Genomic DNA, 57,671 nt, shown 5'->3' with positions numbered 1-57,671 from the left:
TGTAGCTACTTCAACAACGGTATCATCTATATCAATAGTTTCTCCAACTTCTTTTACCCAAGAAGTTATTGTTGCTTCTGCAACGCTTTCGCCCATTTTAGGCAACTTCAATTCGTATCTAGCCATAGTGTATAATTTTAAACGCTTGCGAAGTTACTAAAAAGCAACGATTTTTTCATGATTTTATCCGTTAAATATTTTTGTTTTCCTCTTTACTGATTAAATTATCCTCAATTCAACTATAAAAAACAACAAATAGATTATTGTTATCTTTATAAAAAACAAATATCATTACGAATAATTTAATATCTAATTAAACTTTTGTTTGTTCGCTCAAAATTCTATTTTTGAACTCCTTAACCTAATTAAAAATTGTTGAACGAAGCTATTACCAAACTTAACTTCTTATTTGACTGGAGACCTTATCAAGCAAAAGTGCTTCAAAATTTTTCAGCTCATATACAGGACGATCATTTTCATATAGTTGCGCCCCCTGGTTCTGGAAAAACAATTTTAGGAATAGAAATTGTTAAAAGAATAGGTAAAAAAACATTGATTCTAGCTCCCACTTTAACCATTAGAAACCAGTGGGAAGATCGTTTACAAAACTTTTTTACTACCGATTGTAATTTTTCCCAGATTTCATTTGATATTAAACAACCTTCTGATATTACTTTTTCTACATATCAGGCTTTACACAGTTTCTATAAGTCTTTTGATACTAAGGAAGCATATTATAATTTCTTTAAAAAACATCAAATAGAAGTTTTACTATTAGATGAAGCTCATCACTTAAAAAACGCTTGGTGGAAATGTTTGTATGATTTGAAAGAGCAACACATGCAAACCGTAGTGGCTTTAACCGCCACTCCACCTTACGATAGTGATAATGCTGAAATTCAAAAGTATTTTAAGCTGTGTGGAGAGATTGATGATGAAATTGTAGTTCCTGATTTAGTGAAAGAGCAAAATCTTTGTCCGCATCAAGATTTAGTTTTTCTTTCCAAACCTGAAGACAAAGAAATTAATTTTATTACTGATTTTAGACTGAAAATTTCTCAATTTGTTACTGACATTTTAAAAGATAAAGAGTTTACTTCTTTTCTAAAACAGCATAGGTTTTATGCTAAAACAGAGGAAAACTTAGAAGAACTCTACAAGTATTCTGATTTCTTTTCTTCTATATTAATCTTCTTACACGAAGCAGAAGAAAGGATTCCTTTTGAAAAACTGCGTGTATTAGGTTTTGATAAAGATGAAGAGATTGATTTTCCTTCAATTACAAATGAATGGATTCAAATTTTGTTTCAACACTTATTGGTAACTGATCGTGAAAATCTTATTGAAAATGAAGTTTATTTAGATTTTTTAGAAAAAAAACTTCGAAAATTGGCAGTTTTTAGTAAAAACAAAGTCAATTTAGTAGGAAATGAACTTTTGTATAAATCACTCAGTAATAGTCCTAGTAAATTAAAAAGTATTACAACTATTGTTCAACAAGAACAACAAAATTTACAAGACGATTTACGTTGTGTTATTTTATCAGATTATATTAGAAAAGAATACATAAACTGTTCTTTACCTGAAATAAAAGAAATTAAAAAACTAGGAGTTATTCCTATTTTTCATCATATTAGAACAACTACTAAAAACAAAAATAGTTTAGCTGTTCTTACAGGTAGTTTAGTAATTATTCATAGTAGTAATATTGCTAAACTTGGTTTGGTTGATGCTATTGATAACTACAATTACACTCCTTTAAAATCGGATACCGAGTTTGTAATTCTTACAACTAAAAATTCATCTAAACATAGTATTGTTGAAGCCATTACTCAGCTTTTTGAATTCGGACATGTCAAAATTTTAGTGGGTACAAAATCGTTATTAGGTGAAGGTTGGGACGCCCCATCCATCAATAGCTTAATTTTGGCTTCTGTTGTAGGCTCATTTGTTACTTCAAATCAAATGCGTGGTCGTGCAATTCGAGTAGATAGTAAAAACCCAGATAAAGTTGGTTTAATTTGGCATTTGGCTTGTATTGATACTTCGGATGAGTTTGGAGGACGAGACTTTGAAATTCTTACTCGTCGTTTTAATGCTTTCTTAGGTATTTCCAATGGTAAAAAAGCTGTTATAACTAGCGGAATTGAACGTCTGCAGCTTCCTGCTAATTTTATTGATGAAGATATTCAACAACAAAATGAAAAGACTTTAGAGCTTTCTAAAAACAGAAATTTAATTTCTCAACGATGGACAAATGCCATTAGCAATGGAAAAGGAATTATTAAAGAACTTACCTTTTTTAATGAAAAGAATAAACAATATCCTAAACAGAAAAAGTTGTATTATCAAGATATTGTAAAATACACGATTGGTGAAATTATTATTGGTTTATCCTTTTTTCTTCCTGAATTTATCATCAAAAACTTTAATATTTTATTACAAAAGGGAATTATTTACTTCCTATTTGCTTTGTCTTCTGCCTTAGGACTAACTTTTGGTTATAAAATTTATAAGTCTGTTCAATTGTATGTATACTTCGGATTGATTCATAAAAAAACAGATAAAATCGCATTGGCTATTTTGGAATCTCTTTATGAGCTAAACCTTTTAACAACACCATTAAACGATATACAAGTTCAAACTCAATTATTAGCTAAAGGAAATGTTTCTTGTACTATTCACGGAGCAAACAGGTATGAAAGTACACTATTCATAAAGGCTTTGGATGAGTTGTTACAACCTATCGATAACCCCAAATATTTACTGATAAAAACGAGTTGGTTCCGCAGAAAATTAAAATTAAATAATTTCTTTCCTGTTCCTGAAATTTTTGGTGTTCGCAAAAAAGAATGTCAAGTTTTTCAATCTCACTGGAACAAACATCTTGGTAAATCTAAGTTAGTATACACACGAACTTTGGATGGAAGAAAACTGTTACTAAAGGCACGTCTTTTCCATATTCATAATGTGAATAGTGAACTTACTAAGAAAAATGTTGTTTGGAAATAGGTTTTAAATTATACCCAGTTTTTAGGTTTAGCCAATACCTTTAATAATTTTGCTTCTTCAGAACCTTTTGCTGGATGGTGATTGTATTTCCACTGTACCGTTGGTGGTAAACTCATTAAAATACTTTCTATACGTCCGTTCGTTTTTAAACCAAATAAGGTTCCTCTATCGTGTACTAAATTAAATTCTACATAACGACCACGACGTACTTCTTGCCAATCTTTGTGCTCTTGAGTGTACGCTATATCTCTTCTTCTCTCAACAATTGGTACATATGAGTTTAAAAAGCTATTTCCTACTTCGGTAACAAAATCATATCGATCTTGCATAGAGAACTCTTCTGTTTCTTTTAAATAGTCAAAGAACAAACCTCCTAAACCACGTGCTTCATTTCTGTGTGCATTCCAGAAATAGTTATCACAGGTTTCTTTAAATTTTGGATAAAAGTCTGGGTTGTGCTTATCACAAGCTTCTTTACAAACAGTGTGAAAATGTTTTGCATCTTCTTCAAATAAGTAATACGGAGTTAAATCTTGTCCACCACCAAACCATTGTGTAACAATGTTTCCATCACTATCATACATTTCAAAATAACGCCAGTTAGCGTGTACTGTAGGTACAAATGGATTCTTTGGATGGATTACTAAACTTAATCCACAAGCGAAAAAGTCGCCACTTTCCACTCCAAATTGCTTTCTTAATGCTTCAGGTAACTCGCCAAAAACTTTAGATATATTTACACCTCCTTTTTCAAAAATATTTCCATTTTCAATCACACGAGTTCTACCTCCTCCACCTTCAGCACGCTTCCATAAATCTTCTTGAAACTTAGCTTTACCATCTATAGCTTCTAATTTAGATGTTATGATATCTTGTAATTCTTGAATGTAGGCGTAAAATTGTTCTTTCATGTGTTTCTTTCTGTTGAAGTGCAAAAGTACTTATTCTGGTAATTTTTTAAGCTGTATTTTTTTAATAGTTTCTGTAGTAGCTGCGGTTACTGATAATGGTAATACCAGAATTACTCCAATAACTGGAATTAATAAAAATAACATAAATACAACTCCATTTCCTATAGCTAACCCCTTGTTTTCTTTTACAAAGTTGATACTTTCTCTGTATTTAAAATGACGTTCAAGCGTATAGTCCATATTACCAAAACCTGCATAATATGCTTGCATTAAAAATAGTAACACAGTTGAAACAATACCAATCACAGGAATCAACCCTAATAATAAGATAGGAATTGTCAATAAGAGTTCTCTAGTTAAATTCCTAAGGTTTATTCGTATACCTCTAATTAATTGTTCTTGAAAAGAAGTTATTCTATGCGTATGATCTTCTCCTCTAAGATAATCTTCAATTTTTTCTGAAACGGGACTCATAAAAGGTGCAGATAAAGCCATTACAATATGTTTGTATAATACCAAACCTATTACCACAATAAGTAATCCACTTAAAAAAGTACTAATTACTTCAAAGGTTTCTTTACCAAATTCCCATTTCCAAAAATTTGCTACATAATGACCTATGTTATCTGAAAATGTATATGCCATAAAGCCAACAAATGTTGCTGTTAATAGGCTTATAAACATTGGAATGATAAAATACTTCCATAGTTTTAGTTTTGAAATCATTCCAAAAGCTCCAAAATAAGCTTGAATTCCTTTTACTATATTTTGTATCATATTTTTTTATGTGAAAATAAAAAACCTCTTTCAATAAAGAAAGAGGTCTGTAAAATATTGTTGAATCTATTTACTTTAAAATTGGTGCTAAAAAGTCTTCAAAATTCTTTGTATTAATTTCGTTTACTTTATCCCAACCTACTTCTTTTGTTGGTGTTGCTGCTCCTCTTTTAACGTTTACAAATTGTTTGTCTTTGTTAATTAAATAAGCTGTAGGGTAATCTAGCTTGTGAACAAATCCACTAATATCTAAATAACCTTTTTTAACTTTATCTATTTCTCTTGCAGGTACTAGTTTGATTCTTTTATCTAGTTTTTCAGCCATTCTTTTAACTTTAGCTTCTTTGTCCCAAAAAATCATAACAAACTCTAATTGGTCATTATATTTTTCAACCATTTTGTTTAAAGCTGGTACATCTCCCCAACATGGAGCTGACCAAGTTGCATTGGCTATAAGCACAATTGGCTTGTTAATTTTGTCAGTACTTACCGTTTTACTATCCATCGTAGTAAAATTATAATTTAACAAATAAGAGCCTTTAATGCACTTATCAATCAAACCTTCAGCACTTTCTTCTACACAATTGTTTACTGCAAAATTGTAATACGTTTTATTTTGTGCGAAAATAACGGTTGTTAAAAAACACATCAAAACAAAATATAAATTCTTCATTTTTAATTATTTAAAGGGGGTTATCTGTCGGCTTTATACTCTTTAACCGCGTCAATAAATGCCTTTGCATTATCTAGCGGGATGTTCGGTAAAATTCCGTGCCCCAAGTTAACAATATATTTGTCTTTACCAAACTCATTTATCATTTGGTGTACCATCTTTTTTATTTCAGCTGGTGGAGACAACAATCTTGAAGGATCAAAGTTACCTTGTAAGGTAATATTTCCTCCTGTTAAATAACGAGCATTTCTTGCTGAACATGTCCAATCTACTCCTAAAGCTGAGGCGTTTGATTGTGCCATTTCATGTAAGGCAAACCAACACCCTTTACCAAAAGCAATAACTGGAGCATCATCTTTCAATGCTTCTATTATTTGATTGATGTACTGCCATGAAAATTCTTGATAATCTGTTGGAGATAACATTCCTCCCCAAGAATCAAAAACTTGTACAGCGTTTACACCTGCTTTTACCTTTTCTTTTAAATATGCAATTGTGGTATCTGTAATCTTCTGAAGCAATTCGTGTGCCAAAATTGGTTGAGTGAAACAAAATTCTTTTGCTTTGTCGAAATTTTTAGACCCTTGTCCTTGTACAACATAACATAAAATTGTCCATGGAGACCCCGCAAAACCTATTAATGGTATTTCATCGTTTAGCTTTTCTTTGGTTGCTTTAATAGCATCCATCACATATCCTAATTCTTCATGAATATCAGGTATAATTACGTTGTCTAACCCTTTTTTATCTCTTACAGGATTTGGCAAATAAGGTCCAAAGTTAGGTTTCATTTCCACTTCAATATTCATTGCTTGTGGAATTACTAAAATATCTGAGAATAATATCGCAGCATCCATTCCGTATCTACGAATTGGTTGTACTGTAATTTCTGAAGCTAATTCTGGAGTTCTACAACGTGTAAAGAAATCGTACTTTTCTCGAATTTCCATAAACTCTGGCAAATACCTTCCTGCTTGACGCATCATCCATACTGGTGGACGGTCAACTGTTTCTCCTTTTAAAGCTCTTAAAAATAAATCGTTTTTTATCATGTCTATCTGTATGTCATTCTTCCTCGTAATGACAATTATTTATTCTACATTTTTGATACTGCTTCCATCGACTTATCAATGGCGTTCGCTATCTCTTGAATATCTTTTTCTGTTAAAGCTGATGATAAGAACCAAGCTTCAAACTGACTTGGAGGTAAAAACACACCATTTCTAGTCATCTCCCAAAAGAAAGTAGCATATTTCTTTGTATCTGAAGTTTGTGCTTCTTCAAAGTTGGTTACTTTTTTATTGGTAAAGAATGGATTTATCATCGAACCAAATCGGTTAACTGTAATTTCAACTCCATGCTTTTTTGCTGATTCTAATAAGAATACTTCAATGATCTGAGCAATCTCGTTAAACTTTTCGTACGGATTTTGTTTCTTTAATTCTGTTAAAGTTGAAATTCCCGCTGCCATCGCAATTGGATTTCCTGATAAAGTTCCTGCTTGGTACATTCCTCCTAATGGAGCTACTGTTTCCATGATTTCATTACGTGCTCCATACGCTCCTACTGGAAAACCTCCTCCAATTACTTTTCCTAAACAAGTAATGTCAGCTTCAACACCTAATACTTCTTGTGCTCCTCCGAACTTAGAACGGAAACCTGTCATTACCTCATCAATAATCAACAAGGCTCCTTTTGAGTTTACATACTCTTTTAATTCTTTTAAGAAATCATTTTGTGGAGTTACTACTCCCATATTTCCTGCAATAGGTTCTAAAATAACTCCTGCAATATCATCATGAGCTTCAAAATGTGCTTTTACACTTTCTAAATCATTGTAGTTTGCAATCAACGTATTTTTCACAGCTCCTTCTGGCACTCCTTTACTTCCTGGTAAACTCAACGTAGCTAAACCTGAACCTGCTGCCACTAATAAGGCATCTTGGTGTCCGTGGTAGCAACCAGCAAACTTTATAATTTTGTCTTTTCCAGTAAACGCTCTCGCTAAACGAATTCCGCTTAATACCGCCTCAGTACCAGAATTTACAAAACGAACTTTGTCCATTCCTGGGAAAGCATCACAAACAATTTTTGCTAATTTAATTTCACCTTTTGTTGATGCTCCAAAAGAATATCCTTTTTTCAAAGCTTTTCTAATGGCTTTTTCTACTTTTTTATGACGGTGTCCTAAAATCATTGGACCATAAGACAATACTAAATCGATGTATGAATTATTATCTACATCAGTAATCTTGCTTCCTTTCGCTTTTTTTATGAATAAAGGGTTTCCTCCTACAGAAGCAAACGCACGTACTGGTGAATTTACTGCTCCTACTAAGTTTTCTAATCCTTTGTTATATAATTCTTGTGATTTCTTAAAGCTCATTCTTCGCTAATTATTAGTTGTTAATTATGAGTTTTTAGTTGATAAACCCATTTTTAAATTATCTCGTTAAAACTCTAGCAGCTTCTTTGGCAAAATAAGTTATGATAATATCTGCTCCCGCTCTTTTCATAGAAAGTAAGCTCTCCATCATTACTTTTTCACCATCAATCCATCCTTTTTCAGCGGCTGCTTTTACCATTGAATATTCTCCACTTACATTATAGCAAGCGATTGGTCTATCAAAATTATTTTTTAAATCTCTAATGATGTCCAAATATGATAGGGCTGGTTTTACCATTAAAATATCTGCTCCTTCTTCATCATCAAAAGTTGCTTCACGTAATCCTTCATCTCTATTAGAAGGATCCATTTGATAAGTTCTTCTATCTCCAAATGATGGTGCTGAATCTACCGCTTCTCTAAAAGGACCGTAAAATCCTGATGCGTATTTTACAGAATATCCCATGATTGGTAAGTTCGCAAAACCAGTATTATCTAATGATTCACGCAACATAGCGATTGCTCCGTCCATCATTCCTGATGGTGCTACCATATCTGCCCCTGCTTTTGCATGCGAAACTGTTTGTTTTGCTAAGTTTACTAAGGTAGCATCATTGTCTACATCGTTATCGTGTATAACTCCACAGTGACCATGTGAGGTGTATTCACAGAAACATACATCTGTAATTACATACAAACTTGGATAGTTCTTTTTAATGAATCGGATTGCTTGTTGCATAATTCCGTTGTCATTCCAAGTTTCGGTGCCTTCATCATCTTTTTTAGATGGGATTCCAAATAATAAAACTGCTGGAATTTTTAAGGCTACAACTTCATCTAATTCTTTAGAAATGGTATCTAACGAATAACGATTGATTCCTGGCATAGAAGGAATTTCTGTTTCAATACCTGTTCCTTCTTCAATAAATAATGGGTATATAAAATCATCTACCGATAGTTTGTTTTCTCGAACTAAACGACGGATATTTTCTGTTTTTCTTAGTCTGCGTGTTCTAAACATAGTTTATTCTTTTACAAAGTGAAGGTTTACCAACTCTAGTACACTTTCTACGGTTGGCATCTTTGCTATTTGTACTTCTTTAAAATGTTTTTTTGCTTCATTAGCAGTACTATCTCCAATACAAAAAGCTATTTTATCAGCAGTGTTTTTTTCCATGTAGCTTTCAACTGTTGATGGACTGTAAAATAATACTCCGTTTACTTTTTCATCAACTTTTGCTGGACTGTACATTGTTTTATAAGCTTCGACTTCGTTTACAACAATATCGTTCGCCTTAAGAATAAGTGGTAACGTATCTAATCGTAAATTACTACAGAAGTAAGTTACCTCTTGTCCTTTTAATTCTTTTGATAAATACTCAGATAGTTTTTTAGCATTTCTTTCTGAGTGTGTTACTTTACCAATGCGTTGTTCAATTAACTTTTTAGTTCTTCTTCCAACACAATAAATATTTTTAAATTGCAATTCATCTGAAGTAAAAGAGTTTAAAAGTGCTTCTACCCCATTTTTACTTGTAATAATTACATTTTCTATTTCTTCTTTTACTACTTTAGGAGCAATTCTGTTAAAACGAATTTTGATAAAATCACTATCCTGAACACTCATGTGTGTTGGTAATAATTTCTTTTGCGCTTCAGATAGTTTTTTTGTCGAATAGATTGAAAACTCTTTTTCAATTCCTTCGTCTTCCATCATAATTAACTTCCCTCCTTTATCAATCACATAATTAGCGCAATCTTTTGCTACATATTTATGCTTTCCTACTTTTACTTTTTTACTAACTTCAATTTTCTTTTTACCATCTCTACTTAGTAAAACTCCTTTAAAGTTAATTTCTTCTTCTTTTTCATTTATAAAAGCTAATGCCCCAATAGGTGCTGTACACCCACCTTCTAAACGATTTAAGAACTCACGTTCTATGCCTGTACAAATCTCAGTGTCTTTGTCATTTAATTCTGTACAAATCTCTTTAATTTCTTCATTCTCATCTAAAGCAGTAATCATAATAGCTCCTTGAGCTGGTGCTGGTATCATCCATGTTAAATTAACTGCTCCTTTAGGTCGTAAACCAACTCTTTCTAGTCCTGCCGCTGCAAAAATGGCTCCGTTCCAATCGTTATCTTCTAACTTTTGTAAACGTGTATTTACGTTTCCACGTAAGCCTTCTACGGTATGTGTTGGGTAACGATTTAACCACTGAGCTTTTCTACGTAAACTCCCTGTAGCAATTACTCCATTAGGTTGTGCCATGAACTCTTCATTGTCTTTTAACAACAAAATATCGTTATAATTTGCACGTTTTAAAACAGCTGCTTGTATAATACCTTCTGGCAATACTGTAGGAACATCTTTCATAGAATGTACTGCAATATCAATATCGTCATTCAACATGGCGATATCTAAATTTTTAGTAAAAATTCCTGTGATTCCTAATTCGTAAAGGGGTTTATCTAAAACTAAATCACCCGTTGCTTTAACGGGGATTAATTGAGTTTGATGACCTAATTCTTCTAAAAGTTTTTGAACTTTTTTTGCTTGCCACATAGCCAATTGGCTATCGCGTGTACCTATTCTAATTATCTTCTGCATGGATGGATTCTAAATTTGCTCCGAACACTTTAGCCATTACTTCAATACTTGTGTTTACTGAAGTTTCTTCGTCTTTTAAGTGTTTAACAAACTGTGTGGTTATTTTTTGAATAAATCTTGATGTTAATATTTCTGCTTGTTCTTCATCAAAATTTTTAATTTTCTTCTTATGGAAGGCTATTTCTCCTTGTTGAATGTTTTGTAACGATTCTTTTAAAGCGGTAATTGCTGGGGTAAATCTTCTGTGATTTAACCATTCTTGAAATTCTTGGTTATGAGTTTCAATAATCGCTTCGGCTACTGGTACTTCTTGTTGACGTATAGCTAATGTTTCATCAGTAATTTTTGAAAGATCATCTACATTCACCATCGTTACATTATCTAAATCAGCAACTTCTTTTGATACATTCGCTGGCATTGATAAATCTAAAATCAACAATTCTTTATCTGCAGGAACATGTTCTTTTGTTATTGTTGGAAAACTAGCTCCAGTAGAAACGATTAGTACATCACTTTTATGAACTTCTTCTGCTAAATTTGCATATGATGCTTTTATTATTGAGCTATGCTCTTTTACAAACGCTGAAGTTTTTTCTTCAGTTCTATTAATTAAACTTACTGATTTATTTTGAGTATACTCTGCTAAGTTTTTACAGGTATGTTTTCCCATTTTACCTAAACCGAATACTAAAATGTTTTTTGAATTATAATCTGGTAAATTATTAATTAAATACTGAACAGCTGCATACGATACAGAAGTTGTACCTGAACTTAATTTAGTTTCATTTTTAACTCGCTTACTTGCTTGCATTACATGATTCAATAAACGCTCAAAATATGCATTTGTAGTTCCTACTTCTTTAGCTTGCTTAAATGCCTGACGTAACTGCCCAACTATTTCGTAGTCTCCTAAAATTTGGCTATCCAACCCTGTTCCCATTCTAAACAAATGGTTAATGGCTTCTTTATTTTTATATACGTTTGATACGTTGGCAAATTCTTCTACAGAACCATTTGAGTATTTACACAACATACTTATTAACTGAAAAGGGTGTTCTGCAAAACCACAAATCTCTGTTCTATTACAAGTAGACAATACAAAAATTCCGTCTACCCCTTTTTGTTTTGCTTCCTCTAAAAGTTGAATTTGATTTTCTTTAGAAATACTAAATTTCCCCCTAATCGCAGCATCAGCTTTTTTATAACTAACGCCTATGTTGTATAAATTACTATGATGTTTGTTTTCTACTGTCATTGAGTCTTCTTCAAAAAAGTCGGTCAAAAATATAAATATTGAACAAAAAAAAGTATCGCTAAAAGAACTTTTAATGTCGCTATTCGTTTTTTCACTCAAAAACACCTTAAAAACTTACACAAAAGTGTATTTTTGCAGTAAAATAGACTAGGAGAAACATTTTATTTTAGAATCATTCTAAATAATAAGATTTATAAAAACCACTGAATCCATGTCAAAAAACATCGCAGAAAGTACATTTAGAGAAGTTCCTATAGAACAAGGTTTTTTTGTACTAAAATTTCAGAATAACTCTGAAGAAATAGAGTTTTTCAAAAGAGATATAGACAACTCTTATATACAACTACACTACTGTGTTAAAGGTAATTGTAAATTTCATTTTAACAATAACAGCTACACTTTTAATGTTTTAGACAAGCATTCAATTTTCTTATATAATCCACAACAAGATCTACCAATTAACTTAGAAATATTACCAAAAACCTCTTTGGTATCCGTGCTAATTTCTATTGAAAAATTCCATACATTTTTTTCAAAAGAAGCTAGCTATATCCCTTTTTTAAGTGAAAACAATAAAAACAAGAAATATTACGACAATGCAGAAATAAATGCTAATGTTCTATTGGTGCTTCAACAAATTTTAACTGCAAAAAACCAAAGCTCAATGCGAGACCTTTATATAAAAGGTAAAACATATGAATTATTGAGTTTACATTTTGACAGTGGCGAAAACACCAATGAAGAATACTGTCCTTTCTTAGTTGATGATCGTGAGGTTTTAAAAATTAGAAAAGCAAAAGATATTATTATTGCTAGAATGAGTGAACCACCAAGTTTACAAGATTTAGCAAATGAAGTAGGCTTGAACTTAAAAAAGCTAAAAGAAGGTTTTAAGCAAATTTATGGTGATACGGTGTACAGCTTTTTATTTGATTATAAAATGGAACATGCTCGTAAACTATTAGAAAGCAATCAGTACAATGTAAATGAAGTTGGGTTACAAGTTGGTTATAGTACTTCTAGCCACTTTATTTCAGCCTTTAAAAAGAAATTTGGCACTACACCTAAACAATATGTAATGAGTTTGCAGTAGACAGTAGACAGTAGACAGTAGACAGTAGACAGTAGACAGTAGACAGTAGACAGTAGACAAAATTAAAAGCTTACAAAATGAAACAACTAACTCATTATGATATAGAAAATAATCAGCAAGATTTTCCAGTAACTATTGTATGTGATGCTATCCGTACTCCTGAAAATATAGGAATGTGCTTTCGTATCTCTGAAAGTTTTGGAGTGTCTAAAATCTATTTACATGAAAGTTCTCCTTCTATAGATAATAGAATTGTCAAGAAAACTGCTCGAAATACTATTCAACAAATACCATATGATACCTATGGGAATTTTAAACAACTTATCCATGAATTAAAAGAAGAAGGAAACACCATTATTGGTATTGAAATTACCGATGAAAGCATAAACATTAGCGATTACGATTTTACTTCACATTCTAAAATTGTATTACTTTTGGGTAGCGAAAGAAATGGTATAGAAAACGTTAACTTAGTAGATGCAACTGTAGCTATACCAATGTATGGACGTAACTCTAGCATGAATGTAATTCATAGCTTAGCTATTGCTCTATACGAAACAACAAACCAATTAAATAAAAAGATTCTGAAATAAATTCAGCCAAAATATGAAAGGAGTTTTATTAGTAAACCTTGGATCACCAGAAAGTACAAACCCAAAAGACGTAAAAAAATACTTAGGGGAATTTTTAATGGATGAACGTGTTATTGACGTTCCTTATTGGTTAAGAACGTTTATTGTTAAAGGTATTATTTTAAATACTCGTCCTAAAAAATCGGCAGAAGCCTATCAAAAAATTTGGTGGAAAGAAGGTTCTCCTTTAATTGTACTATCAGAACGTTTACAAAACAAAGTACAAGCAAAAACAAAACTCCCTGTTGCTTTAGCAATGCGTTATGGGAATCCATCAATTAAAAGTGGATTACAAGAGTTACATGATAAGGGGGTTACTGAAGTTTTATTAGTTCCGTTATATCCTCAGTTTGCCATGGCAACTACTGAAACTATTTTGGTATTAGCTGAAGAGTTAAGAAAAGAATTCTTTCCTAACATGAAAATTACCGATGTACCTGCTTTTTATAACAAACCAGAATACATCAAAGCATTATCTAATAGCATAAAAGATTATTTATCTGATAAAGATTACGACCATATTTTATTCTCTTATCATGGAGTACCTGAGCGACACATCAGAAAATCTGACATTACAAAATCGCACTGTAACCCTGAGGCAGGAAATTTAAGTTGTTGTAATACTTCTTCTGAAGCTCATAAATTTTGCTACCGTCACCAATGTTATCAAACTACCAAAAATGTAATTTCTGAATTAGGCCTAGACGAAAGTAAAGTTTCTACCTCATTCCAATCTCGTTTAGGTGTTGACCCTTGGTTACAGCCTTACACCGATAGAACAATTGTTAACAAAGCTGAAAAAGAAGGGATTAAAAAACTAGCGATAGTAACTCCCGCTTTTGTTTCTGATTGTTTAGAAACTTTAGAAGAAATAGCAATGGAGGGTAAACATGAATTTTTGGAAGCTGGTGGTGAAGAGTTTTACACTGTTCCTTGTATTAATGATAATGATGAATGGGTAGATGTTTTAGCAGGATGGATTAACGATTTCAATAAGAATTAATTATGGATTTTTTATACGTAAAAGCATTACATATCATATTTGTAGTAACTTGGTTTGCCGGATTATTTTACATAGGTCGTCTGTTTATTTACCATATAGAGGCAGAAAAAAAAGACGAGCCAGCCAAGTCTATATTACAAACCCAATACAAGTTAATGTCTAAACGTTTATGGTACATTATTACTTGGCCTTCTTTATTTTTAGCAAGTTTTTTTGCTTTTTGGATGCTATATAAAAATCCTTATTATTTAAAAATGCCGTGGATGCATGTGAAATTAGCTTTTGTATTAGCGCTGTATTTTTACCACGGTTTTTGTCATAAAATCTACCAAAAACTACAACGTGACGAGATTAAATACACACCTAATAAACTTCGCATGTTTAATGAAATTCCAACTGTAATTTTATTTGCTGTTGTATTTTTAGTGGTTTTAAAAAGTGCTATTAACTGGATTTGGGGAGTTGTAGGAATTATCTTATTTGGAGTATTATTGATGATTGGTATTCGTTATTATAAAAAAGTAAGAGCTAAAAAATCTTGGGATAAATACGAACAAGAGTTGATTGATAAGGATAATAAAGATTAAAAAAATTACCTTTAAAAAGCTTAGTTACACCTCCTTCTTTTAATCACTCTTCATCAGATTCTGAATTAGACTTGTATGAAAGCATTTTGCCTGTAATAAACAAACTCACAACACCTATAAGCCCCCAAGTAGCTATGCTTCTAGCTTGATCCGCAAACCCTTTGTAAAAAGCAAAAAAACATACTAAAACTATCAAAATCGCTATTCCTAAAGCAGAAAACAAACCTACTTTTTTTATTTGAAACTCTTGCTGGGTAATTTTTTTATCCTCTTCTAATAAAGCTTTTTTAACATAATGCCTATGTTCTTGTTCCTTTTCTGCCATCAACATAAAACGTTCAGCTCCATTAGGAATAATTTGCTCATATTTCATCAAATCTTCAGGACTAGGCACTGGGCCTGAAAAGTATTTCTTAGCAATAGATAATTTTTGATCGTTTTGGCTTAAATGACCTAATTGTTCACTTGAATTATGCATTTTTCTACAATTTCTCTTTAGCTGATATCAAATCTGATTTTATATTTTCAAAATCGTTTGACATTTTTTTTCTATCAGAATCAAAACCATCATTTTCAAGTAACTTCTTTCTTCTCTTCTTTCTATCATCATCAGAAAAAATTTTATAGATAGCTACAATCGCAAGAGCTCCTCCCAATAAATTCAATAACAGTTTTTTGTCAGATTTACTCATAAAATGATAATATCCAATAATTGGCTAATTTAGTTTTTTGCTAAGTTAACTACAAATAATAATCTTTTGAATATTTTTTCTGCAGTTTTAAATACAATCGCTTAAAATACATTTTCTATGCACAACCTAAACATAAAAATACATCTATAAACTTTAATGCTTTAAACTATTTTCAAAAGGTATTCTGTTTACTATACTTCGTCCAAGCGTCACCTCATCTGCATACTCTAACTCATCCCCTACCGAGATTCCTCTAGCAATAGTTGATGTTTTTACTCCGTATTGTTCTATTTGCTTATAAATATAAAAATTGGTGGTATCACCTTCCATCGTAGAACTCAAAGCAAAAATCAACTCTTTAATTTCGCCTTCTTTTACTTTTTCTACTAATGATTCAATTTGTAGATTCTGAGGACCAATTCCTTCTATAGGAGAAATCTTCCCTCCTAACACATGGTACAAACCTCTGTATTGCGCTGTATTTTCAATCGCCATTACATCACGAATATCTTCTACCACACATACAATCTCTGCATTTCGCTTCGGATTACTACAAATATCACATAACACTGTATCAGAAATATTATGACATTTTTTACACGATTTTACATCGTTACGTAAATGCGTTAAAGCCTCTGTTAAATACTTCGTATTCTCTTTCGGTTGTTTTAATAAATGTAACACCAAACGAAGTGCTGTACGCTTACCAATTCCTGGTAACCGACTCACTTCATTTACTGCATTTTCTAATAATTTTGACGAAAAATCCATGTTGCGAATTTACAATTTTTCGATAAGGATTAAGTATCTTCGTAGCTTTAAAATTAAAACTTCAATTCACATGAATTCAGAGATAAGAAACCTAGAACCAAAAGCTGTTTGGAAAAATTTTGCCGACTTAAACGCTGTACCTCGCCCTTCTAAAAAAGAAGAAAGAGTAATTCAGTTTATGGTAGATTTCGGTAAGAAATTAAATCTTGAAACCATGGTTGATAAAGTTGGGAATGTAATTATTCGCAAGCCTGCTTCAACTGGAATGGAAGACAGAAAAACAGTGGTTATGCAAAGCCATTTAGATATGGTGCACCAAAAAAATGCTGATACTGTTTTTGATTTTGATACCGAAGGAATCAAAATGTTCGTAGATGGTGATTGGGTAAAAGCTGACGGAACTACGTTAGGAGCTGACAACGGTTTAGGTGTTGCTGCTATTATGGGAGTTTTAGAATCTACTGATATTGCTCACCCAGCTATCGAAGCTTTATTCACAATTGATGAGGAAACAGGTATGACTGGTGCCATGGGGCTTGAAGGTGGATTATTAGAAGGTGAAATTTTATTGAACCTTGACACTGAGGAAGATGATGAAATAGGAATGGGATGCGCTGGTGGTGTAGATGTTACTGCTACTAGAAGTTATAATGAAGAGACTACTCCTGAAAATACAATCGCCTATGAAATTTCTGTTACAGGATTAAATGGTGGTCACTCAGGAATGGATATTATTAAAGGTTTAGGAAACGCGAATAAAATTATGAACCGTTTATTATTTGACGGTTTTACTAACTTCGGATTACGTGTTGCAGAAATTAATGGAGGTAGTTTACGTAATGCTATCCCTCGTGAAAGCTTTTCTACTGTAGTTATTGATGCTGTTTCTAAAGAACCTTTCTTATTTGAAATACATGAGCTTATTAACAATATTAAAGCTGAGTTTTCAACATTAGAACCCAACCTTACTATTGAATTAAAAGAGATTAATACTCCAGAAAACGTAATGGACTTAGGTGTTCAGGAAGGATTGATTAAAGCTGTTTACGCTGCTTTAAATGGTGTATACCGTATGAGTCCTGATATTGAAGGATTAGTAGAAACTTCAAATAATATTGCTCGTATTATTGTAAAAGACGGAGCTATTAAAATTGGATGTTTAACACGTTCTTCTTCTGAAACTAATAAATGGGATTTAGCCAACTCGTTACGTTCATCTTTTGAATTAGCTGGTTTTGATGTAGAATTTTCAGGTTCTTACCCAGGGTGGTTACCAAACGTAAATTCTGAAATATTAAAAACTGTAACTGACTTATATGAAGAATTACACAACGATAAACCTATTGTAGCTGCATGTCACGCAGGTTTAGAATGTGGTATTTTAGGTCAAAACTACCCAGAAATGGATATGGTTTCTTTCGGACCAAATATTAAAGGTGCTCATTCACCTGATGAGCGCGCACAAATATCATCAACACAAAAATTCTGGAAGTTTTTATTAGAAATTTTAAAGAACACTCCTGTAAAGAATTAAAGACTTACACATAAACTTTAAAACCACAGCTTTTCAGTTGTGGTTTTTTGTTTACATTTATAAAATGAATTTTTTAGCGCATTTATACCTTTCTGAAAGCAACACCAATATTATGATTGGTAACTTCATAGCTGACCATATAAAAGGTAATAAGTTTTCTCACTTTCATGAAGACATTCAAAAAGGTATATTACTACATCGAGAAATTGACACCTATACAGATGCGCACAAAATTGTTAGAATTAGCAAACGAAGATTACACGAACGTTACCGACACTATGATGGTGTAATTATTGATATTTTTTACGATCATTATTTAGCAAAAAACTGGAGAAATTACTCAGAAATCCCATTAAACATTTATGTAAACTCAGTTTATAAATTGCTTCAAGAAAACATTGATATTCTTCCTGAGAAAACTCAGAAAATACTTCCTTATATGGTACAATACAATTGGTTATATAACTACCAATTTGCTAAAGGAATTCAAGAAGTCTTAAACGGAATGAATAAGCGCACTAATGGTAAATCAAAAATGAATTTGGCTACTGGAGATTTATTAGAGCATTATCAAATTTTTGAAAATGATTTTACTACTTTTTTTGAAGATTTACGCGAATTTTCTCATCAAAAACTAAAAGAATTAAGCTAAAAACATATGAAAAAAACATTCTTATTTCTTTCAGCATTAATATTACTATGCAACTGTAAAAAAGAAAAAGCAATAGGTCTAATTACTGAAAAAGCTATGGTAGTTTCTGCTCGTAAAGAAGCTTCAAAAATTGGATCCGATATTCTACAAAAAGGAGGAAATGCTTTCGATGCCATGGTTGCCACTGAATTAGCGTTAGCTGTAGCATATCCATACGCTGGAAATCTTGGTGGTGGTGGGTTTATGGTATACCGAAAAAACACAGGAGAAATTGGCGCATTAGATTATCGTGAAAAAGCGCCTCTTGCTTCTCATAAAGACATGTATTTAGATAACTTAGGAAATGTAATTAAAAACAAAAGTACATTAGGGGCTATGGCAGTAGGAATCCCAGGAACAGTTGCTGGTGTTTTTGCTACACATAAAAAATTTGGTTCATTACCTATTCAAGAAATCTTAAAACCAGTCATTGCTCTAGCTAAAAAAGGAGTTATCGTTACTCAAAAACAAGAAGATCGTATAAAAAAATACCAACATTATTTTTTAGAAGTAAACAAAAACCCTATTCTTTTTGATAAACCTTGGAAAAAGGGTGACACTATTAAATATCCTGCTTTAGCCAAAACTTTAGAGCGTATTTCACAAAATGGTAGGGACGAATTTTATAAAGGTGAAACAGCAAAACGTCTCGTTACTTTTATACAAGCCAATGGAGGAATTATAACTGAAGAAGATTTGGCTAAATACGAAGCTAAATGGAGAACCCCAATTACCTTTACCTACGACAATTTACGTATCATTTCTATGTCCCCACCTGCCAGTGGCGGAATTTGTTTAGCACAAATTATGAATGGAATTGAACCTTTTGACTTAAACAAATTCGGACATAATTCTACAAAAGCCATACAGGTTATTACAGAAGCAGAGCGAAGAGCCTATGCTGATAGAAGTTTTTATTTGGGTGATCCTGATTTTGTAAAAATCCCAATTGAAGCTCTCACAAGTAAAGAATACACAAAAGATCGAATGAATGATTTTTCTTTTGAAAAGGCAACTTCTTCTACTGATGTCTCTCACGGAAGTATTACTATGATTGAAAGTGATGAAACCACTCACTACTCTATTATTGATCAATTTGGAAATGCGGTTTCTGCTACCACAACAATTAACGGTGCTTATGGTTCTAAGCTATATTGCGCTGACTTAGGATTCTTCTTAAACAACGAAATGGATGATTTTTCAAGCAAACCAGGTGTACCCAACATGTTCGGTTTAGTTGGAGCTGAAGCTAATAAAATAGAACCTGAAAAGCGTATGTTGAGCTCTATGACTCCTACTATTGTAGAGAAAAATGGTCAACTACATATGGTTGTAGGAACTCCTGGAGGCTCAACAATTATTACTTCCGTATTACAAACCATTTTAAATGTTCATGAATTTGACATGGGAATGCAAGAAGCCGTGAATCAACCACGTTTCCATCACCAATGGCTACCTGATGTTATTAAAATGGAGCCTAAAGGTTTTAACAAACAAGTAAAAAAAGACTTACAACAATTAGGATACAAATTAGACGAAACAAACTCACCTGTTATCGGAAAAGTAGATGCTATTTTAGTACTTCCTAACGGAAAATTAGAAGGTGGTGCAGATCATAGAGGAGACGACACCGCAGTAGGGTTTTAACAATAATCTTATTGATATTGAAACTTTTTAATCACGACTTCTTGATTTTTAGAAGGTGTATAACTTTGTGGTTCTCTCCATAAATTTAAATGTACAGTTTGACATCCTTCATTAGGAATATACTGATTTTGACTCACTGCTGTTGTCCATGTTATATCAGGTGTAGCAGGTAAACTATTTAAATCGTATATACCGTAATAAATCGAATAAACTACTGGTGTATTTTCGTCTTTCCAATCCATTACAATCGTTATTTTTCCATTATCTTTCAATGTAATTCTATGTACATTACCAGAAGGTTCCCAAGGCTGTAATGTAAACTGTGCATTTGTTGGATCACTAGGCTTATTCCATCTACTACATTCCAACATATCCAATTCTCTATGACTATTAGTTATCGATGAGTCTTTTTCAAATTGATATGTAAACACTCCAAAACAACAATTATTAGCTATATCATTAAAATTACCTACTGGTGTTTCTGCTGCAACTAAGTATTTTCCATATCCAGGATACATACGTTGCGGTGGGTTTCCAGTAGTATTAGGATTATTAGCTACCTTTCCCCACAACACTAACTCCACTGAAGACCATTGTTTGGGACCGTTAGGTAGTTGTGTTTCTTTCATTTTTAAATGTAATCCATTACTATCTACGGTTGCACAACGTGGATCCCATTGTTGGTTATTGAACCAATAGCCAGAATTTGAAATTCCAAATGGATAGTTCGTCCACCAATAATACCCATCAAACTCCAACATACCATTTATAGATTTTGAATTAGGTTCGATAGCTCCACTAGGCATTGGATTTCTTAATATACAATTATCTGATTTATACATAATACATTTATTTTACACATTGTTATATAAGTTGTTAATAAGATGAAGTACACAATCTAATTTATCACTCGTTTAAAAGAATTAAGAAATAAAATTTCGTTCTATACATGCTTGTACAAAATCAGATTGCTCAACAAAATCTACCCACATAAAATTAATAGGGGAGTTCCACCATTCTTCTCTAATCCATTGAGGAATCCGAATAGTAGGTCCAAAATATAAACTATCAACCATTGCTGGGTCATACTGAGAACTATAAGAGCCATATGATAAATATGGATTATAGATGTCTTCGGATTTATTTAATTGTTTCTCGTTACCTGATCCAACATTGATATGGTTAGGTGTGTATGGACCATTTGGTGTTCCTTGAGCTTGACTAATGAAAAATTTATCATTATTTTTATGCTTTAATCCATTATATGTTTTAAAAAAAATTGCTTCAGTTGTCATTGAAGCCCCTTCATGAGATGCGCTTGGAAGAGGGTGTAAAAAATTGTACTTTTCTTGTTTCTTGTTATAATTGTTATAGAAAATGAGAACATTCTTTCTCTTATTCAAGAACTCTTCAAAAGTGTTATTAACTTCGTTCTCTATAATGAGTTTTTTTTCAAATTCATTCTTTATTATTTTAATAGTCTCTTCATCGTGCTCTGCTGACCAATATTCCCCGTTTTTATTTGATGGTCTTTGCCAAAACATAAGAAATATAATTTCCTTAGTATGTTTTTTAAGAAAATTACTAAAAGCTTTTATCGCTTCTTTGAATGGTATAGTGTAGTAATCGTTACTTGTGTAATCACCATGATGCAAATAAATTTGATCATTATACCAAATTAATCGAAGATCAAATAACCTAACCCCTAATTCAAGTTGCTTTTCAATATTTTCTGACTGACATTTAGCTATACCAAATTGAGGTGGTGACCATCCAATTCTACCTAATGTGTAAGTTGTTGAATCATGACTACCTGGAATACATATCTCATAAAGTTTTTTAGACTTTAATATCTCTTTATTTGACTCCATCCAATTGGGGAACTTTTTGGGGTGATGTTTCTCATTCCTACGAACTAAAGGGTAAGTTGATCCATTATACCAAAAAGCAGTGTTTTGAGAAAATATCTGATACTTAATTTCTACCTGATTATGCTTCGTTTGTGTCTTGTAAGCTCTTAACCCTGTCATCTGTGAACCTTCTCCATAAAAGTATTGTTTACCACTTTTATCTGATGGATGATAAAAAGCCATAACCATATCTACTTGCTTTCCTGTTTTAGAAAATAGATTAGCTGTTTTGTAATGCAGTCCTGCAGTGTTTTTAGTATTTAAATAGAAAGTCTTTGTTTCTTTCGGAAGAATATTGGTTGGTATTTCTGACCAGTTTTTATCTATTGGTTTACCATTTCTATTCCATATCTTTTGAAGATACATAGGGTGATGATTAAGTGAATTGTCTATCACTATTTTAACACGAGCATTTTTAATTGATACTTTACTGTTTTTGGGAAGTTTTTTAGGTTTTATATGACTGAAGTGGCAAACTCTTTTAGGTGTATACACTTCATTATTTTCCCACCCTGCTAAATTTGGTGTTCCTATTTTATATCTTATCTTCAAAGGGTGACCTGAAGTTGAATATTTTTGTAAGCCTGTAAATTGGGATCCCTCGGCATTATTACGTGAGCATTTTGGATTAGTGAATGCCATGTTCATATAAAACCGTCTTCCATTTCCGTAAGGCAAACAGTAAAAACTAAGCCCCCCTCTATCACTGTTTAATAGGTATAACGTTCTATTTATTCCAGATTTAATTACAGAAAAATCATTTCCGTCATACTTCCAATGTGCGGTCCTTTCCCCCCATTTACGATCCAGAAATAAATCATAAGGACAATCCGTATTGTCAATTTTCACTTCAACATAAAAACTATTAGTTGGTCCTGGTCCATGACTATCATCCTGTGGTGTATCCCATACATTTTCTCCATCCCTATCGTAAATCACTACCCTTCCTTTATCTTCTCCCTTGTCTTTACAAACTACAATTTCTCCTTCGCCATCGGTACCACTATCCCATAAATCGTTGTGGTGTTTATCATAAACAACAAAATTGCCATCACCTTGCATTATTGCTTTTACACCGTCTGGATTAGTTCCTGCATTCCAATTAGTATGGTCTCCATCCTCCCATCTTGATTTATGAACCAAGTTACCATCATGTTGAAGGGTCAATGTATAATCCCCATTAGTTGAAGTAATACATTCACCTCTCTTCAAAAATTCTCCTCGTTTAAGACTGTACCTAATTTTCATACTAGTTTCTTTATATTATTACTATCGTTAGACCATTTCTTGTAACATACAGTAAAAAAGTAACTACTTAATCTAACTTTCTTTTAAAACTAAAATAGTTCTAGATAACTCTTAGTCTAGTTCCTTAAAATTAGTTTATTCTCTACATTTCTTTCCTTTTCTTTTCTTTTAACGTCTAAAGATCTGGTATGAACGTGACTTAATTGACAACAAAAATTATTTGCTTAATTTTGAACAAAACAAAGTCCTTCTTTTTTGAAAATTTCTGAAACTCACAACGTAAAAAATATAGCAACTCCTATTCGACTACAAGAATATGCTGTTGGAATTTTCAAAACTATTCCTACAAAATCTGGCATCAAAAAAGCCATTAAAAAAGGATTAGTAAAGGTTAATGGTAAAACAGCTACAACAGCTATATATATTAAAGAAGGAGACATTATTGAGCTATTTCAAATAGAAGAAATATTTAAGAAAAAACAATTTAACTTTCCTTTAGAAGTTCTTTACGAAGATGACTATTTAGCTATTATTTATAAACCTTCAGGAATCTTAGTTAATGGGAATTCTTTTGCTACAATTGACAATACTCTTACACAAAACCTGCAAAAAAGTACATTAGCTGATGCTACTCGTCCCCGACCAGTTCATCGATTGGACTATCCAACAAGTGGATTGTTACTCATTGGAAAAACAACCGCCAGTATTATTAAGTTAAACCAACTATTTGAAAAGAAACAAATTCAAAAAACATACTTTGCAATTAGTATTGGAGAAATGCAAAAAAACGGAGAAATTAACCTTCCTATTGAAGACAAAAATGCTTTTACTTCGTTTAAAGTTATTGAAACTGTTGAATCACCTAGATTTGATTACTTGAACCTTGTAAAATTAACTCCTAAAACTGGAAGGAAACATCAATTACGCAAACATTTGTTTACGATTGGTAATCCGATTTTAGGTGATAAAGAATACTTTTTAGAAGATTTGATTTTAAACGGAAAAGGATTGTTTTTACATGCATCTACCCTATCCTTTATACATCCATTTACTAAAGAAACAATCAACATCACGAAAGAACTCCCTAAGAAATTCAAAAAAATATTCCCACAATAAATCTCTTTAAATCATCTATCTTTGCCGCATGCGAATAGATATTATTACGGTTGAACCCGACTTAATAAAAAGCCCATTTGAAAATTCGATGATGAAAAGGGCTATAGATAAAGGACTCGCTGAAGTTCATTTTCATAACCTACGAGAATATGGTTTTGGTAACTATCGTCAAATAGACGATTACCAATTTGGTGGGGGTGCTGGAATGGTTTTAATGATTGAGCCCATTGCAAAATGTATTGAAAAACTTCAATCAGAAAGAGCATATGATGAAATCATATATATGACTCCTGATGCTAAAACCCTAAATCAGACTACAGCAAACACTCTTTCATTAAAGGAAAATATTATCATTTTAACAGGTCACTACAAAGGTGTAGATCAACGCGTACGTGATAAGTTTGTAACCAAAGAAATTTCTATTGGAGATTATGTATTAACTGGAGGAGAATTGGCAGCAGCAGTTTTATGTGATGCTATTATCCGTTTAATTCCTGGGGTTTTAGGTGATGAAACTTCAGCTTTAACAGATAGTTTTCAAGATAACTTGCTATCACCTCCTGTATATACAAGACCTTCTGAGTATGAAGGGATGAAAGTACCTGAAGTATTATTATCGGGTAATTTTCCTAAAATTGAAGAGTGGCGCTCGGAACAAGCATACAAAAGAACTAAAGAAATACGTCCAGATTTGTTAGATTAACTAATAATCAACGATTTATTTATTTTTTTTATCAAAAGAAAAGTTCTAAATTTGCACCCACAAAAATCAACCTCTGACGAAAATCGTGAATGTTGCTTTTATACAACCATAAATAACAAAGAAATGGATTTAGTAAAATTTGTTCAAGACGAATTTGTAACAAAAAACGAATTACCAGAATTCGCAGCTGGAGATACTATTACAGTATACTACGAAATTAAAGAAGGAAACAAAACTCGTACTCAGTTTTTTAGAGGAGTTGTTATCCAAAAAAGAGGAAGCGGAGCTTCTGAAACATTTACTATTAGAAAAATGTCTGGTACTGTAGGTGTTGAGCGTATCTTCCCTATTAACTTACCATCTATCCAAAAGATTGAAATAAACAAAAGAGGTAAAGTACGTAGAGCTCGTATTTACTACTTTAGAGGTCTTACTGGTAAGAAAGCAAGAATTAAAGAAAGAAGACACTAAAAACTTCTTCTCAAAAGAAATTAAAAACACCATGATTTTCATGGTGTTTTTTTATTCACATTTGTTAATAAAGCACCACTCCTAACTTGTTAACAACAAAACACTTAAAACACTAAAAAAGAGATATTTATTTCTTATATTTGGAAAAGAGTTTACAAAGTAAGTGACGTCAGAATTATAGTTGACTATATTAATCACCAAAAAGTAAACCTTTTAAAGTAACGTTCTTTATATATTTTGTTTTTAAACATAATTAAGGCTAAATTCAATCATCATAATTTTTGATTAATTGTAAGTTATTAAATAATTTATAGTTTTCTAGTTATAAGTTTATAAGTATTATTGGTTTATATTTAGCTTAACTAACCTGTTTAAAAACACCGAAGCTTTTGTTTTATAGATGATATAATTTATGGAGCGAAGTTTCTTTTGAGGTAGTAACGTAGTTTTTTCTAAGGAAAAAACATAAACACAGTTTTATTTGATAATGTAGCAATACAATTCAGTACCTCTTACTATTTCAAGAAAGCCATGTCAATTACAAGAAATTGTTTGACATGGCTTTTATTTTTAATAACAAAATCTCCATTCCCGCTCTCTAAATTATCATATTCACAATAAAACACCCTAATTAATAATAATTTACCATCAAAAAACTCACCCGTAATTCTTAAATTTGCATCACTTCAAAATATAATTTAATTTATTACTTATAAATATGAATAAGACTGCTAAAATTATGTACACAAAAACGGATGAAGCCCCAGCGTTAGCTACTCGTTCGTTTTTACCAATCGTAAAAGCTTTTACAAAATCATCTAACATAGAAGTAGAAACCAAAGATATTTCTCTTGCTGGTCGTATTCTTGCTAATTTTTCAGACTTTTTACCTAAAGAGCAACAAGTTGAAGACGCTTTAGCTTTTTTAGGAGATTTAGCAAAAAAACCAGAAGCTAATATTATTAAACTTCCTAACATTTCAGCTTCTGTTCCTCAATTAAAAGCAGCTATAAAAGAACTGCAAGCTTTAGGATATGCTTTACCTGATTATCCAGAAGAAGCTACAACTGATGAAGAAAAAGCAATTTTAGCACGTTATAATAAAGTAAAGGGATCTGCTGTAAACCCTGTTTTACGTGAAGGTAACTCTGACCGTAGAGCTCCAAAAGCTGTAAAAAACTACGCAAAAAAGAATCCTCATTCAATGGGAGCTTGGAGTGCTGACTCTAAAACTCATGTTTCAACAATGACAGAGGGTGATTTTGCTCATAGCGAAAAATCAGTTACTGTACCAAATGCAACTAATGTACAAATTGTACATACAGATGCTAACGGAAACAAAACTATATTAAAAGACAACTTATCATTATTAGCGAAAGAAGTTATTGATGCTTCTGTGATGAGTAAAAAAGCATTATTAACTTTCTTAGAAGAACAAGTTAAAGACGCTAACGATAAAGGAATATTATTCTCTTTACATATGAAAGCAACCATGATGAAGGTTTCAGACCCTATTATTTTTGGTCATGCTGTTCGTGTTTTCTTTAAAGATTTATTTGCTAAACATGGTGATACTTTTAAAGAAATTGGTGTAGATGTAAACAATGGTTTTGGTAACTTACTAAGTAATCTTGAAGAGTTATCAGCTGATAAAAAGGCAGAAATTCTAGCAGATATTGAAGCTATTTACACTAGTAACCCTGATGTTGCAATGGTAAATTCTGATAAAGGAATTACCAATTTACATGTTCCTTCTGACGTAATTATTGATGCTTCTATGCCGGCAATGATTCGTACTTCAGGTCAAATGTGGAATAAAGAAGGAAAGCCTCAAGATGCTAAAGCTGTAATTCCTGATAGTTCGTATGCTGGTTTATACCAAGAAACTATTGATTTCTGTAAAAAGAATGGTGCTTTTGATCCTACTACAATGGGTACAGTTCCTAACGTAGGTTTAATGGCTCAAAAAGCAGAAGAATATGGTTCTCACGATAAAACATTTGAAATTACTTCTAACGGAAAAGTTGAGGTGATTGATGCCAACGGAACTACTTTATTAGAGCATACTGTTGAAGCTGGTGATATTTGGAGAATGTGTCAAACAAAAGACGCACCTATTCAAGATTGGGTAAAATTAGCTGTTACTCGTGCAAGAGCTACAGGAGCACCTGCAGTTTTTTGGTTAGGTGAAGAAAGAGCTCATGATAGAGAGATTATTAAAAAAGTAGAAAAGTACTTACAAGATCACGATACTACAGGATTAGAAATTAAAATCTTATCTCCAGTAGAAGCTACTAAATATACTCTAGAAAGAGTTAAGGCAGGTAAAGAAACTATTTCTGTAACAGGAAATGTATTACGTGACTACTTAACAGACTTGTTCCCTATTTTAGAATTAGGAACTTCAGCTAAAATGTTATCTATCGTACCATTAATGAATGGTGGTGGATTATTTGAAACTGGTGCTGGGGGATCTGCTCCAAAACACGTTGAACAATTAGTTGAAGAAAACCACTTACGCTGGGATTCTTTAGGTGAATTTTTAGCTTTAGCTGTTTCTCTAGAACACCTAGGAGAAACAAATAACAACAACAAAGCTAAAATATTAGCAGAAACTTTAGATGATGCCACGGACAAGTTATTAGATAACAAAAAAGGACCTTCAAGAAAAACTGGAGAGTTGGACAATAGAGGTTCTCATTTTTATTTAGCTATGTATTGGGCACAAGCTTTAGCTTCTCAAGATAAAGATGCTGATTTAAAAGCTCAGTTCGCTCCTATCGCAGAAAAAATGGTTGCGAATGAAGCTACGATTATTGAAGAATTAAATTCTGTACAAGGTAAAGCTGTAAACATTGGTGGATATTATGAACCTAATGATACTTTAGCTAATGAGGTAATGCAACCAAGCAACACTCTTAATAATATATTACAAAGCATATAATTAAGTAATTATATAAAATTTAAAAGCAGGTGATTTTATCACCTGCTTTTTTGTTTAAACAATTAAACCAAACAAATTATTAAACAATAATGTCCCCCGAATTACTATTTAATTCCCCATAACATTGTTTGGCACATAATTATGACACGACAAAATTATAATTGTCACATTCTAATTTCTTGAAACTTTTAATTAGTAAATTTGAAGCATGAAGTTTACAAAAACAACTGAACAAGACTCTAACTACAATAATTTAGAGAAAATGAGTATTTCTGAATTATTATTTAACATAAATAAAGAAGACAAAACAGTTCCTTTAGCTGTAGAAAAAGCACTTCCCAAAATTGAAAAGCTTACAGAACAAATTGTTCTGAGACTAAAAAAAGGTGGAAGATTATTTTACATTGGTGCTGGTACCAGTGGGCGATTAGGTATTGTTGATGCTAGTGAATGCCCCCCTACTTTTGGTGTTCCACACGAATTAGTTGTTGGACTTATTGCAGGTGGCGATTATGCTATTAGAAAAGCTGTTGAATTTGCTGAAGATTCAACAAATCAAGGATGGAATGATTTACAAGAGCATAAAATATCATCAAAAGATGTTGTTGTAGGAATTGCTGCGTCTGGTACTACTCCTTATGTTATTTCTGCCTTAGAAAAATGCAATGATAATAATATTGTAACAGGCTGTATAACTTGTAATCAAGGAAGCCCCTTAGCATTAACAGCTCAGTTTCCTATTGAAGTAGTTGTAGGTCCTGAATTTGTAACAGGAAGTTCCAGAATGAAAGCAGGAACAGCTCAAAAGCTAGTATTAAATATGCTTTCTACAGCTAGTATGATTCAATTAGGAAGAGTTAAAGGAAATAAAATGGTTGACATGCAACTATCTAACAACAAGTTAGTAGATAGAGGAGAAAAAATGTTAGCTTCTGAATTAAATATCGACCAAAAAACCGCTAGCGATTTATTAAAAAAATACGGAAGTGTTCGTGAAGCTATAAAAAACTTTACTAATGAATAAACCTACTACTTTTGAAACTGGTATAAAAAAGCTTTTAGTTTTTCTAGGCCTACTTATTATTTCTCCATTAGTATTAAGCGTTGCCTTTAAGGCAATGCGAGCTTTTAAAGAAGCTCCTAAAGTTTTTATTGCTTATGGCTTACTAGTAATTGGTATTTTGTTAATACTTTTTACTGTATATTATGGCTTCAAAACATTTAAAACCATATTGGATCACCTTTTCAGCAAATAACTTTTGATTAGAAGCAATTCCATAAAAAAAATAACAGATTGGGAACACTGGCCATCCGCTATGTTTTATCTTCCTAATATTCCATATGCTTTTTATTTAGCTTATAAAGCAAAACATTTGGCTTTTTTTAGTGCTGCTAACCCATGTATAAAAAGCTCAGGAAATGGTACTGAAAGCAAATACGAAACCATATTATTAGTTCCTGAAAAACACCGCCCAAAATCAGTTTTAATTAAACCAAATACTGATTTTGAAATCGTTTGTAAAAATATTCAAGAACAAAAAATCAACTTTCCTTTAATTGCGAAACCTGATATAGGCTTTCGTGGGTTGCTAGTTGAAAAAATAGCATCTAAAGACGCCTTAAAAAACTATCTTGAAAAATATGCTATTGATATCATTATTCAAGAGTTTTTAGATTACGAAAATGAATGTGGTATATTTTATCATAGAAATCCCAAAAATGATTCTGGTAAAATTACTTCATTAACTTTAAAACGTTTTTTATCTGTTACAGGAGATGGAACCTCCACATTAAAAGAACTTATTCTAGCTGATGAAAGAGCTAAACTATACATAGAGTTATTTTCTAAAATTCATCAAGATAAACTTACAGAAATCCCTGTTAAAAATAAAGTTATTAAACTTACAGCCATAGGTAACCACTCAAAAGGAACACAGTTTATTAACGGTAATCATTTAATAAGTGATAAATTAACTACAACCTTTGACAAACTAAGTAAATCAATACCTGGCTGGTACTATGGTCGAATTGACTTAAAATACAATACTTTTGAAGAATTAGAAGAAGGAATCAATTTTAAGATACTAGAAATAAATGGAATAATAGCAGAGCCTACTCACATTTACGATTCGCAAAATTACACCTATTTAAAAGCCTTAAAAGCTATAAGAACACATTGGAAGTCACTCTTTACTATTGCTATTACAAACCACAGAAACTTTAACACCCCATATAAAGACTCTATGAGCTTTCTTAATGAGATTATATTATTAAAAAAGTATACAAAAAAAATTAAACGTCTATCTAAATAGAAAATCTTTTCTATCTTTGTCAGCGAATACATGTTCATGTATTATAAGAATCCCCCCGAGTCTTAAAACCAATTAACTACTCAACTGAATGGAAAGAAGATTACTTTTTTCATTGGTTCTTTTCTGTGCAATAATTCCAACTTTTTCTCAAGTTAAAGTTGGAGAGAATCCCTCTTCTATACATTCAAGCTCTATTTTAGAACTGGAAAGTTCAGACAAGGTACTAGTTATTAGTAGAATGACAGATACTCAAATGAACGCTATCCAACCTTTACGAGGTGCCTTAGTTTTCAATACTGATCAAAACTGTGTTTTCATGTATGATGGAACTTCGTGGATAAGCTTATGTAATGGTGACTCTGGAAACACACGAGAATCAATTAAAGTTACAACCTCTTCTACTGCTCCAACTGACAATAACGTAGGTGATTTTTGGATTAACAATACTCTAAACAATACCACTAGTATTTGGGATGGAACCAATTGGATCTCTATAGATAACAACCCAAGAAAAGGTAACGGAGCTCCTAATGCTAGTACAGCCCCTAACCCAATACCTGGAGATGTTTATGTAGATACAACTACAGGTATAATTTATGCCTACGACGGTACAACATGGGTAACATCAAACTCAACAGCATCTGCTAATAATGGGCTTTTGATAAATGCAAGTAATACTATTCAATTAGGTGGTGTATTAATTCAACCTACTACTATTGAAACCAATACTACAAACACGCTAGCTATTACAGGTTTAGAAAATGGAAATACCACAAATGATGACATCGTAACTATAGACAGAACAACAGGTGTTTTAAAGAAAACTTCAGCTAGTAACTTATTAAGAGAAGAGGTTATTAAAATTACAGCTACCGATGGGCAAGTAACATTTACTGGGTTAACACTATATACCACTGATAAAATTAATGTATATAGAAATGGAGTACGTATTGACTTTACAATAGACAACTCCACCACCATAACCATAGAACCTGATGCTACATGCTATGCAGGTGATGAAATACGAATCGTTCAATTATATTAAAATAACCAATAAAAAAGTTTAATAACGCAATCAATTCTTTAAATTATGAAAACAATTACAAACAAATTTAAAATCACGCTAGCTGCCGTTGGTTTGTTAGCAGTAGGTACTGTTAGTGCGCAAACAACAGGTGGTGACATTGCTGTTCAAGCAGCTACTACTTTGGGTAATGCTGGAGGTGTAGTAAAATTAATAGATAACAAAGGTACTATCAAATATTTACAAGCTGTTAACGGTTTAACTTCTTTTACTAACACTACGCCTTCAGGTGGGGTTGTTACCACTTGGCAATTAGGAGGTACTTTAACCAACAACACGTACATTACGGCTAGTGCTACAGGCGGTCCTAGTAATGGTCCTGCCGAGTTTGCTCTAAATGGCTTAGAATTAGTAACTGCAGGTACTGCTTCTACAAATGCAGTTGATCGTGGTGCTCATGATGATGGTGCAGGTGCAACTGGTTTTACCGTATTAATTAGAGATGAAGCTACTGGTGCTATCCAAAAAATCGAATTAGCTGATTTATTTCAAGTTACTGCAATAAGAAGAGAGGCTACTCCTCCAACTAACACTAATAATGGTACTACTGAAACTATAGCTGTTGCTGGTTTACCTCTTATTGATGCTTCTAATGAAGCTAAAATTTTTGTATTCAGAAATGGTGTAAAATTACGTTGGAGCACTGATTTCACTTCAACTGCAGCTGACGCTATTCAAATCAATATCTCTGCTGACTTACCTATTTATAATGGTGATGTTATTGAAGTTCACTATATTAATTAATTATATTAATGTATAAAAACATTAAACATATAAATTTATTTATACTAACTTTTGCATTGGTGCTACTAAGCTTTGGCGCCAATGCACAAGAGGTTAGGGTTATTGATAATAAAGGAACTATACAAACAGTTAACAATAATACTGTAACCACCTCTACAACAGCGCCAACTAACCCTGTTGAGAATGATGTTTGGTTCGATACAACCAATAGTCAAATAAAAATATATGATACTGTAAACGGTTGGAAATTAATTACTTCCACGCTTGCATCTCAAAATATTTATACTGCTGATGGAACGTTAACTGGAAACCGAACCCTAGACGGAGATGCGCACAACTTAGTTTTTGGCAACATTAATTTCTTTCAGTTATTTAGTAATTTTGATCTTCAAATAGCTACAATTGGTGGCAACATGCAATTATCAGCAGCCAGAACTATGCAAATTACTGCGCACGAAAATATTATCTTACAAAGCCCTACTGAGTTTAACAGTACTTTATTAGATGTAAATAATTTAGCTGGAACCTCTGGTCAAGTATTAACCTCTACAGTAACTGGAGTTCAATGGGCAAACAGCCAACAAAATACGGTTACAGTGTCGACCGATACAGACACTATTCAAAATGAACCAGACGGAACTTTTCCTGCTTCACCGATAGAAAACGATACATTTATCTATAGACCTACTAATGGTGAAAAGGTATACTATGTTTTTGATGGTACTGAGTGGAATATGATAGCTCCAACAAAAGCTGCTAGAGTATTTTATCCACCATCCATAGCTATTGATGCTTCAACTACAGGTACTAATTTTACAAAAAACCTATACCAAGAATATTCGGATCAATTTTCTTTAGCCGTACCTACTACTTCAGCATCAAGTACTGGAGCTCCTTCATCAATACCAACTTATGCTAGCAATCAATTATACTACTATGTTACTTATTATGATCCAACAATATTTAATAATGTAAGTATAGATGCTAACGGTAATATGACTTATGACATTATTAATACACCTACTGACGACAACACCATTATCAACGTGGTATTTGTAGTTAAATAACTCAAAAAAGACACCATATGAAGTGGTTACCAACAATATTATTTTTCTTTTTTGTAGGGTTAGCAAGTACTTCCTTTTCTCAATTATTAGGTGATTTTAGATCTTTTCAGGGAGGAAACTGGTCTGATCCAAATAGCTGGGAATATTATAATGGAACTTCATGGATTAGCCCTCCAGCCAATACCTATTACCCTGGGGATGGTAATGTAACTACAAATAATGTTTATATTATAGATAATCACACTATACGACTTAACACCAATATTAACAATTTAATTAACTCTATAACAATAGGTGATCAAAATGGTACAGCTACTAGTATTAGTACGCTTTTAGTAGGTGTAAATGGTAATAATACTTATTCCTTAAATACAAATCAAATTTCAATTTTATATGATGGACTAATGAAGTGGGACGGTAATAATACTCTTATCCTCCCTTCAGGTGCTTCAATTGGTATTGAAAAGACAAGTCCCTATAACCCAACAACGGTACTAGGTACTGATTATGGATTATATGAAGATGGTAATTGCTCTACCCCTATGGAAATAGTAATTGGCGGGGTATTATATTCTAATTGTAATGGTAAAGGGGGTAGCAAGCCACCATCTTTTGAAGACATAAACGACGGAGGAGGAAACTTATCAGTTTCACCAACATCTAACACACCTGTTTGTTTAGGAGGTACTGTAAATTTATCAGCAAATCCAGGAGGTACAGAGTCTGATTCTATTAGCAATTATACTTGGACTGTAACACCTCCTTCCAACACAACCTACACTCTTCCTTTAACTACAGATACCGCTTCAGATAACCCTACAGAAACAGGAACATACTTATACGAAGTAACAGCTACAGCTAACGGTACTACTGCTAGCAATACTGTTAGCGTAGAAGTTGTTTCTTGTAACAAGACTGTAATTACCAACCGTCGTATAACCTACAGAGTAAAAAAATAATGAAGTATAAGAAACACATATCGTTTATTTTTCTCTTGAGTAATGTTATTGTTTTTGCTCAAAACGCATTTTTCAACACAGGAAATGTACAACTACACGATGGTGCTCAAATAGGTTTTCATACCGACGTAGTAAACGAAGGTACTTTAGACAATTATACTGGTTTTGCTGGTTTTTATGCTGATACCGAAATTAGAACCATTTCAGGAACTAACAAAGTTACTTTTTTTAATGTTGAAGTTGATGCGCTACAAAATCTAGAATTATATAACTCTCTTGGTGTACGTAATCAACTAGACTTTATTAATGGACAAATAATTACGCCTAGAAATAATACTAATATCACACTCGATTTTATCGATTATGATTTCTACGCAGGAGAAGACGATGAGCGACATGTAAATGGATACACCTCTTTAAAACAAGGAAATAAAAACACCGCAGATTTTACCTTTCCTGTTGGAGATGGCGCTATGTTACGTCCGATGACTATTCCAAATGCCAACAGATATTACACATTTAAAGGAGCTTACTTTTATGAAGATCCAAACTTTCCATCAACATTTACAGCTAATTTTTTAACTGATCAAAAACAAGCGATCATTGAAAATATTAATCAAACAGAGTTTTGGGACTTAGACGGTAGAAATGAGACTAAAATTACTTTAACCTGGAATTCTCGTAGTGATATTTCAGCCTTAGCTAATACTATTTCGCAACTTATTGTTGTCGCTTGGAGTAAGACCGAAAACCAATGGGTTAACTTAGATGTACTGAATGTTACAGGGAATTTATCAGAAGGTACAATTACCTCTGCTGCCTTTGTTCCTGATAAGTATGAGGCAATTACTATTGGTTCTTTGATGAGTGACGAAATAAAAGACAACAACAATAATATTCTAATATCTCCTAATGGCGATAATCTAAACGATTTCTTAGTTTTTGATGAAGTTGAAGAATACGCTCACAATAAATTAGTTATTTACAATCGTTGGGGAACTATTGTTTACCAAACTGAAGACTATAAAAACAACTGGGACGGTACTTCTAACGGAAGATCAACTATTAACAGAGACGATAAACTTCCTGCTGCTACTTACTTTTACTACCTAGAATTAGGTGACGAACCAAACGCGTATCAGAAACTAAAAAAAGGTTGGGTATACATTAACCGATAATTATTTTACTAGCTCTTTTTTTGGGGTAGTAGGATTGTAACCAAAATCTGCATCTGGTAATTCTATCCCTAACTGATTTATGATAAAACCTATACTAGCAAAATGATGTATTGCATGACTATGTGCTTGTATTAAGGCACTACCCAAAGTATAATTTGCTGTTACTTTTCCTGTACCTAAATCATCTGTAACAGAAATAATTGTATCAAAATCTTCTGCTTCTAAACAATATAATTGCTCAATAACTTCATTAAAATATGCTATTCCAGACTCAGTTTTTTGCTCTGCTAATTGATTACGCTCTCTATCAGAAAAGTCAACACACTTTTTATTCAATCCATTAAAAATACAGGCAAAAACATCTAGAATATGCCTCATATTTGCTCCTATACTCGAATAATAAGGTGGAATTGATGTGTCACTGTATTCTTCATCACTAATCGCTTTTAATAGTTTAATTCCTCTTTGTAAGTTTTTATCAATAGCTGCTATCATTCGTAAGTATAAGTTTTCAAGTAAGTCGTATAAATATAGAACTTTTTACTTGGAGAAATAAATTATTTTTTCAACCCAAAATAAAACACTGAAAACCAAAAACATAAACTAAATCAAAGAATTAAAGTTCAACTTAAAATTAATCTTAAAGTATTTTTTGGCACGCTCTTTGAAAATTATACATCAACTGCGGAAGCCGAAAAGCATATAGAGTAAGCATAACCCTAAAATTAGCAATTATGAGAACAGGGATACTATTATTATTAGCAATGATGTCATTAACAACTGTAAATGCCGACAACATTGAAAAATCAACTAGCAAAATTGGGGTTACAAACCGTTATAATGACGCTGTTGCCTTTGTAGAAAGAGGAATTCAATTTCACGTATTTTTAAACGGAGATTTCGACTTCAATACCCACTACGATAGATACTCAGATTATGGCGTTCGTATTAAACGTGATAGAAGAGGTCGTGTTAGAAGTGTAGGAAACGTTTATATAAACTACGATGCCAGAGGAAATGTAAAAAGAATTGGTAGTGTATTTATGAGGTATAAGTTTGGAAACTTATTTAAAGTAGGAAACTTACATATTCAATACGATAGATGGGGTAATCCTAGGTTCAGAGGATTTGTAAAACCAGGACATCGCCATCACCATGATGATGATCACTACTATTACGATGATGGATTTGATGTAAATATCGATATAAACATAGGTGATATTTTTGATTATGATGACGTTTATTTTTACAGAAAAGATTTTGGAAGAAACTATCGTCAATTTAGAGAAGATAATAACTTTTACTACTACAGAGCGTTACCAAATGCTAAAATTGGAAAGCGTAGTAAAATTATAAAAAGACGTAAACACAAAGCTTTCAAAAACAAAAAATATAAAAACAAATACAGAAAAGGGAAACCTGAACAAAAAGGTAAATCAAGAAGAAACCATGATTAAACAAAAAATCCCTCATCAAATTTGATGAGGGATTTTTTTATTCTATAATTAAATAATTATTTCGCTACGTTTACTGCTCTTGTCTCTCTAATTACAGTAACTTTTACCTGTCCTGGATAGGTCATATCATTCTGAATTTTTTGAGAAATATTAAATGATAATTCAGCTGCTTTAGTATCGTTTACTTTAGCACTCTCTACCATAACTCTTAATTCACGTCCTGCTTGAATAGCATAAGCCTTTTGTACTCCATTAAATCCAAAAGCAATATCTTCTAAATCTTTTAAACGTTGAATATAAGAATCTAATACTTGACGACGTGCTCCTGGTCTTGCTCCTGAAATCGCATCACAAACTTGAACAATAGGAGCTATTAAACTCTTCATTTCAATTTCATCGTGGTGAGCTCCAATTGCATTACATACATCTGGTTTTTCACCATACTTTTCAGCCCATTGCATTCCTAATAATGCGTGTGGTAATTCACTTTCTGTTTCAGGTACTTTACCTATATCATGTAATAAACCTGCACGTTTAGCAGCTTTTGCATTTAGCCCCATTTCAGCAGCCATAATACCACAAAGGTTTGCTACTTCACGTGAGTGTTGTAATAAATTTTGACCGTAAGAAGAACGATACTTCATACGTCCAACTGTTTTAATCAGTTCAGGGTGTAAACCGTGAATTCCTAAATCAATTACAGTACGTTTACCTACTTCAATAATTTCTTGAGTAATTTGCTTTTCGGTCTTTTTTACAATCTCTTCAATTCTTGCTGGGTGAATTCTTCCGTCTGTTACTAATTTATGCATTGATAAACGAGCAATTTCACGACGAACAGGGTCGAAACACGATAAGATAATTGCTTCAGGTGTATCATCTACAATAATTTCAACTCCAGTTGCTGATTCTAAAGCACGTATGTTTCTTCCTTCTCTACCAATAATCCTACCTTTAACGTCATCCGACTCTAAGTTAAATACAGATACACAATTTTCTACAGCTTGCTCTACTCCTACCCTTTGAATAGTATTTAAAACTACCTTACGAGCTTCTTGTTGCGCTGTCATTTTTGCTTCTTCAATAGTATCTTGAATGAAAGACATAGCGTCAGATTTTGCTTCGTCTTTTAATGATGCTACTAATTCGGTTTTAGCCTCATCTGCAGATAGTCCAGAAATTTGCTCAAGCATATCTACATGGCGCTTGTGCATCTTTTCTAATTCTGATTCTTTCTTTTCTAAGAACTCTAATTTATAATCAAAATCAGCTTCTTTTTTTTCTAACTGTTTATTAAGTTTTTTGCTTTTATCTAACTCTGATGATACTTGACTTTCTTTATCTCTTACTCTTTTTTCTACATCAGAAACTTTCTTTTCTCTTGATAGGATTACTTTTTCATGCTCAGACTTAAGTTCTATAAACTTTTCTTTTGCTTGTAAAATCTTATCCTTCTTTATTGCTTCGGCTTCTACTTTAGCTTCTTTAAGTATGCTATTTGCCTCTTTCTTTGTTTCTTGTATTAATTTATTTGCATTAGATTTTTCTAACATTTTAGCAATAAAAAAACCTACTGCTACACCTATAATTCCTGCTAAAACAGGAAATAATATTCCCTCCATAATTTTGATTTGATTGTATAAAAAAAGCCTACATCAATAGGGTTTTAAAAACTCCAAAATAACAAGTTTAGGATTAACTGATTGATCAAGGATCCGAGGTAAAATCGGCTTGCTTTACTAACCACGACTCATCCTTTATAATTGAATAACGTTGAGTTTAACAAACAATGTACTAATGTAGGCAGTATATTAAATAATATATTTTAAAGAACGTTTTATAAATGATCTTCTAGCAAGTTAGTCAATTCATTTATCTTTTGCAATACTTCGGCTTTTTCTTTAGTATTTTTTAACGATACTATTTCTGCTTTTGACGCAAACTGTAAAGCACTCATTGCTAAAACATCTTGCTTATCAGCTACCGCATAACTTTGTTCAAAATTGGCTATCAATTCATTAATACTTTTTGCTGCCTTTCGTAACCCTTCCTCTTCATCGGTACTATTTACACTTAACGGATACGTTCTACCAGCAATTACTACATTAACTTTTATTTTTGCCATGCAAAGAACTTTGTATTATGTGTTCAAAAGAGTAATACATTTATCAATCTCTCGAACTAAAGCATTTATTTTGAGTTTTGTTTCTCTTGTATTTTCGTTACTGCCCTCAATAGTTTTTGCAACTTTAAGCAAATTAAATTGTTTTTGCTGTTCTTCTAATTGCCTCTCTTTTTCTTGTAATAAAACTTGTAACTCAGCGTTATTTTGAAGTAAAACTTTATTTTCTTCTTTCAAAAACTCATAGTTAGAAAGTAAGTTCTTTAACCTATCTTCCAGTAAATGAATTGCTTTTAAAGGGTTACTCATTTATTTTAGAGAATAAAACTATATTCACAAAGTTATTAATATAACTTATAATTAGCAACTCTTTTAGTGTTTTTTACCAAAACACTGATTCTAAGCCTTTAAGGTTTTTGTTAGAATTTTACTAGTTTTGCTTTAAAACTGTTGCATTTTGAAATTTTATTTTTCTGTTATTTTATTAGTCTTTTTTATTAGTAGTAATGCTCAAAATAAGTATCCACGAAATTACTTCTCAAACCCTTTAAAAATACCTGTAGTACTATCTGGTACCTTTGGAGAACTAAGAAGTAATCATTTTCATTCTGGTATAGACATTAAAACCCAAGGAAAAGAAGGTATTCCTATTTATGCTCCTGCAAATGGATATGTTTCTCGTATAAAAGTACAGCAATATGGCTTTGGGAAAGCGTTGTATATAACACACCCTAATGGTTACACTACCGTATATGCTCACTTAAAACGATTTGAACCAAGCATTCAACAATATGTAAAAAGCATCCAGTATAAGAAAGAAAAATATAGCACAGGAAACCTTTTTTTAAAACCCGATAAATTCCCAGTAAAAAAAGGGCAACTTGTTGGTTATACTGGGGATACTGGTAGCTCTGGAGGTCCTCATTTACATTACGAAATTAGAAACACGCAAACTGAACATATTATCAACCCTATGCATTTTGGTTTAACAGCTAAAGATGATAAAACACCTACTGTTCAAAAATTAATAGCATATCCATTAAGTGACGATGCAAGAATTAATAATTCTGCATTAGAATCTGTTATTTCTTTTAAAAATAACGGTAATGGTAATTATCTAGCTGAAAAAATTACTGCTAGTGGTACTATTGGTTTTGGTATTAGTGTATTTGATCGATTGAATGGAGCATTGAATAAAAATGGAATTTATAGTTTAGAAATGAAGGTTAATGGCAAGCGTATGTATTATCATGATGTTGAAACCTTTTCCTTTGCTGAAAGTAAATATATTAATCTATTAATAGACTATAAACACTACAAGAAATACAGAAATAGAGTACAAAGAACACATAAAGTAAAAGCAAACAGGCTCAGCTTGTATGAAGATTTAGTAAACAACGGAAAGATTCATATAGAAAACGGAGCTAATTACAATATTGAAATCATAGCTAAAGACTTTAAGCACAATACATCAAAAGTAAGAATACCAGTTAGAGGGACTTCTAGTAATTTAGTGTTTAGACAAAAAGACACTACTAATTACAAAATTACAGCAACTGATTTTAATAAGTTCCATCAAAAAAATGTAACTGTTGCTTTTCCTAAAAACACCTTTTATGAAGATTGTTTTATTGATTTTAAGGTTGAAAATGGTACTGCTAAGGTTCACGACCCTACAATTCCTTTAGATAAACGTTATACACTAACTTTTGAAACTTCTTTCTTAACAGAAGATCAAAAACAACATGTATATATCGCTAATGTTACTAATCCTAGGTATTCAAGATATACATCTACTAAAAAGAAAATTGACAAAGTATATACTACTACTAAACTTTTAGGTAGTTATGCCTTACGTTTTGACACTGAAAAACCAACAATTCAATTGTATAATTTTAGTAATAACCAATGGATTTCTAAAAACAAAACTCTTAAAGTTAAAATTGGTGATAAAGAAACTGGCATTAAAAATTACCGTGCTACTATTGATGGTGAATGGATTTTAATGGAATATAACCATAAAAAAAGAATACTTACGTACGATTTTAATGATAAAAAGTTGGTAGGTAGCAAACATATTTTTAAACTTGTAGTCTCTGATAATGTGGGTAATACTGAAACAGTTTCAGCAACATTTTTCAGAAAAGTAAACTAAACAAGCTTGAAAAAATTTATTCTTTTATTACTGTTCCCTTCACTAGTTTTTGCACAAAAAACAGCTACAGTAAAAGGAATCATTACCAATAAATTCAATACACCAATTGAAGGAGTTGCGATTTCTTATTTATCAAAAGGAACTACTACCGATGCTAACGGAATGTATCAATTTACCATTCCTATACGAAAAACAGTTACCGTTACATTTACACATGTTTCTTATAAAACTTTAGTGAAAAAATTCACCTCTAGAGGAAAAAGAAATTTTAACTTCTCTCCTACTTTACAAATTAAGAGTGAAGAATTAGAAGAAGTTATCGTTAAAAACCAACAAAAAGAAGCCCAAGGAATTACCAAAATAAAAACAAAAAAAGTAAAAAACATACTTGGTGCCAATGCTGGTGTTGAAAATATATTGATGACACTACCTGGAGTTAGTAATAACAATGAGTTGAGTACTCAGTATAATGTTCGTGGTGGTAACTTTGATGAAAATTTGGTATATGTTAATGGAATTGAAGTATATCGTCCATTCTTAATTCGTTCTGGTCAACAAGAAGGATTGAGTTTTACCAATCCTCATATGATTCAGAATATTAATTTTTCTGCGGGTGGATTTCAAGCTAAATACGGTGATAAGTTATCTTCTGTACTAGATATTACCTATAGAAAACCGACCAACTTTGGTGTTCAACTAGATTTAAGTTTGTTAGGAGGTAGTTTTACTATTGAAGACACTTTTGCTAATAATAAGCTAAGTGCAATTGTTGGTGTTCGTTATCGTGATAATAGCTTATTTGTAAACAGTAAACAAACTGAAATAAACTTTAGACCTCAATTTACAGATGTCCAATCATTTTTAAGCTACCAAGCAACTAGTAAACTTACATTAAATTTCTTAGGGAATTTTTCTCTTAACAACTATAATTACAAACCATTAACTCGCAAAACCCGATTTGGAACTTTAACGAATCCGCTAGAGTTAATTATTTTTTATCAAGGACAAGAAAAAGATCGTTTTCAAACCTTATTTGGAGCTTTTTCTGCTGACTATCAAGTTAACGACAATCTGGAACTTACTGGTACTGTTTCATCTTTTAACACACAAGAAGAAGAGTACTTTGATATTGCTGCTGCCTATGCAATAGGAGAAGTAAATAGTAATATTGGTTCTGAAGATTTTGGTGAAGTTGAATTTTCTCAAGGCATTGGTTCACAAATTAATCATGCACGTAACGACTTGGATGCTTTAATTAGCAATATTCAACTAAAAGCTACTTTAAAAGACGGTAACAATGAATGGAAAGCCGGTATTAAATACCAAAAAGAAAATATTAAAGATCGTATTCGTGAATGGGAAGTAATAGACTCTTTAGGTTTTTCTGTTCGTCCACCACACCACACCACAAATAATCAACCATACGAACCTTTTACAGGTCCTATTGAGCCTTACAGAAATGTGAGAGCAGAAAATGAAACAGACATTAACCGTATTACTAGTTTTTTACAATTTAGTAAAAAAGCAATGTGGAACGATCACCAAGTTTGGATGAATATTGGAGTTCGTTCTCATTATTGGTCTATAAAAACAGCTTCTACCAATAATTATTCTCAAACAATCTTTAGCCCTAGAGCGCAATTTGCTATAAAACCTGATTGGGAGAGCGATATGCTATTTAGAATATCTGGTGGATGGTATTCACAACCTCCTTTTTATAAAGAATTACGTGATTATGATGGTCAAGTACACCCCGAAGTAAAAGCACAAAAATCAATTCATTTAGTTGCTGGGAATGAATATAGTTTCAACTTATGGGAACGTCCATTTAAATTAGTTACTGAACTTTACTATAAAGACTTATCTAATGTAAATGCTTACTCTGTAGATAATGTCCGTATTCGTTATCGCGCAGATAATGTTACCGATGCCTATGCTTATGGTTTAGACATTCGCTTAAATGGTGAGTTTGTTCCGGGTAACGATAGTTGGGTGAGCTTTGGATATTTAAAAACTGAAGAAAATATTAACAATAGAGGTTACATTGCTAGACCAACCGATCAACGTTTAAAGTTTGGTGTGCTATTTCAAGATTATGTACCCAACTTACCCGATTTAAAAGCTTATTTAAACTTAGTTTACAATACAGGTTTACCAGGTGGAGCTCCTGCTTATTCAGATGTATATGAATTTCAAAACCGTTTAAACGATTATAAACGTGCTGATGTAGGAATTTCTTATGTTTTTTCAGATGCAAACAAACAACATAAAACAGGCTTCCTAAGAAGTTTTAAAGAGCTTACTGCTGGTTTAGAACTTTTTAACATTTTTGATATTCGTAACTCCAATACCAACACATGGGTACGTGATGCTTACAGTAAAAACCAATACGGTATCCCTAACTACATGACTGGAAGGGTGTTAAACTTTAAACTAGGAATGCAGTTTTAGTCTCCTCTACTCTTTTTAACGAAAAATTAGCGAAAAAACTTCCTTTAGCATTTTCTACACATAGTACTTTAGCTTGAAAATTTCAAAGGTGCTATGAAAAAACCTATCTGTTTTTTACACAAAGAGTTTAGCTGGCATCAATATTACGCAACAAAAAAATAATTAAAATGAAAAACCAAAAAATTGAAATTGAAAACTTATGGAACAGATTTAAAAACTGGATCACTTCAAAAGCTCCTCATTTATCAAAAGAACTTCAACCTTCAGTTCAACCAGAAGAAATAAAACAATTACAACAAACTATACAAACAGAATTACCTGAAGACTTTATAGCCTTTTTAAGTATACACAATGGTCAAAATAGAAATGCTGACGGTTTTATAGATGCTGAAGAGTTGCTTTCTTCTGACCGAATAATGGACGAATGGAAAATTTGGTATGATTTATATCAAAGTGGAGACTTTGATGATAGTGAAGCTGAACCTGATGAAGAAATTAAAAACTTTTGGTGGAACCCTAAATGGATACCAATTACCTATGATGGATCAGGAAATCATCTTTGTATAGACATGGACCCTACTGAAAATGGAACCAAAGGCCAAATAATAAGAATGTGGCATGACGACAGTGTAAGAGAGTTCATAGCTCCGTCTTTTAAGGTTTTTTTCGAAAATTACTGTATTAACCTTGAAAATGACATATATGCTTATTCAGACGAATGGGGAGGGATAATTAACAAAGAAGATATTTAAATCATTTTTTAATACGCTGTAAAAACTATAAATAATACACAACATTATGAATTACGAACAACACTTTAAACGTTCAACAGAAATTAGAAATGAGTATTGGCAACAAACAGGAACTCCTTTTTCTGATGTTATAGGAAGCATGATTAATCCTACTTTTTTAGGAGGACCTAAATGGCCATCTTTACGACAAGCCCACATAGGAATTAAAACGGAAGATGGTACCATTATAGCTACAGACGGTTTGAGTGACCCGTATGACGATTATGATACAAATACAGAAAATCAAGCTTATAATGGTATAGGTATAGAGCTTTATACCATTTGTGATAACAAATACGAAGATATTCAGCACATAATAGACTCTTGGGAGTTTAAAATTACTCGAAGAGCAAGCAACATTGCTGCTGCTAACCCTAATATTTCATATACTTTAAATGATTACACCTACATTTCAACAACTATTGATGGTAGTGGTTTACCAGAATGCTTTGTAAACGAAGATGAAGAAGCTGGTATATTATTAGGTTTAAAAAACAATAATATCAACAACTCATTAAAATTAAGCATTGAAGAAATAGTATTAGTTAACGTAACCCTTTTAACCCCAAAAGAGTTAACCTATATATTAGAAAATGGTGCTGAAGGAAGAAATAAAATAGCCGAGTTATTAACTAAGAAAAATTTTCATAAATTAACATCTCAAAGAGAATCTGTTATATAAACTAACTAAGTTAGTAGTAAATTTTAATAAAATGAATTGAGTTTTATTAATTATAGCTTTTAAAAGAAGTTGCTACATTTTGGCGATTCATTTTTATCACCATCTTAATTGTTTCAATCTTAGAACTCAAAATAGTTTCTCATAAACTTAAAATATGAAAACAACACCAAAACACGACGAAAGAATTGCAAACATGACTTTTGCTTCTGTTTATCCACACTATATTACGAAAGTTGAGAAAAAAGGTAGAACTAAAGAGGAATTACATCAAGTAATTGAATGGTTAACTGGTTTTGATAACGAAATGTTAAACAAATTAATTGATCAAAAAGTAACTTTTGAAACCTTCTTCAAAGAAGCCAACTTAAATTCAAACGCTCATTTAATTACAGGAGTTATTTGTGGTTATCGAATAGAAGAAATCGAGACTCCCTTAACAAAGCAAGTTCGTTATTTAGACAAGCTTGTAGATGAATTAGCTAAAGGTCGTAAAATGGAAAAAATTTTACGCTAATCACACTTAACTCTCATCTAGAAATTATATTCTATAAGTTTTAGAGACTTAAAAAGTCTCTAAAACTATTTAACCTCACTTATTTCCTGGCTATCTTATAAATTACTATAATTTCAATTATTATAGTAGGTATTAACAAGAACAAGCCTAAACTAGCCAAGACTACAGTAGACAATAAAACTCCTGTTATTATTTCTAAAACACCACATACTTGTACTAAAGTTCCTAACCTACTCTTTAGCTGTAATAAGCCAATACCAAAAATTATTTGAACGACTCCAAAAACAAGTAACTCTAGTATAAGAGACACTCCAACAGTCTCTTCACTAAAGTTTATTAAAAATATATCATAGAACTCAAATAGTACATATGCTATCATAAAGACATAAACTATTATCTCTAATAATTTATGAGCATAAATTTTAGCTACTCTTAAAAATCCCATAAAGAATAATACAAAAGCCACAGAAGAAATTACTTTAATACTAGTATATAGCAATCCATTAAAAATTGATTGATCCTTTGTAAACTGATATACATCAGCAATAGTTTCAACAAAACCAAAAACAAAATATATAACTCCAAAAATCCAAGCTAAGTTTAATTTCTTTTTATCTTGATTTGTAAGTACAACCTCGTTTGTAAATTCTTCTAAATTAATTGTTGCATCCAATGCTTCTAATATAGTTTTAATCGTAAAACTTCTTGGCATAGTTTCCCCTGCCTCTATACGTTGTATTGTACGAACATTAATATTACATTTTTCAACAAGCTCTTCTTGAGTTAATCCCTTTTGTTTTCTTAATTCAAGAATCTTTTTTCCTAAATCTGGTTGTTTCATGGTAAGTAAATTTTTATTTCTCATACAATATTACTTTTGATTCTAAATTTGATAAAACTATTTAATGGTTTTTAACCCGACTTTTACACGACATCTCTTTATTTACAATACTTTCAAGACGAATTCATTTTTTATAAAAAATAAAAACACCAGCAAAGATGATAAAAATTGAATACATTTGCTTTTGTTAATTTTCAACACATGAAACTAGTTTTTGCTACCAATAATCTAAATAAACTTGCTGAAGTACAAAAAATGCTACCTACCTCTATTGAGCTACTTTCTTTAAAAGATATCAACTGTTTTGATGATATTGAAGAGACTGCAACAACTTTAGAGGGAAACGCTATAATTAAAGCAAATTACATTACCGAAAAGTTTGGATACAATTGTTTTGCTGATGATACAGGTTTAGAAGTTGAAGCTTTAAATGGAGATCCAGGTGTATATTCAGCTCGCTATGCAGGTGAACCTGCTAATACAGAAAACAACATGCAAAAACTATTAACAGAATTAAATCATAAAATCAATAGAACTGCTCAGTTTAGGACTTCTATTTGTTTAAATTTAGACGAAAAACAATTTTTATTTGATGGAGTTTGTAAAGGAACCATTTTAACATCTAAACAAGGAGAAAAAGGTTTTGGATATGATCCTATTTTTCAGCCTGAAGGATACAATAAATCATTTGCAGAAATGACTTCGGAAGAAAAAAACAAAATAAGTCATAGAGGATTAGCGATTCAACAATTAGTAGCATTTTTAAAATCAATTAGCTAGTTGAATTTATCAAAAACATACACAGTTCACTTTTTACTTTTATCGGTTTTACTGATAGTTTTTTTACTACTAAACATTAGTTTTGGCTCCGTATCAATTCCTCTAAAAGAAATTTTCAACTCCTTATTTGGTAATCCTGTAGCAAAAGATAGTTGGGAAACTATTATTATAAATTACCGATTACCAAAAGCTATTACTGCTATTTTAGTAGGATCAGGTTTAGCTATAAGTGGATTGTTAATGCAAACATTATTTAGAAATCCGCTTGCTGGTCCTTTTGTGTTAGGAATATCTTCTGGTGCAAGCCTTGGTGTAGCATTGCTCATTTTAGGCTCTAGTGTTTTTGGAGGATTCTTTCTTGTAGCTATTTACTCTAACTGGGCATTAGCCATTGCTGCAAGTGCAGGATCTTTCTTAGTATTATCAGCGGTTATTATAGCTGCAAATAGAGTTCGTAATACGATGTCTATTTTAATTATTGGATTAATGTTTGGCTCGTTAACATCAGCAGTTATTAGTGTTTTAGCTTTTTTTAGTGAAGCTGAACAAATACAACAGTATTTATTTTGGAGTTTTGGAAGTTTAGGTAATCTAACTTGGGCTGAACTTTCTGTTTTTGGAATTATTTACCTAGTAGGAATTCTTGGAACATTTTCTGTTATTAAACCTCTAAACAGCTTTTTATTGGGAGAAAACTATGCAAAAAGTTTAGGAATCAATATCAAAAAAAGTAGAAATATCATTTTACTAATCACAAGTATTCTTACAGGGGTAATTACTGCTTTTTCAGGCCCTATTGCTTTTGTTGGACTAGCTGTTCCACATATTGCTAAAATGATTTTTTCTACATCAAACCATAAAGTTTTATTGCCTGCAGTTGCTTTAATTGGAGCAATTATTCTGTTAATTTGTGACAGTATAGCGCAATTACCTACAAGCGAATTCACCTTACCTATTAACGCAATAACATCATTATTTGGAGCACCTGTAGTTATTTGGCTATTAATTAGGAAGAAGAAAATATATGTATAAGAATATAAACAGTTAAACATCAAGCAACAACAAAAACATATCGTCTTACAAACAGAAAACCTTTCAATAGGTTACAAATCAAAAAAACAAGAAACTCTCATAGCTTCAAATATTGATTTAACTATTGAAAAAGGGAAATTTGTTGCTTTGTTAGGTAAAAATGGAATAGGAAAATCAACCTTGCTTCGTACTATTTCTAAAGTTCAAAAACCTTTAAAAGGTATTGTAAAAATCAAACAAAAAGAACTTTCATCTTACACTAATCAAGAATTATCTACCACACTAAGTTTAGTGTTAACAGAACGTTTACCTTTAAGTCAGTTAACTGTTTTTGAACTGGTTGCTTTAGGACGTCAACCCTACACCAACTGGATTGACAAACTCACACAAGATCACTTAAAAAAGATTCTCTGGGCAATTGAGCAAACAGAAATTACACATTTAAAAGACAAGCGGTTTTATGAATTAAGCGATGGTCAATTACAACGTGTACTTATTGCCCGTGCTTTAGCCCAAGATACAGAAATCATTATTTTAGATGAACCTACAGCACACCTAGATATACATCACACATTTAAAGTATTTTCTTTATTAAAAAAACTTGTAGAAAATACAGGTAAAACTATTATTATTTCTACTCACGAAGTAAATATAGCAATTCAACTAGCTGATGAATTCATATTACTTTCTGAAAAACAATTTTATACTGGCACCTCACAAGAATTAATTGCTAAAAATGCTTTTGATGAACTTTTTCCTAAAGAATTAATAAGTTTTAACAAAACATTAGAACAATTCGTTATCAAGAAAAATTAAATTTGAACGATTGTAACATTTTGTTACTTTTGAGACTAATCAAACTAAACAAACCTTAATTATTGATGAGAAAATTACTTTATATGGCTAGTGCAGTTGCACTGGTAGCTTGTGGTTCAAGCAAAGAAACTACAAATACAGATAATGATGTAACAACAGACCTATCTGCAAAATATGCTAAAACCATTACTGCAAAAGATTTAGGAAAACATCTATTTATCTATGCTTCTGATGAATTTGAAGGAAGAAATACAGGTGAACCTGGACAAAAGAAAGCAGTAAAGTATTTAAAAGATTTTTATGTTAGTCAAGGAATAGCGTCTCCTTTAGGAGGAAATGATTACTTTCAAGAAGTACCTTCAGAATACTTAAGTAACAATCGTAGAGGAATGACTTTAAAAGATTCTGAAAACGTTGTTGCTTTTATCAAGGGAACAGAAAAACCAGATGAAATAGTGGTTATTTCTGCTCACTTAGATCATGAAGGTGTTAAAAATGGGGAGATTTATAACGGTGCAGATGATGACGGATCAGGAACTGTAGCTATTTTAGAAATTGCTGAAGCTTTTAAACAAGCTGCTGATGCTGGCAAAGGTCCTAAGCGTTCTATTTTATTCTTACACGTTACTGGTGAAGAAAAAGGTTTATTAGGATCTAAGTATTATACAGAAAACCCTATTTTCCCATTAGCTAATACTGTTGCTGATTTGAATATTGATATGATTGGTAGAGTTGACGACCGTCATAAAGGAAACCCAAATTACGTATACTTAATTGGCTCTGATAAATTAAGTACTGAATTACACAATATCTCTGAAGCGATGAATAAAAAATATACAAACATCGATTTAGACTATAAATACAACGATGATAACGACCCTAACCGTTTTTATTATCGTTCTGACCATTATAATTTTGCTAAGCACAACATTCCTATTATTTTTTATTTTAATGGAACACATGCCGACTATCACCGACCAACTGATACTCCTGACAAAATCAATTACGAAATGTTAGAAAATAGAGCTCGTTTGGTTTTCCATACTGCTTGGGAAGTTGCAAATCGTGAGAATCGTATTGTGGTTGATAAAGCCGCAGAATAAGGTCTAATCAAATTTAAATTATAAAGTTTAAAAGCTCATCTAAATTAGATGGGCTTTTTATTTGCTTTTAACTTAAATACCATTCCTAAAATATATCCTCTTTTCTTACCATAACGAACCTTAAATAGATTATTTATCTACCAAAATAATTAAATAAGAAAAATAATCTAAAAACTAAACTAATACCTGATAAATAACATTGCTTCGTTTACATTTGCCCGCTTAAATTTTAATACTATGGTTAACGAAGGGAAATTATCATTAGAAAATCAACAAAAACTAGATAAGTTACAGGAAGAATTGGCTTCTGCTCGCGATACTTTTTTAGGGTACCCTGTATCAAAAGATTTTGATTATTCAGAATTAAATAAGTTTTTTCAATATCCAATTAACAACCTTGGTGATCCTTTTGAACAAGGCACTTATCGTGTACGAACCCATGAAATGGAACGTGAGGTTATTGCCTTTTTTGCAAAACTATTTAGAGCTAACCCAAAAGATTTTTGGGGATATGTAACCAATGGTGGCTCAGAAAGCAACCTATATGGTTTATATATAGCTCGTGAGTTGTTTCCTAAAGCTATGGTATATTATTCTGAATCTACTCATTACAGTGTACGTAAAAACATCCATTTATTAAATATTCCAAGTATTGTAATTAAATCGCAAGAAAATGGTGAAATGGATTATGAAGATTTTGAAAATACTGTTCGTATGAATCGTCATAAACCTGTAATTGTATTAGCTACTTTTGGTACAACTATGAAAGAAGCTAAAGACGACATAGGTAAAATTAAAGGCATCTTACACAACCTAGCTATTCAAGATCATTATATTCACTGCGATGCTGCTTTAGCAGGATCATTTGGACCATTTATGCAACCTCGTCTTCCTTTCGATTTTATGGATGGTGCTGATAGTATTTCTATAAGTGGACATAAATTTATTGGTTCACCAATACCGACAGGAGTATTAATGGCTAAAAGATCGAACAGAGACAGAATTGCTAAAGGAATTTCGTACATCGGTTCTTTTGATACTACTATTACAGGCTCTCGTAACGGACATTCTCCTTTATTCTTGTGGTACGCCTTAAAACAATTAGGTGCTGAGGGTTTACAACAACGTTACCTACATAGCTTAGCTGTGGCTGAATATTGCGAAGCTGAATTACAAAAAATTGGAGTAAATGCTTGGAGAAACCCAAATGCAATTACTGTTGTATTACCAAAAACTCCACAAAGTATTAAAGATAAATGGCAGTTAGCTACTGAAGGGAACATTTCTCATGTTATTTGTATGCCTAACGTAACAAAAACTCAAATTGATGAATTTGTAAATGATTTAAAAAATTGTACAGAACAAATTATTGAAGAGGAATTTTCCTATGATTTTTCATTAAGCTAACCTTATATTAATCTAAGACAAGTACTTTTGATTGCTATAAAAGAAAATTTAATTATGAAGAAATTATTATTAAGTACAATGCTACTTGCATTGTCATTTGCTTATGGGCAAGAAAAAAAAGAAAATGAAAAATTAACTATTGAAAAAGATACGTGGTATGTTGGCGGAAATGTTTCTTTAGGACACACCAATTCCGAATTTGAAGATTCACCTGATACTTCTAAGTATTTTAATTTTAACTTCTCCCCTAAGATAGGTTATACTGTCAACGACAACTTAATTCTAGGGTTAGGCTTAGGGTATGGATATACGGAAAGCGAGTTAGGAAACACAACAAATAATCAAGTTAATACAACTAATCATTTTAGAATTTTCCCTTACATCAAAAAATATTTTCCTGTTGGAAAGAAATTGACTATTTCGTTACAAGGAGAATTTAGATATAGCTATTCAGAATATGAAAATAATAATGCTTTAAATTCTAATGGAGGGCATACAAACGAATATTTTATCGGTGTTCGACCAGGAATAACTTATTTCTTAAACAAAAATTTAGCTTTAGAGGCTAACATAGGAGCTTTAGGCTACAACAATGCCACACAAGAGCCTGAAAATTCATCAAAAAGAACTTGGAGTTCTTTCGACTTTAATATAAACTCAACTGATTTAATGTTCGGTTTATCATATTATTGGTAGTATTAAAGTTTACAAATCAAACAAAAAACGCTAAGAAAATTCTTAGCGTTTTTTTATACATTCTATTATTTGAAACTTTTTATTTTGTTGTAATACACTTACCGAAGTAAAAAGCTTTGTTAGGTGCGTACTATAATTCAAATGTGAATTAGCGACTAACAAAAACCTCCCTTCGTTTTTCAAACAATTTTCTACTCCTTTAAAAAGGTTGAGTGTTACTTCAATATTATTCTCATGTTCAAAATGAAAAGGTGGATTCGATACTACTATGTCAAAAGAATTTTCTTTTAACTCCTCTAGAGTATCATCGCATAAAAATTCTGCTTTTTTTCCTTCTAAGTTAATTTTAGATGACTCAATAGCTAAATTAAAATCATCTAGCAAAGTTACTTCTGCTAGTGGATTTTGCTCAGTAACTTCATAAGCTATAACTCCGTTACCAGAAGCTACATCTAACACCTTTAACTCTTCTGTTTTAACTTCTAAATTTTCTAAAAAAAATTGCGTTCCTATATCTACACTTCCAGAAGAGAACACACCATAATATTGCTGTAAAGCTTTACCTTCCCACTGAATAGTATTAATTAGATTTTTCTTTTGAAATTCTTTTTTAGGTGTTTTTAAAATTAACAAACGTGCCTTTTTCCAAGCTTTTGACTGCGTAACTTCTTCAAAATATTGTTCAGCAACCTTTATGTAAGAAGGAGAAAAATACTTAGTCATAAACCCACAAATAACCTCAGTTTTTTCTTGTGAAGCTTTATGGATTTGTTGTAAGAATAACTCAAATAACTCTAAAGACTTTGGAATTTTAATCAAGGCCACTTCTACATGCTGCAAATCATCAATTGGAGTTTTAAAATCAACTTCCGTAGAAAAGTTATTCAATTTTAAATTTTGACGAATTGCTTTTTGCTGACTAGCATACGTCCAAACAGTAGTATTTTTTTTATGCTGTAAAGCACAATTCCACACTCCAAAACGGTCATTAAAAAGGTGTAAACTCTCTACATTCTTATCAGTTATATAATCTAACACTAAGAGTTCAGCGTTACTCCAAGCTCGTAAACTTTTATCAAAAGTCTTAGGGTAACGCTGTAATTGATACGCTTTTAAGTTTATTTTTACTGTAGTATCCAATTAATATTCTACGTTTAATTTACTAAAGTCTTTTCTTTAGCGTAGTAGATTTCATCTAACGAAGTTATTTCCCCTGCTCTATTTCTTCTAAAAATATGTTTTGGCTCCACATCTTCTATTGACTCTTTACCCATAGCTGCAACCATTTCTTTAATTGCACTAATTGTTTTGTTATGGTAATTCTTTACACGCATATTTTTATACTTAACCACCAACGCCTTAACCAAATCTTTTTCTTGTGTTGCAACACCTACAGGACAGGTATCTAAGTTACATTCACGTGCCTGAATACATCCTAAACTTAACATAAAACTACGAGCCATTCCAATTGCATCAGCTCCTAAGGCTAAGTATTTAATCACATCAAAAGCATCAATAGCTTTTCCACTTGCAATAATTTTTATTTGGTCTTTTAATCCGTATTTTTTCAACATTTTATTCACAAAAGACAATCCTTCTAGCAACGGTGTACCAATGTAGTTTGAAAACTCTAAAGGTGCTGAACCTGTACCTCCTTCTCCTCCATCAACAGCTATATAATCAGGATAATTATTAGCATCAGCAAAAGCTTTAATCATCGCTTCAATTTCATCATTGTCTCCAACACAAAACTTAATTCCTATTGGCTTCCCTCCAGATAAATCTCTTACTTGTTGAATAAACGCAACCATTTCATCAAAATTAGAAAAAGCATCATGTGCCGGTGGTGAATCTACTCTTGTAAAAGGCTCTACAGAACGAATTTCAGCAATTTCTTTTGTATTCTTTTTTGCAGGAAGAATTCCACCGTGACCTGGTTTAGCTCCTTGTGAAAGCTTTATTTCAACCATCTTCACCTCTTCTCTGTTTGCATTCTTCTTAAAAACCTCAGCATCAAAAGTACGTTTTCCGTTTACGCTTTTTCCCGCTCCAAAATACCCTGTACCAACCTGAAAAATTAAATCTCCACCTTGCAAATGATAAGGAGAAATACCTCCTTCACCTGTATTATGTGCGAAGCCTCCCATTTTTGCCCCTTGATTCAATGCCATTATTGCATTTTTACTCAACGAACCGAAAGACATAGCTGAAATATTGATTATAGAAGAATTATATTTTTGTGTACACTTATCTGAACCTATAAGTACTCTTTCACCATTAATATGATGATGATCTTTAGGAAATAACGAATGCTTTACAAACTCATATCCTTTTGCATATACATTGTGTTGTGTACCGAAAGGAACTGTTTCTATTTCTTTTTTCGATCGCTGATAAACAATACTTCTTTTCTCACGGTTAATAGGTTTTCCGCTTAAATCATCTTCAATAAAATATTGCTGAATTTTTTCTCGCTCTTCTTCAAATACCCAACGCAAACGAGCAATTACAGGAAAAGCACGCATTAGTGAGTGCTTTTTTTGAATAAAGGCATCATATATTGCTAATAATGTTACCGCTGAAGCAACAGTTAACAAAATATAATTTCCCATATCTGGCATGAAATAAACCAACACACCACATAATATATTAATTACAATAATAACAGATAAAATGGTATCTCTCATCTCTTTTGTTTTTCTGGCAAAAATACAATTTTAACATAAAAAAAGCTCTGACATATAGCCAGAGCTTTCTTTTATATTTAAAATACTTAAAATTACTTTTTGAATTTCGCGTATTTGTTTTTGAACTTATCAATACGCCCTGCAGTATCTACTAACTTAGACTTACCAGTGTAGAAAGGATGTGAAGTTCTTGAAATTTCTAATTTGATTAATGGATACTCAACTCCTTCTACTTCTAAAGTTTCTTTTGTGTTAGCAGTTGAACGTGTTAAAAAAACATCTCCGTTAGACATGTCTTTAAACGCTACCATTCTATAATTTTCTGGATGTATACCTTTTTTCATCTCTTGTAAATTTAAAATCTTTTATTTTTGTTGAAAAAATTATAAAGTTGGTAAAGCTTTATAGTTGTTTCATATATCAAAAACCTGCAATGGCTATTTGAGGGTGCAAATTTAACCCTTTTTTTTAATTTGCAAACAAATAATTTGCTTTAATTTGTACAACATCTTTATAAACTACAGAAAATAACATTTTATATATGCGTTTTTATAAACTTTTAACTTTAGGATTAACTACTTTACTTATAACTTCTTGTAGCGAAACTAATTACAAATTTAAATTAGACACTACTAAAAAAACTACCCTAGGTAAAAAAGCTGCTATTAAGTTTGAACAATTAAAGGGTGAACAGATAGATTCTGTACAACTTTATGTAAACAACAAACGTGTAAATACTAACGAAACAAGTGTTACTATTAACACTGCTGATTTTGGTGTAGGAAAACATGCTGTTACTGCTTTAGCTTTTTATCCTAACAAATCAAAAAAAATAAACAACTCTATTGAGGTATTGGCTAAAGAAGCTCCTGCTGTATATTCTTATAAAATTGTAAATATTTATCCGCACGATAAAGGAGCATACACTCAAGGGTTAGAATACAAAAACGGTTATTTATACGAAAGTACAGGTCGTAATGGTGAATCTACTTTAAGAAAAGTTGAATTAGAAACTGGAAAAGTTTTACAAAAAACCGATTTAGATGAAAAGTACTTTGGTGAAGGAATGACCATTTTTAACAATAAAATTTATTGGTTAACATGGCATGCTCGAAAAGGGTTTATCTACGATTTTGAAACATTTAAACAACTTGGTAGCTTTAATTATACAAATAGTAATCAAGGATGGGGTTTAACGCACAACGGTTCTGAACTTATCAAAACAGATGGTAGTAACAAGGTTTGGTTTTTAGATGCAAACACCCAACAAGAAAAAAGAAGTGTACAAGTATACACTAATAAATACCCTGTTGATAATTTAAATGAAATCGAACTTATCAACGGAAAAATTTACGCAAACAAATGGCAACAAAACTCAATAGTTATTATCAATCCAGAAACAGGTGTTGTTGAAGGTGTAGCTAACTTAAATGGGTTAAGAGATATTGTTGCTAAAGATCAAACTTTAGAACCTCAAGATGATGTATTAAACGGAATTGCATATGATTCTGAAAACAACCGTTTATTTGTTACAGGAAAACATTGGGGAAAATTATTTGAAATAGAATTAATCAAACAATAATCTACTACCTAAAATCATGAAAAATACCCTTCCCATACTAGCCCTTATTTTATCTATTGTTGTAATGTCTTGTAGAAAAGATTTCACTACAGTGCCTAGTTATGGGAAGCTACAATTTTCAAAAGACACAGTATTTCTAGATACTATTTTTAGCAATATAGGCTCAGCAACCTATAACTTAAAAGTATATAATAAGAGTAACAAAACCATTACTATTCCAGAAATTAAACTAGAGAATGGAGGTACTTCAAATTACCGATTAAACGTAGATGGTTTAGCTGGTGATAACTTTAATAACATCGATGTTTTAGCAAATGATAGTATCTATGTATTTATAGAAACTACTATTGATGCTAATACTGTTGCCGACCCTTTATATACTGATAAAATATTATTTGATAATGGAGAAAATCAACAAGATGTAGATTTAGTTACTTTAGTACAAGACGCACATTTTATTTTTCCTTCTAAAAACAGTTCGGGTATTGAGACATTAACTATTGATGGTAAAGAAACTGAGATTCAAGGTCGCTTTTTAACTGAT

The 57,671-nt window shown here is 31.9% G+C and carries 56 protein-coding genes and 1 other RNA gene (2 of these 57 cut by a window edge); 34 read left to right on the top strand and 23 right to left on the bottom strand.

The window, feature by feature from the left end:
* Window positions 1-126 carry the 5' end (the start) of a dihydrolipoamide acetyltransferase family protein gene (locus ACTPNM_RS07605; RefSeq protein ID WP_440121221.1) on the bottom strand. 1,182 nt of this gene lie to the left of the window's left edge, so only the first 126 of its 1,308 coding nucleotides appear in the window; its start codon is at window positions 124-126; its stop codon lies off the left edge, out of view.
* Window positions 127-375: 249 nt separating this feature from the next.
* On the opposite strand from ACTPNM_RS07605, the gene ACTPNM_RS07600 reads away from it, so the two are divergent.
* Window positions 376-3,012: a DEAD/DEAH box helicase family protein gene (locus ACTPNM_RS07600; protein ID WP_440121220.1), complete on the top strand. Its 2,637-nt coding sequence runs from the start codon at window positions 376-378 to the stop codon at window positions 3,010-3,012.
* Between the two features lie 8 nt (window positions 3,013-3,020).
* On the opposite strand, the gene hemF is transcribed toward ACTPNM_RS07600, so the two are convergent.
* From hemF to hemA, 8 genes are all read right to left on the bottom strand, one after another.
* Window positions 3,021-3,923 (bottom strand): oxygen-dependent coproporphyrinogen oxidase, encoded by a 903-nt coding sequence (gene hemF / locus ACTPNM_RS07595; protein WP_440121219.1) that lies wholly within the window; start codon window positions 3,921-3,923, stop codon window positions 3,021-3,023.
* Between the two features lie 30 nt (window positions 3,924-3,953).
* Window positions 3,954-4,700, bottom strand: a complete 747-nt coding sequence (locus ACTPNM_RS07590; RefSeq protein ID WP_425659130.1) for an EI24 domain-containing protein — start codon at window positions 4,698-4,700, stop codon at window positions 3,954-3,956.
* Between the two features lie 70 nt (window positions 4,701-4,770).
* On the bottom strand, window positions 4,771-5,373 hold the full coding sequence (locus ACTPNM_RS07585) for a TlpA family protein disulfide reductase (RefSeq protein ID WP_121147523.1): 603 nt from the start codon (window positions 5,371-5,373) through the stop codon (window positions 4,771-4,773).
* Between the two features lie 20 nt (window positions 5,374-5,393).
* On the bottom strand, window positions 5,394-6,425 hold the full coding sequence (gene hemE, locus ACTPNM_RS07580; protein WP_121147524.1) for a uroporphyrinogen decarboxylase: 1,032 nt from the start codon (window positions 6,423-6,425) through the stop codon (window positions 5,394-5,396).
* A 44-nt stretch (window positions 6,426-6,469) separates the two neighbouring features.
* Window positions 6,470-7,759 (bottom strand): glutamate-1-semialdehyde 2,1-aminomutase, encoded by a 1,290-nt coding sequence (gene hemL, locus ACTPNM_RS07575; RefSeq protein WP_121147525.1) that lies wholly within the window; start codon window positions 7,757-7,759, stop codon window positions 6,470-6,472.
* A 58-nt stretch (window positions 7,760-7,817) separates the two neighbouring features.
* A complete protein-coding gene (hemB, locus tag ACTPNM_RS07570; RefSeq protein WP_440121218.1) occupies window positions 7,818-8,780 on the bottom strand; it encodes a porphobilinogen synthase in 963 nt (320 codons plus the stop codon).
* Between the two features lie 3 nt (window positions 8,781-8,783).
* On the bottom strand, window positions 8,784-10,370 hold the full coding sequence (hemC, locus tag ACTPNM_RS07565; RefSeq protein WP_440121217.1) for a hydroxymethylbilane synthase: 1,587 nt from the start codon (window positions 10,368-10,370) through the stop codon (window positions 8,784-8,786).
* On the bottom strand, window positions 10,354-11,625 hold the full coding sequence (gene hemA / locus ACTPNM_RS07560) for a glutamyl-tRNA reductase (RefSeq protein WP_274640239.1): 1,272 nt from the start codon (window positions 11,623-11,625) through the stop codon (window positions 10,354-10,356). The genes hemC and hemA overlap by 17 nt, the downstream gene beginning before the upstream one ends.
* A gap of 211 nt (window positions 11,626-11,836) precedes the next feature.
* Here hemA and ACTPNM_RS07555 point away from each other — a divergent pair, with 211 nt between their 5' ends.
* The 4 genes from ACTPNM_RS07555 (at window position 11,837) to ACTPNM_RS07540 (ending at window position 14,940) form a co-directional block, all read left to right on the top strand.
* Window positions 11,837-12,718, top strand: coding sequence for a helix-turn-helix transcriptional regulator (locus ACTPNM_RS07555; protein WP_274640098.1), 882 nt, complete (start codon window positions 11,837-11,839; stop codon window positions 12,716-12,718).
* Between the two features lie 77 nt (window positions 12,719-12,795).
* Window positions 12,796-13,311 (top strand): TrmH family RNA methyltransferase, encoded by a 516-nt coding sequence (locus ACTPNM_RS07550; protein ID WP_440121216.1) that lies wholly within the window; start codon window positions 12,796-12,798, stop codon window positions 13,309-13,311.
* 13 nt (window positions 13,312-13,324) lie between these two features.
* Window positions 13,325-14,353: a ferrochelatase gene (gene hemH / locus ACTPNM_RS07545; RefSeq protein WP_440121215.1), complete on the top strand. Its 1,029-nt coding sequence runs from the start codon at window positions 13,325-13,327 to the stop codon at window positions 14,351-14,353.
* A 2-nt stretch (window positions 14,354-14,355) separates the two neighbouring features.
* Window positions 14,356-14,940, top strand: a complete 585-nt coding sequence (locus ACTPNM_RS07540) for a CopD family protein (RefSeq protein WP_440121214.1) — start codon at window positions 14,356-14,358, stop codon at window positions 14,938-14,940.
* A gap of 43 nt (window positions 14,941-14,983) precedes the next feature.
* Here ACTPNM_RS07540 and ACTPNM_RS07535 read toward each other — a convergent pair whose 3' ends face one another.
* From ACTPNM_RS07535 to recR, 3 genes are all read right to left on the bottom strand, one after another.
* On the bottom strand, window positions 14,984-15,418 hold the full coding sequence (locus ACTPNM_RS07535) for a DUF2335 domain-containing protein (protein WP_440121213.1): 435 nt from the start codon (window positions 15,416-15,418) through the stop codon (window positions 14,984-14,986).
* Between the two features lie 4 nt (window positions 15,419-15,422).
* Window positions 15,423-15,632, bottom strand: a complete 210-nt coding sequence (locus ACTPNM_RS07530; RefSeq protein WP_440121212.1) for a hypothetical protein — start codon at window positions 15,630-15,632, stop codon at window positions 15,423-15,425.
* 153 nt (window positions 15,633-15,785) lie between these two features.
* A complete protein-coding gene (gene recR / locus ACTPNM_RS07525; RefSeq protein ID WP_440121211.1) occupies window positions 15,786-16,403 on the bottom strand; it encodes a recombination mediator RecR in 618 nt (205 codons plus the stop codon).
* A gap of 70 nt (window positions 16,404-16,473) precedes the next feature.
* On the opposite strand from recR, the gene ACTPNM_RS07520 reads away from it, so the two are divergent.
* The 3 genes from ACTPNM_RS07520 (at window position 16,474) to ggt (ending at window position 20,275) form a co-directional block, all read left to right on the top strand.
* The gene (locus ACTPNM_RS07520) at window positions 16,474-17,937 is read left to right on the top strand and encodes an aminoacyl-histidine dipeptidase (protein WP_440121210.1); all 1,464 of its coding nucleotides are present in this window, start codon (window positions 16,474-16,476) and stop codon (window positions 17,935-17,937) included.
* Between the two features lie 64 nt (window positions 17,938-18,001).
* Window positions 18,002-18,589: an ACP phosphodiesterase gene (locus ACTPNM_RS07515; RefSeq protein ID WP_099213779.1), complete on the top strand. Its 588-nt coding sequence runs from the start codon at window positions 18,002-18,004 to the stop codon at window positions 18,587-18,589.
* Between the two features lie 6 nt (window positions 18,590-18,595).
* The gene (gene ggt, locus ACTPNM_RS07510; RefSeq protein WP_440121209.1) at window positions 18,596-20,275 is read left to right on the top strand and encodes a gamma-glutamyltransferase; all 1,680 of its coding nucleotides are present in this window, start codon (window positions 18,596-18,598) and stop codon (window positions 20,273-20,275) included.
* Window positions 20,276-20,283: 8 nt separating this feature from the next.
* Here the strand turns inward: ggt and ACTPNM_RS07505 are convergent, their stop codons facing one another.
* Both ACTPNM_RS07505 and ACTPNM_RS07500 read right to left on the bottom strand, forming a co-directional pair.
* A complete protein-coding gene (locus tag ACTPNM_RS07505; protein ID WP_440121208.1) occupies window positions 20,284-21,117 on the bottom strand; it encodes a hypothetical protein in 834 nt (277 codons plus the stop codon).
* An 81-nt stretch (window positions 21,118-21,198) separates the two neighbouring features.
* Complete coding sequence (locus ACTPNM_RS07500) at window positions 21,199-23,433, bottom strand: phosphatidylinositol-specific phospholipase C domain-containing protein (protein WP_440121207.1); 2,235 nt, start codon at window positions 23,431-23,433, stop codon at window positions 21,199-21,201.
* A 255-nt stretch (window positions 23,434-23,688) separates the two neighbouring features.
* On the opposite strand from ACTPNM_RS07500, the gene ACTPNM_RS07495 reads away from it, so the two are divergent.
* The 12 genes from ACTPNM_RS07495 (at window position 23,689) to ACTPNM_RS07440 (ending at window position 36,011) form a co-directional block, all read left to right on the top strand.
* The gene (locus tag ACTPNM_RS07495; RefSeq protein WP_440121206.1) at window positions 23,689-24,549 is read left to right on the top strand and encodes an RluA family pseudouridine synthase; all 861 of its coding nucleotides are present in this window, start codon (window positions 23,689-23,691) and stop codon (window positions 24,547-24,549) included.
* Window positions 24,550-24,577: 28 nt separating this feature from the next.
* On the top strand, window positions 24,578-25,252 hold the full coding sequence (gene trmD, locus ACTPNM_RS07490) for a tRNA (guanosine(37)-N1)-methyltransferase TrmD (protein WP_440121205.1): 675 nt from the start codon (window positions 24,578-24,580) through the stop codon (window positions 25,250-25,252).
* Between the two features lie 123 nt (window positions 25,253-25,375).
* A complete protein-coding gene (gene rplS, locus ACTPNM_RS07485; RefSeq protein ID WP_274640133.1) occupies window positions 25,376-25,723 on the top strand; it encodes a 50S ribosomal protein L19 in 348 nt (115 codons plus the stop codon).
* Between the two features lie 718 nt (window positions 25,724-26,441).
* Entirely contained in the window at window positions 26,442-28,667 is a 2,226-nt protein-coding gene (locus ACTPNM_RS07480; RefSeq protein WP_440121204.1) for an NADP-dependent isocitrate dehydrogenase, read from the top strand.
* Window positions 28,668-28,875: 208 nt separating this feature from the next.
* Window positions 28,876-29,691 carry an N-acetylmuramic acid 6-phosphate etherase gene (gene murQ, locus ACTPNM_RS07475; RefSeq protein ID WP_440121203.1) on the top strand — a complete coding sequence of 272 codons (816 nt, stop codon included), beginning with the start codon at window positions 28,876-28,878 and terminating at the stop codon, window positions 29,689-29,691.
* Complete coding sequence (locus tag ACTPNM_RS07470; protein ID WP_440121202.1) at window positions 29,684-29,923, top strand: DUF6095 family protein; 240 nt, start codon at window positions 29,684-29,686, stop codon at window positions 29,921-29,923. Before murQ ends, ACTPNM_RS07470 begins: the two co-directional genes overlap by 8 nt.
* Window positions 29,924-29,926: 3 nt before the next feature.
* The gene (locus tag ACTPNM_RS07465) at window positions 29,927-30,979 is read left to right on the top strand and encodes a D-alanine--D-alanine ligase (RefSeq protein WP_440121201.1); all 1,053 of its coding nucleotides are present in this window, start codon (window positions 29,927-29,929) and stop codon (window positions 30,977-30,979) included.
* Between the two features lie 88 nt (window positions 30,980-31,067).
* On the top strand, window positions 31,068-32,024 hold the full coding sequence (locus tag ACTPNM_RS07460) for a hypothetical protein (protein WP_440121200.1): 957 nt from the start codon (window positions 31,068-31,070) through the stop codon (window positions 32,022-32,024).
* A 45-nt stretch (window positions 32,025-32,069) separates the two neighbouring features.
* Window positions 32,070-32,807 carry a hypothetical protein gene (locus ACTPNM_RS07455; RefSeq protein WP_440121199.1) on the top strand — a complete coding sequence of 246 codons (738 nt, stop codon included), beginning with the start codon at window positions 32,070-32,072 and terminating at the stop codon, window positions 32,805-32,807.
* A gap of 8 nt (window positions 32,808-32,815) precedes the next feature.
* Window positions 32,816-33,874, top strand: a complete 1,059-nt coding sequence (locus tag ACTPNM_RS07450; RefSeq protein WP_440121198.1) for a hypothetical protein — start codon at window positions 32,816-32,818, stop codon at window positions 33,872-33,874.
* A 17-nt stretch (window positions 33,875-33,891) separates the two neighbouring features.
* Complete coding sequence (locus tag ACTPNM_RS07445; protein ID WP_440121197.1) at window positions 33,892-34,833, top strand: hypothetical protein; 942 nt, start codon at window positions 33,892-33,894, stop codon at window positions 34,831-34,833.
* Window positions 34,833-36,011 carry a gliding motility-associated C-terminal domain-containing protein gene (locus tag ACTPNM_RS07440; RefSeq protein ID WP_440121196.1) on the top strand — a complete coding sequence of 393 codons (1,179 nt, stop codon included), beginning with the start codon at window positions 34,833-34,835 and terminating at the stop codon, window positions 36,009-36,011. The genes ACTPNM_RS07445 and ACTPNM_RS07440 overlap by 1 nt, the downstream gene beginning before the upstream one ends.
* Here the strand turns inward: ACTPNM_RS07440 and ACTPNM_RS07435 are convergent, their stop codons facing one another.
* Window positions 36,012-36,506, bottom strand: coding sequence for a DinB family protein (locus ACTPNM_RS07435; RefSeq protein ID WP_440121195.1), 495 nt, complete (start codon window positions 36,504-36,506; stop codon window positions 36,012-36,014).
* A 239-nt stretch (window positions 36,507-36,745) separates the two neighbouring features.
* Between ACTPNM_RS07435 and ACTPNM_RS07430 the strand changes: the two genes are divergently transcribed.
* Window positions 36,746-37,468 carry a hypothetical protein gene (locus ACTPNM_RS07430; RefSeq protein WP_440121194.1) on the top strand — a complete coding sequence of 241 codons (723 nt, stop codon included), beginning with the start codon at window positions 36,746-36,748 and terminating at the stop codon, window positions 37,466-37,468.
* Window positions 37,469-37,524: 56 nt separating this feature from the next.
* On the opposite strand, the gene rny is transcribed toward ACTPNM_RS07430, so the two are convergent.
* The 4 genes from rny to ACTPNM_RS07410 form a co-directional block, all read right to left on the bottom strand.
* A complete protein-coding gene (gene rny / locus ACTPNM_RS07425) occupies window positions 37,525-39,090 on the bottom strand; it encodes a ribonuclease Y (protein ID WP_440121193.1) in 1,566 nt (521 codons plus the stop codon).
* Between the two features lie 48 nt (window positions 39,091-39,138).
* Window positions 39,139-39,247: non-coding RNA, 6S RNA (gene ssrS / locus ACTPNM_RS07420), on the bottom strand.
* Window positions 39,248-39,305: 58 nt separating this feature from the next.
* Entirely contained in the window at window positions 39,306-39,593 is a 288-nt protein-coding gene (locus tag ACTPNM_RS07415; RefSeq protein WP_274640144.1) for a cell division protein ZapA, read from the bottom strand.
* Between the two features lie 15 nt (window positions 39,594-39,608).
* Window positions 39,609-39,899: a hypothetical protein gene (locus ACTPNM_RS07410; protein WP_274640145.1), complete on the bottom strand. Its 291-nt coding sequence runs from the start codon at window positions 39,897-39,899 to the stop codon at window positions 39,609-39,611.
* 148 nt (window positions 39,900-40,047) lie between these two features.
* Between ACTPNM_RS07410 and ACTPNM_RS07405 the strand changes: the two genes are divergently transcribed.
* From ACTPNM_RS07405 to ACTPNM_RS07385, 5 genes are all read left to right on the top strand, one after another.
* On the top strand, window positions 40,048-41,745 hold the full coding sequence (locus ACTPNM_RS07405; protein ID WP_440121192.1) for a M23 family metallopeptidase: 1,698 nt from the start codon (window positions 40,048-40,050) through the stop codon (window positions 41,743-41,745).
* Window positions 41,746-41,751: 6 nt separating this feature from the next.
* A complete protein-coding gene (locus ACTPNM_RS07400; RefSeq protein WP_440121191.1) occupies window positions 41,752-44,196 on the top strand; it encodes a TonB-dependent receptor in 2,445 nt (814 codons plus the stop codon).
* Window positions 44,197-44,363: 167 nt separating this feature from the next.
* Window positions 44,364-44,948 (top strand): SMI1/KNR4 family protein, encoded by a 585-nt coding sequence (locus tag ACTPNM_RS07395; protein ID WP_440121190.1) that lies wholly within the window; start codon window positions 44,364-44,366, stop codon window positions 44,946-44,948.
* 46 nt (window positions 44,949-44,994) lie between these two features.
* Entirely contained in the window at window positions 44,995-45,669 is a 675-nt protein-coding gene (locus ACTPNM_RS07390) for a hypothetical protein (protein WP_440121189.1), read from the top strand.
* Between the two features lie 154 nt (window positions 45,670-45,823).
* On the top strand, window positions 45,824-46,183 hold the full coding sequence (locus ACTPNM_RS07385; protein ID WP_440067324.1) for a DUF2200 domain-containing protein: 360 nt from the start codon (window positions 45,824-45,826) through the stop codon (window positions 46,181-46,183).
* 79 nt (window positions 46,184-46,262) lie between these two features.
* On the opposite strand, the gene ACTPNM_RS07380 is transcribed toward ACTPNM_RS07385, so the two are convergent.
* Complete coding sequence (locus tag ACTPNM_RS07380) at window positions 46,263-47,048, bottom strand: helix-turn-helix domain-containing protein (protein WP_440121188.1); 786 nt, start codon at window positions 47,046-47,048, stop codon at window positions 46,263-46,265.
* 177 nt (window positions 47,049-47,225) lie between these two features.
* On the opposite strand from ACTPNM_RS07380, the gene ACTPNM_RS07375 reads away from it, so the two are divergent.
* The 6 genes from ACTPNM_RS07375 (at window position 47,226) to ACTPNM_RS07350 (ending at window position 52,858) form a co-directional block, all read left to right on the top strand.
* Complete coding sequence (locus ACTPNM_RS07375; RefSeq protein ID WP_440121187.1) at window positions 47,226-47,804, top strand: non-canonical purine NTP diphosphatase; 579 nt, start codon at window positions 47,226-47,228, stop codon at window positions 47,802-47,804.
* Window positions 47,805-48,836 carry a FecCD family ABC transporter permease gene (locus tag ACTPNM_RS07370; protein WP_274640153.1) on the top strand — a complete coding sequence of 344 codons (1,032 nt, stop codon included), beginning with the start codon at window positions 47,805-47,807 and terminating at the stop codon, window positions 48,834-48,836.
* A gap of 18 nt (window positions 48,837-48,854) precedes the next feature.
* Window positions 48,855-49,652, top strand: a complete 798-nt coding sequence (locus ACTPNM_RS07365; RefSeq protein ID WP_440122825.1) for an ABC transporter ATP-binding protein — start codon at window positions 48,855-48,857, stop codon at window positions 49,650-49,652.
* A 65-nt stretch (window positions 49,653-49,717) separates the two neighbouring features.
* Window positions 49,718-50,755, top strand: a complete 1,038-nt coding sequence (locus tag ACTPNM_RS07360; protein ID WP_274640154.1) for a M28 family metallopeptidase — start codon at window positions 49,718-49,720, stop codon at window positions 50,753-50,755.
* A gap of 237 nt (window positions 50,756-50,992) precedes the next feature.
* Entirely contained in the window at window positions 50,993-52,162 is a 1,170-nt protein-coding gene (locus tag ACTPNM_RS07355) for a histidine decarboxylase (RefSeq protein WP_440121186.1), read from the top strand.
* 54 nt (window positions 52,163-52,216) lie between these two features.
* Entirely contained in the window at window positions 52,217-52,858 is a 642-nt protein-coding gene (locus ACTPNM_RS07350; RefSeq protein ID WP_440121185.1) for an outer membrane beta-barrel protein, read from the top strand.
* A gap of 42 nt (window positions 52,859-52,900) precedes the next feature.
* Here the strand turns inward: ACTPNM_RS07350 and ACTPNM_RS07345 are convergent, their stop codons facing one another.
* The 3 genes from ACTPNM_RS07345 to ACTPNM_RS07335 all read right to left on the bottom strand — a co-directional run bounded on the left by ACTPNM_RS07345 (window position 52,901) and on the right by ACTPNM_RS07335 (window position 55,889).
* Entirely contained in the window at window positions 52,901-53,998 is a 1,098-nt protein-coding gene (locus ACTPNM_RS07345) for a methyltransferase (protein WP_440121184.1), read from the bottom strand.
* 14 nt (window positions 53,999-54,012) lie between these two features.
* On the bottom strand, window positions 54,013-55,545 hold the full coding sequence (locus ACTPNM_RS07340) for an FMN-binding glutamate synthase family protein (protein WP_099213808.1): 1,533 nt from the start codon (window positions 55,543-55,545) through the stop codon (window positions 54,013-54,015).
* A 92-nt stretch (window positions 55,546-55,637) separates the two neighbouring features.
* Window positions 55,638-55,889, bottom strand: coding sequence for a type B 50S ribosomal protein L31 (locus ACTPNM_RS07335; protein ID WP_047789607.1), 252 nt, complete (start codon window positions 55,887-55,889; stop codon window positions 55,638-55,640).
* A 197-nt stretch (window positions 55,890-56,086) separates the two neighbouring features.
* Here ACTPNM_RS07335 and ACTPNM_RS07330 point away from each other — a divergent pair, with 197 nt between their 5' ends.
* Together ACTPNM_RS07330 and ACTPNM_RS07325 are read left to right on the top strand one after the other, a co-directional pair.
* A complete protein-coding gene (locus ACTPNM_RS07330) occupies window positions 56,087-57,127 on the top strand; it encodes a glutaminyl-peptide cyclotransferase (protein ID WP_440121183.1) in 1,041 nt (346 codons plus the stop codon).
* Window positions 57,128-57,143: 16 nt separating this feature from the next.
* On the top strand, window positions 57,144-57,671 hold the start of the coding sequence (locus ACTPNM_RS07325) for a hypothetical protein (RefSeq protein ID WP_440121182.1). It continues 969 nt past the right edge of the window; only the first 528 of its 1,497 coding nucleotides appear in the window; it begins with the start codon at window positions 57,144-57,146; its stop codon lies beyond the right edge, outside the window.

This window comes from Tenacibaculum sp. Ill (genome assembly GCF_051938915.1).
Taxonomy (GTDB): Bacteria; Bacteroidota; Bacteroidia; order Flavobacteriales; family Flavobacteriaceae; genus Polaribacter; species Polaribacter larymnensis.
Note: the sequence above shows the minus strand (reverse complement) of the source record. Positions and strands in the feature narration are given on the sequence as shown.

Excerpts from the sequence above, each read along its gene's own strand:
- hemF (WP_440121219.1), bottom strand. The coding sequence starts at position 3,923 with ATGAAAGAACAATTTTACGCCTACATTCAAGAATTACAAGATATCATA.
- ACTPNM_RS07590 (WP_425659130.1), bottom strand. The coding sequence starts at position 4,700 with ATGATACAAAATATAGTAAAAGGAATTCAAGCTTATTTTGGAGCTTTT.
- ACTPNM_RS07585 (WP_121147523.1), bottom strand. The coding sequence starts at position 5,373 with ATGAAGAATTTATATTTTGTTTTGATGTGTTTTTTAACAACCGTTATT.
- hemE (WP_121147524.1), bottom strand. The coding sequence starts at position 6,425 with ATGATAAAAAACGATTTATTTTTAAGAGCTTTAAAAGGAGAAACAGTT.
- hemL (WP_121147525.1), bottom strand. The coding sequence starts at position 7,759 with ATGAGCTTTAAGAAATCACAAGAATTATATAACAAAGGATTAGAAAAC.
- hemB (WP_440121218.1), bottom strand. The coding sequence starts at position 8,780 with ATGTTTAGAACACGCAGACTAAGAAAAACAGAAAATATCCGTCGTTTA.
- hemC (WP_440121217.1), bottom strand. The coding sequence starts at position 10,370 with ATGCAGAAGATAATTAGAATAGGTACACGCGATAGCCAATTGGCTATG.
- hemA (WP_274640239.1), bottom strand. The coding sequence starts at position 11,625 with ATGACAGTAGAAAACAAACATCATAGTAATTTATACAACATAGGCGTT.
- ACTPNM_RS07555 (WP_274640098.1), top strand. The coding sequence starts at position 11,837 with ATGTCAAAAAACATCGCAGAAAGTACATTTAGAGAAGTTCCTATAGAA.
- ACTPNM_RS07550 (WP_440121216.1), top strand. The coding sequence starts at position 12,796 with ATGAAACAACTAACTCATTATGATATAGAAAATAATCAGCAAGATTTT.
- hemH (WP_440121215.1), top strand. The coding sequence starts at position 13,325 with ATGAAAGGAGTTTTATTAGTAAACCTTGGATCACCAGAAAGTACAAAC.
- ACTPNM_RS07540 (WP_440121214.1), top strand. The coding sequence starts at position 14,356 with ATGGATTTTTTATACGTAAAAGCATTACATATCATATTTGTAGTAACT.
- ACTPNM_RS07535 (WP_440121213.1), bottom strand. The coding sequence starts at position 15,418 with ATGCATAATTCAAGTGAACAATTAGGTCATTTAAGCCAAAACGATCAA.
- ACTPNM_RS07530 (WP_440121212.1), bottom strand. The coding sequence starts at position 15,632 with ATGAGTAAATCTGACAAAAAACTGTTATTGAATTTATTGGGAGGAGCT.
- recR (WP_440121211.1), bottom strand. The coding sequence starts at position 16,403 with ATGGATTTTTCGTCAAAATTATTAGAAAATGCAGTAAATGAAGTGAGT.
- ACTPNM_RS07520 (WP_440121210.1), top strand. The coding sequence starts at position 16,474 with ATGAATTCAGAGATAAGAAACCTAGAACCAAAAGCTGTTTGGAAAAAT.
- ACTPNM_RS07515 (WP_099213779.1), top strand. The coding sequence starts at position 18,002 with ATGAATTTTTTAGCGCATTTATACCTTTCTGAAAGCAACACCAATATT.
- ggt (WP_440121209.1), top strand. The coding sequence starts at position 18,596 with ATGAAAAAAACATTCTTATTTCTTTCAGCATTAATATTACTATGCAAC.
- ACTPNM_RS07505 (WP_440121208.1), bottom strand. The coding sequence starts at position 21,117 with ATGTATAAATCAGATAATTGTATATTAAGAAATCCAATGCCTAGTGGA.
- ACTPNM_RS07500 (WP_440121207.1), bottom strand. The coding sequence starts at position 23,433 with ATGAAAATTAGGTACAGTCTTAAACGAGGAGAATTTTTGAAGAGAGGT.
- trmD (WP_440121205.1), top strand. The coding sequence starts at position 24,578 with ATGCGAATAGATATTATTACGGTTGAACCCGACTTAATAAAAAGCCCA.
- rplS (WP_274640133.1), top strand. The coding sequence starts at position 25,376 with ATGGATTTAGTAAAATTTGTTCAAGACGAATTTGTAACAAAAAACGAA.
- ACTPNM_RS07480 (WP_440121204.1), top strand. The coding sequence starts at position 26,442 with ATGAATAAGACTGCTAAAATTATGTACACAAAAACGGATGAAGCCCCA.
- murQ (WP_440121203.1), top strand. The coding sequence starts at position 28,876 with ATGAAGTTTACAAAAACAACTGAACAAGACTCTAACTACAATAATTTA.
- ACTPNM_RS07470 (WP_440121202.1), top strand. The coding sequence starts at position 29,684 with ATGAATAAACCTACTACTTTTGAAACTGGTATAAAAAAGCTTTTAGTT.
- ACTPNM_RS07460 (WP_440121200.1), top strand. The coding sequence starts at position 31,068 with ATGGAAAGAAGATTACTTTTTTCATTGGTTCTTTTCTGTGCAATAATT.
- ACTPNM_RS07455 (WP_440121199.1), top strand. The coding sequence starts at position 32,070 with ATGAAAACAATTACAAACAAATTTAAAATCACGCTAGCTGCCGTTGGT.
- ACTPNM_RS07450 (WP_440121198.1), top strand. The coding sequence starts at position 32,816 with ATGTATAAAAACATTAAACATATAAATTTATTTATACTAACTTTTGCA.
- ACTPNM_RS07445 (WP_440121197.1), top strand. The coding sequence starts at position 33,892 with ATGAAGTGGTTACCAACAATATTATTTTTCTTTTTTGTAGGGTTAGCA.
- ACTPNM_RS07440 (WP_440121196.1), top strand. The coding sequence starts at position 34,833 with ATGAAGTATAAGAAACACATATCGTTTATTTTTCTCTTGAGTAATGTT.
- ACTPNM_RS07435 (WP_440121195.1), bottom strand. The coding sequence starts at position 36,506 with ATGATAGCAGCTATTGATAAAAACTTACAAAGAGGAATTAAACTATTA.
- ACTPNM_RS07430 (WP_440121194.1), top strand. The coding sequence starts at position 36,746 with ATGAGAACAGGGATACTATTATTATTAGCAATGATGTCATTAACAACT.
- rny (WP_440121193.1), bottom strand. The coding sequence starts at position 39,090 with ATGGAGGGAATATTATTTCCTGTTTTAGCAGGAATTATAGGTGTAGCA.
- ACTPNM_RS07415 (WP_274640144.1), bottom strand. The coding sequence starts at position 39,593 with ATGGCAAAAATAAAAGTTAATGTAGTAATTGCTGGTAGAACGTATCCG.
- ACTPNM_RS07410 (WP_274640145.1), bottom strand. The coding sequence starts at position 39,899 with ATGAGTAACCCTTTAAAAGCAATTCATTTACTGGAAGATAGGTTAAAG.
- ACTPNM_RS07395 (WP_440121190.1), top strand. The coding sequence starts at position 44,364 with ATGAAAAACCAAAAAATTGAAATTGAAAACTTATGGAACAGATTTAAA.
- ACTPNM_RS07390 (WP_440121189.1), top strand. The coding sequence starts at position 44,995 with ATGAATTACGAACAACACTTTAAACGTTCAACAGAAATTAGAAATGAG.
- ACTPNM_RS07385 (WP_440067324.1), top strand. The coding sequence starts at position 45,824 with ATGAAAACAACACCAAAACACGACGAAAGAATTGCAAACATGACTTTT.
- ACTPNM_RS07380 (WP_440121188.1), bottom strand. The coding sequence starts at position 47,048 with ATGAGAAATAAAAATTTACTTACCATGAAACAACCAGATTTAGGAAAA.
- ACTPNM_RS07375 (WP_440121187.1), top strand. The coding sequence starts at position 47,226 with ATGAAACTAGTTTTTGCTACCAATAATCTAAATAAACTTGCTGAAGTA.
- ACTPNM_RS07360 (WP_274640154.1), top strand. The coding sequence starts at position 49,718 with ATGAGAAAATTACTTTATATGGCTAGTGCAGTTGCACTGGTAGCTTGT.
- ACTPNM_RS07355 (WP_440121186.1), top strand. The coding sequence starts at position 50,993 with ATGGTTAACGAAGGGAAATTATCATTAGAAAATCAACAAAAACTAGAT.
- ACTPNM_RS07350 (WP_440121185.1), top strand. The coding sequence starts at position 52,217 with ATGAAGAAATTATTATTAAGTACAATGCTACTTGCATTGTCATTTGCT.
- ACTPNM_RS07340 (WP_099213808.1), bottom strand. The coding sequence starts at position 55,545 with ATGAGAGATACCATTTTATCTGTTATTATTGTAATTAATATATTATGT.
- ACTPNM_RS07335 (WP_047789607.1), bottom strand. The coding sequence starts at position 55,889 with ATGAAAAAAGGTATACATCCAGAAAATTATAGAATGGTAGCGTTTAAA.
- ACTPNM_RS07330 (WP_440121183.1), top strand. The coding sequence starts at position 56,087 with ATGCGTTTTTATAAACTTTTAACTTTAGGATTAACTACTTTACTTATA.